Source organism: Rhizobium moroccans (assembly GCF_057559155.1).
Window position 1 is genome coordinate 1 of the sequence record NZ_JBHFJG010000045.1, and the last position, 44,882, is coordinate 44,882.

42 protein-coding genes and 1 tRNA gene are annotated in these 44,882 nt (G+C 62.2%); 19 read left to right on the plus strand and 24 right to left on the minus strand.

The window, feature by feature from the left end; genetic code table 11:
* Nucleotides 1-1,183 (minus strand): metallophosphoesterase family protein (locus ACE04I_RS20800; protein WP_487207583.1); only part of this gene is annotated, 1,183 nt, incomplete at its 3' end.
* A 383-nt stretch (nt 1,184-1,566) separates the two neighbouring features.
* Between ACE04I_RS20800 and ACE04I_RS20805 the strand changes: the two genes are divergently transcribed.
* Nucleotides 1,567-2,016, plus strand: coding sequence for a cupin domain-containing protein (locus ACE04I_RS20805; protein ID WP_197082515.1), 450 nt, complete (start codon nt 1,567-1,569; stop codon nt 2,014-2,016).
* Between the two features lie 69 nt (nt 2,017-2,085).
* Here ACE04I_RS20805 and ACE04I_RS20810 read toward each other — a convergent pair whose 3' ends face one another.
* The 5 genes from ACE04I_RS20810 to clpP form a co-directional block, all read right to left on the minus strand.
* Entirely contained in the window at nt 2,086-4,284 is a 2,199-nt protein-coding gene (locus ACE04I_RS20810; protein WP_046792783.1) for an esterase-like activity of phytase family protein, read from the minus strand.
* A gap of 198 nt (nt 4,285-4,482) precedes the next feature.
* Nucleotides 4,483-4,758 carry a DNA-binding protein HupB gene (hupB, locus tag ACE04I_RS20815; RefSeq protein ID WP_046792784.1) on the minus strand — a complete coding sequence of 92 codons (276 nt, stop codon included), beginning with the start codon at nt 4,756-4,758 and terminating at the stop codon, nt 4,483-4,485.
* A gap of 199 nt (nt 4,759-4,957) precedes the next feature.
* Complete coding sequence (gene lon / locus ACE04I_RS20820) at nt 4,958-7,378, minus strand: endopeptidase La (protein ID WP_046793030.1); 2,421 nt, start codon at nt 7,376-7,378, stop codon at nt 4,958-4,960.
* 414 nt (nt 7,379-7,792) lie between these two features.
* The gene (gene clpX / locus ACE04I_RS20825) at nt 7,793-9,070 is read right to left on the minus strand and encodes an ATP-dependent Clp protease ATP-binding subunit ClpX (RefSeq protein WP_046792785.1); all 1,278 of its coding nucleotides are present in this window, start codon (nt 9,068-9,070) and stop codon (nt 7,793-7,795) included.
* Between the two features lie 275 nt (nt 9,071-9,345).
* The gene (clpP, locus tag ACE04I_RS20830) at nt 9,346-9,978 is read right to left on the minus strand and encodes an ATP-dependent Clp endopeptidase proteolytic subunit ClpP (RefSeq protein WP_046792786.1); all 633 of its coding nucleotides are present in this window, start codon (nt 9,976-9,978) and stop codon (nt 9,346-9,348) included.
* A gap of 356 nt (nt 9,979-10,334) precedes the next feature.
* Here clpP and ACE04I_RS20835 point away from each other — a divergent pair, with 356 nt between their 5' ends.
* The 3 genes from ACE04I_RS20835 to ACE04I_RS20845 all read left to right on the plus strand — a co-directional run bounded on the left by ACE04I_RS20835 (nt 10,335) and on the right by ACE04I_RS20845 (nt 14,755).
* A complete protein-coding gene (locus ACE04I_RS20835; protein WP_052760336.1) occupies nt 10,335-11,585 on the plus strand; it encodes a GGDEF domain-containing protein in 1,251 nt (416 codons plus the stop codon).
* A 112-nt stretch (nt 11,586-11,697) separates the two neighbouring features.
* Nucleotides 11,698-13,455, plus strand: coding sequence for a gamma-glutamyltransferase (ggt, locus tag ACE04I_RS20840; RefSeq protein WP_046793031.1), 1,758 nt, complete (start codon nt 11,698-11,700; stop codon nt 13,453-13,455).
* Between the two features lie 40 nt (nt 13,456-13,495).
* Nucleotides 13,496-14,755: a cytochrome P450 gene (locus ACE04I_RS20845; RefSeq protein ID WP_046792789.1), complete on the plus strand. Its 1,260-nt coding sequence runs from the start codon at nt 13,496-13,498 to the stop codon at nt 14,753-14,755.
* Here the strand turns inward: ACE04I_RS20845 and ACE04I_RS20850 are convergent, their stop codons facing one another.
* The 3 genes from ACE04I_RS20850 to ACE04I_RS20860 all read right to left on the minus strand — a co-directional run bounded on the left by ACE04I_RS20850 (nt 14,756) and on the right by ACE04I_RS20860 (nt 16,954).
* Nucleotides 14,756-15,100 (minus strand): cupin domain-containing protein, encoded by a 345-nt coding sequence (locus ACE04I_RS20850; RefSeq protein WP_046792790.1) that lies wholly within the window; start codon nt 15,098-15,100, stop codon nt 14,756-14,758.
* Between the two features lie 8 nt (nt 15,101-15,108).
* Entirely contained in the window at nt 15,109-16,392 is a 1,284-nt protein-coding gene (locus ACE04I_RS20855) for an O-acetylhomoserine aminocarboxypropyltransferase (protein WP_046792791.1), read from the minus strand.
* Between the two features lie 133 nt (nt 16,393-16,525).
* The gene (locus tag ACE04I_RS20860; RefSeq protein WP_046792792.1) at nt 16,526-16,954 is read right to left on the minus strand and encodes a CoA-binding protein; all 429 of its coding nucleotides are present in this window, start codon (nt 16,952-16,954) and stop codon (nt 16,526-16,528) included.
* A gap of 573 nt (nt 16,955-17,527) precedes the next feature.
* Here ACE04I_RS20860 and ACE04I_RS20865 point away from each other — a divergent pair.
* The 6 genes from ACE04I_RS20865 (at nt 17,528) to ACE04I_RS20890 (ending at nt 22,032) form a co-directional block, all read left to right on the plus strand.
* A complete protein-coding gene (locus ACE04I_RS20865; protein WP_046793032.1) occupies nt 17,528-17,953 on the plus strand; it encodes a PaaI family thioesterase in 426 nt (141 codons plus the stop codon).
* 229 nt (nt 17,954-18,182) lie between these two features.
* A complete protein-coding gene (rplM, locus tag ACE04I_RS20870) occupies nt 18,183-18,647 on the plus strand; it encodes a 50S ribosomal protein L13 (RefSeq protein WP_046792793.1) in 465 nt (154 codons plus the stop codon).
* A gap of 2 nt (nt 18,648-18,649) precedes the next feature.
* Complete coding sequence (rpsI, locus tag ACE04I_RS20875) at nt 18,650-19,117, plus strand: 30S ribosomal protein S9 (protein WP_046792794.1); 468 nt, start codon at nt 18,650-18,652, stop codon at nt 19,115-19,117.
* 116 nt (nt 19,118-19,233) lie between these two features.
* Nucleotides 19,234-20,184 (plus strand): agmatinase, encoded by a 951-nt coding sequence (gene speB / locus ACE04I_RS20880; RefSeq protein ID WP_046792795.1) that lies wholly within the window; start codon nt 19,234-19,236, stop codon nt 20,182-20,184.
* Nucleotides 20,185-20,257: 73 nt separating this feature from the next.
* Nucleotides 20,258-21,190, plus strand: a complete 933-nt coding sequence (gene argC, locus ACE04I_RS20885; RefSeq protein ID WP_046792796.1) for an N-acetyl-gamma-glutamyl-phosphate reductase — start codon at nt 20,258-20,260, stop codon at nt 21,188-21,190.
* Entirely contained in the window at nt 21,187-22,032 is an 846-nt protein-coding gene (locus tag ACE04I_RS20890; RefSeq protein WP_046792797.1) for an aminoglycoside phosphotransferase family protein, read from the plus strand. The genes argC and ACE04I_RS20890 overlap by 4 nt, the downstream gene beginning before the upstream one ends.
* Here the strand turns inward: ACE04I_RS20890 and ACE04I_RS20895 are convergent.
* Nucleotides 22,029-23,126, minus strand: coding sequence for a COX15/CtaA family protein (locus tag ACE04I_RS20895; RefSeq protein ID WP_487207584.1), 1,098 nt, complete (start codon nt 23,124-23,126; stop codon nt 22,029-22,031). The two genes, ACE04I_RS20890 and ACE04I_RS20895, sit on opposite strands and share 4 nt — an antisense overlap.
* Nucleotides 23,127-23,284: 158 nt before the next feature.
* Here ACE04I_RS20895 and ACE04I_RS20900 point away from each other — a divergent pair, with 158 nt between their 5' ends.
* Both ACE04I_RS20900 and ACE04I_RS20905 read left to right on the plus strand, forming a co-directional pair.
* Nucleotides 23,285-23,494, plus strand: coding sequence for a DUF2842 domain-containing protein (locus tag ACE04I_RS20900; RefSeq protein WP_046793033.1), 210 nt, complete (start codon nt 23,285-23,287; stop codon nt 23,492-23,494).
* A gap of 120 nt (nt 23,495-23,614) precedes the next feature.
* Entirely contained in the window at nt 23,615-24,850 is a 1,236-nt protein-coding gene (locus ACE04I_RS20905) for a GNAT family N-acetyltransferase (RefSeq protein WP_046793034.1), read from the plus strand.
* 16 nt (nt 24,851-24,866) lie between these two features.
* Here the strand turns inward: ACE04I_RS20905 and ACE04I_RS20910 are convergent, their stop codons facing one another.
* Nucleotides 24,867-27,083, minus strand: a complete 2,217-nt coding sequence (locus tag ACE04I_RS20910) for an exopolysaccharide transport family protein (RefSeq protein WP_046792799.1) — start codon at nt 27,081-27,083, stop codon at nt 24,867-24,869.
* A gap of 181 nt (nt 27,084-27,264) precedes the next feature.
* On the opposite strand from ACE04I_RS20910, the gene ACE04I_RS20915 reads away from it, so the two are divergent.
* From ACE04I_RS20915 to ACE04I_RS20935, 5 genes are all read left to right on the plus strand, one after another.
* Nucleotides 27,265-27,840: a polysaccharide biosynthesis/export family protein gene (locus ACE04I_RS20915; protein ID WP_046792800.1), complete on the plus strand. Its 576-nt coding sequence runs from the start codon at nt 27,265-27,267 to the stop codon at nt 27,838-27,840.
* Between the two features lie 5 nt (nt 27,841-27,845).
* On the plus strand, nt 27,846-29,018 hold the full coding sequence (locus tag ACE04I_RS20920) for a glycosyltransferase family 4 protein (protein ID WP_046792801.1): 1,173 nt from the start codon (nt 27,846-27,848) through the stop codon (nt 29,016-29,018).
* Nucleotides 29,019-29,116: 98 nt separating this feature from the next.
* On the plus strand, nt 29,117-30,673 hold the full coding sequence (locus ACE04I_RS20925) for an undecaprenyl-phosphate glucose phosphotransferase (protein ID WP_046792802.1): 1,557 nt from the start codon (nt 29,117-29,119) through the stop codon (nt 30,671-30,673).
* Nucleotides 30,670-31,914, plus strand: coding sequence for an O-antigen ligase family protein (locus tag ACE04I_RS20930; RefSeq protein WP_046792803.1), 1,245 nt, complete (start codon nt 30,670-30,672; stop codon nt 31,912-31,914). Before ACE04I_RS20925 ends, ACE04I_RS20930 begins: the two co-directional genes overlap by 4 nt.
* 49 nt (nt 31,915-31,963) lie before the next feature.
* Complete coding sequence (locus ACE04I_RS20935) at nt 31,964-32,260, plus strand: helix-turn-helix domain-containing protein (RefSeq protein ID WP_046793035.1); 297 nt, start codon at nt 31,964-31,966, stop codon at nt 32,258-32,260.
* Nucleotides 32,261-32,342: 82 nt separating this feature from the next.
* On the opposite strand, the gene ACE04I_RS20940 is transcribed toward ACE04I_RS20935, so the two are convergent.
* On the minus strand, nt 32,343-32,519 hold the full coding sequence (locus tag ACE04I_RS20940) for a hypothetical protein (protein WP_156176926.1): 177 nt from the start codon (nt 32,517-32,519) through the stop codon (nt 32,343-32,345).
* On the opposite strand from ACE04I_RS20940, the gene ACE04I_RS20945 reads away from it, so the two are divergent.
* A complete protein-coding gene (locus ACE04I_RS20945; RefSeq protein WP_046792804.1) occupies nt 32,518-32,847 on the plus strand; it encodes a hypothetical protein in 330 nt (109 codons plus the stop codon). The two genes, ACE04I_RS20940 and ACE04I_RS20945, sit on opposite strands and share 2 nt — an antisense overlap.
* Nucleotides 32,848-33,017: 170 nt before the next feature.
* Here ACE04I_RS20945 and ACE04I_RS20950 read toward each other — a convergent pair.
* From ACE04I_RS20950 to ACE04I_RS20985, 8 genes are all read right to left on the minus strand, one after another.
* A tRNA-Pro gene (locus ACE04I_RS20950) sits at nt 33,018-33,094 on the minus strand.
* Nucleotides 33,095-33,249: 155 nt separating this feature from the next.
* Nucleotides 33,250-33,738, minus strand: coding sequence for a BA14K family protein (locus ACE04I_RS20955; RefSeq protein WP_046792805.1), 489 nt, complete (start codon nt 33,736-33,738; stop codon nt 33,250-33,252).
* A gap of 107 nt (nt 33,739-33,845) precedes the next feature.
* The gene (locus ACE04I_RS20960; protein WP_046792806.1) at nt 33,846-34,382 is read right to left on the minus strand and encodes a MerR family transcriptional regulator; all 537 of its coding nucleotides are present in this window, start codon (nt 34,380-34,382) and stop codon (nt 33,846-33,848) included.
* A 175-nt stretch (nt 34,383-34,557) separates the two neighbouring features.
* Nucleotides 34,558-34,893, minus strand: coding sequence for an integration host factor subunit alpha (locus ACE04I_RS20965; protein WP_046792807.1), 336 nt, complete (start codon nt 34,891-34,893; stop codon nt 34,558-34,560).
* A 166-nt stretch (nt 34,894-35,059) separates the two neighbouring features.
* Nucleotides 35,060-36,031: a beta-ketoacyl-ACP synthase III gene (locus tag ACE04I_RS20970; protein WP_046792808.1), complete on the minus strand. Its 972-nt coding sequence runs from the start codon at nt 36,029-36,031 to the stop codon at nt 35,060-35,062.
* 19 nt (nt 36,032-36,050) lie between these two features.
* Nucleotides 36,051-37,097, minus strand: coding sequence for a phosphate acyltransferase PlsX (plsX, locus tag ACE04I_RS20975; RefSeq protein WP_046793036.1), 1,047 nt, complete (start codon nt 37,095-37,097; stop codon nt 36,051-36,053).
* 113 nt (nt 37,098-37,210) lie between these two features.
* Nucleotides 37,211-37,777: a YceD family protein gene (locus ACE04I_RS20980; protein WP_046792809.1), complete on the minus strand. Its 567-nt coding sequence runs from the start codon at nt 37,775-37,777 to the stop codon at nt 37,211-37,213.
* A 7-nt stretch (nt 37,778-37,784) separates the two neighbouring features.
* Nucleotides 37,785-38,321: a ubiquinol-cytochrome C chaperone family protein gene (locus tag ACE04I_RS20985; RefSeq protein WP_487207585.1), complete on the minus strand. Its 537-nt coding sequence runs from the start codon at nt 38,319-38,321 to the stop codon at nt 37,785-37,787.
* 232 nt (nt 38,322-38,553) lie between these two features.
* On the opposite strand from ACE04I_RS20985, the gene ACE04I_RS20990 reads away from it, so the two are divergent.
* On the plus strand, nt 38,554-39,069 hold the full coding sequence (locus tag ACE04I_RS20990; RefSeq protein WP_046792811.1) for an outer membrane protein assembly factor BamE: 516 nt from the start codon (nt 38,554-38,556) through the stop codon (nt 39,067-39,069).
* Nucleotides 39,070-39,136: 67 nt separating this feature from the next.
* Here the strand turns inward: ACE04I_RS20990 and ACE04I_RS20995 are convergent, their stop codons facing one another.
* The 4 genes from ACE04I_RS20995 to ribH all read right to left on the minus strand — a co-directional run bounded on the left by ACE04I_RS20995 (nt 39,137) and on the right by ribH (nt 43,620).
* Nucleotides 39,137-41,275, minus strand: a complete 2,139-nt coding sequence (locus ACE04I_RS20995) for a sodium-translocating pyrophosphatase (protein WP_046792812.1) — start codon at nt 41,273-41,275, stop codon at nt 39,137-39,139.
* 172 nt (nt 41,276-41,447) lie between these two features.
* A complete protein-coding gene (locus tag ACE04I_RS21000; protein WP_046792813.1) occupies nt 41,448-42,665 on the minus strand; it encodes an MFS transporter in 1,218 nt (405 codons plus the stop codon).
* 15 nt (nt 42,666-42,680) lie between these two features.
* Entirely contained in the window at nt 42,681-43,160 is a 480-nt protein-coding gene (gene nusB / locus ACE04I_RS21005) for a transcription antitermination factor NusB (protein WP_046793037.1), read from the minus strand.
* 4 nt (nt 43,161-43,164) lie between these two features.
* Nucleotides 43,165-43,620 carry a 6,7-dimethyl-8-ribityllumazine synthase gene (gene ribH, locus ACE04I_RS21010; protein WP_046792814.1) on the minus strand — a complete coding sequence of 152 codons (456 nt, stop codon included), beginning with the start codon at nt 43,618-43,620 and terminating at the stop codon, nt 43,165-43,167.
* Nucleotides 43,621-44,882 lie beyond the last annotated feature (1,262 nt).

The following is a 44,882-nucleotide window of genomic DNA, read 5'->3' on the forward strand; positions in this document are numbered from 1 at the left end:
GGGTTTCGGCATCGCCGCCGAGAGCGAGCTCGCCCGCCCCGATCCCGCCCGGCAGGCGCGCGGCGATCTCGGCAATCCTGGACTCCGCGTCGGCAAGCAGTTCCGACGGGAAAGCGCCTGCCAGAATCAGGCCCTCGATGCCGAGAATGTCCTTGGAAACGGCCTTGCCGTTCGCTTCCGGCTCCAGCCGCACTTCCAGCTTTTCCAGCCAGATATCCTCGTGGCAGCGATGGCAAGCCGCCTGCACCTCGTCGCGGAAATCCTGAGCGCGCGACGCCAGCTCGTGGCGGAAGCGGCTCCTGCCGGTAAGCCTCACACGCAATGCCAGAGCCCGGCCCTCCATCCGCTCCACGACCGGCTCCAGCGCGCTTTCCAGCCGCTGCAGGATGGCGGGAATATCGTCCTCGGGCTCCACCGCAACGGCAAGTTCGGCGAAACGGGCGCTATCGGTAATCACCCGCTCATGGCTGACGCGGCCATCCTCGACCGTCACCAGCACCGCGCCCTTCGCGCCCTGTTCGCGGATGCTGCGTCCCTGCAAGTTGCCGGGAAAGATCACCACCGGGTCTTCGCTCACCACTTCGTAATCATGCACGTGGCCGAGCGCCCAATAGTCGTAGCCGCGCGATCTCAGGTCCTCAATGGAACAGGGAGCATAGGGCGCGTGCGGTTCGCGGCCGGTCAGCGAAGTGTGCAGCACGCCGATATTGAACCAGCCGGCCTGCCGCTCCGGATAGGAAAGCGCCAGGTTCTCCGTCGCCGAACGCTCGGCAAAGCCCTGGCCGTGCAGCGCCACCTTCAGATGATCCAGCGTGAACGTGCCCGGCTTGTTGACCGGGAATTCCCGCACGTTTCTCGGCAGCGTGATGGTCTTCGTGATGACGCTTTCGGCGTCGTGGTTCCCCTTCAGGAGGAAAACAGGAATTTCCTCCCGCTCCAGCCGCGCCACTTCGCGGTTAAAGAAGAGACCGATCTTGTTGTCCTTCCAGTCGCCGTCATAGACATCGCCGGCAACGATGAAAAAATCCACCTTTTCAGCGATCGCCTGTTCCACGAGCGCGGAAAAAGCCTTGCGGCTCGCTTCGATGAAGAGTTCGGCGATCGCGGCATCCTTCAGCGCCAGCCCCTGGAAGGGGCTGCCGAGATGCAGGTCCGCGGCATGGATGAAACGGAAGGACGTCATCGAATCGCTTGCATTGGTTGGCCGAGATGAACCCTTGTTTTAGGCAAATGCCGGGCATGAAGAAAGCATCGCCCGAATCGGCCTGTGGATAGCCTGGCCATTCGTCCGCTCGGTCCTTCTCACACCCAGCCTTCACAAAGATTTCGCAATGCACCATTAAATGCTGCATTGCAAAACAAGCAACTTAGGATACAATGAAATCATAATTGCAACCGATCCATGAAGGATCGGAGACGATCAGCATCCAATCAGCACAAAAGAATGAGACGCGCCCGGTTTCCGCCGGGGATGCGAACAGGAAGCTTTTACCCGCAAGGCCCGGCCCACGAGCGCGAAGCCGGCGGGCCCGAGGGAATACTGTTGACCCGACAAACGGAGGCCTGATGATGGTCACGAGTATGCAGATCACGCATTCCAGACCGATACAATTCTCGCCATATATGCTCGATGCCGACAGACCGACCTCTCTGCGATCGGAAACTCTGCTCCAGAGCGGCACGTCGTGGGACGGAACAGTCTGCAAGTCCTATCCTGACGGCATGCCGGAAATGTCCCTCCTGAAAATCACGGTTCCGGCCAACACCGAACTCCCCTGGCACGATCATCAGATGCCCTGCGCCGCCTATGTGCTGGAAGGTGAAATCACGATCGAGAAGCAAACCGGCGAAAAGAAGATGTTCGGCAAAGGCCAGGGATTTCTCGAGGTCGTGGAAACGGTGCATCGGGGCGTCACCGGAGCAATGCCGGTCGAGCTCATCGTGTTCTATGCGGGCGTAAAGGATATGTCTTTGTTGCGAGCGCGCACCATCGAGGCAGAAGCCGGCTTGCGGTGAAACCGCAGGATCGCCAAATGCAAAAAGGCCGAGCAATGCCCGGCCTTTCCGTTTTCAGCGTTGCAAGCCTCAGTTCGTCGCCAGGTTGACCTGGAAGAACAGCGTCTCGCCGGAGGAGTCGTCCACTCCGTCATTGTCCGTCACGGCATAGGCCTTGCCGGACTTGTCGAAGGTGAAGCCCTCCAGCTTGTCGACCACGTAACCGTTCGAGGCAGCCTTGAGGTCCGGAATGAAGTCGTGGACTTCTTCCTTGGTGACGAGCGGCAGTTCGCCACCCAGCTTGCCCGGCTTCAGGTCGGCGATCGCGACGCGGTAAAGCTTCTTGAGCTTCGCTGCATCGCCAAGTTGGTTGTCCCGCTCGACGATATAGACCTGGTCGCCATGAGCGGTGATTTCCGACAGGCCGACCCAGCCCTCTTCCGTCTTCTCGATCGGATAACGAACGGCGCCCCATTCCTTGGACTTCGGCTTGTAGGAGACGAGCTTGACGGTGCCCTTCGGGTCGTCCTTCCACTCGCGCTGGACAGCCATCCAGAGCGTCAGGTCGTCGCCAGAACCGATAGTCGTCACGCCTTCGAAACCGAAGCGGGTCTCCCCGGCGAGCAGGTCGGCCGGCAGGCCGATTTCGGCCTTGATCTCGCCCTTGGCGTTGACGTTGTAGAGGCCGTGGCCGACGAGCTTGGAAGAATCTCCTTCCGAGGCGAGCCAGAAGCCGCCCTTGCCGTCGAGCGCAATGCCTTCGATGTCCAGCTTCTGGGCCGGCTGGCCGTTGCGGGTCACACGCAGCACATTGGTGATCTCGGCCGGCTTCTTCGTCGCGTCGATGGTGAAGATCGACGGCTGCATGCCGTAGACCGAATCGCTCACCGCATAGAGGATGCCTTCCTTCTCCGCATCGCCGACCAGACCGGAAAGAGCGCCCCAGCCGACAACGTTGCCGTCGATATCCTTGGAAACGAGCTGCGGATAGTTCGGCTCACCTTCGCCAAGCTCGTAGAGCATGACATGCGAACGGGCGCCGCCATCCTCGCTGAGATCGGCCTCGTTGGCGGTTGCCAGCAGGTTGCGGCCGGGGATTGCGACCGCACCTTCCGGCGAAATACCGGAGGGCAGAAGCTGGACGAGTTCCGGCTCCGCTCCGGTATCCTTGTAGACGCCGACGATCGAGGCGCGCTCGGACAGGATGAAGATATATTTCTGACCGTTGAAGCTCGCGATTTCCATGCCTTCAGGCTCGACACCCTTGGACTTGGCGCGATTCTCCGGGAAGTGGCCGATGCGGGCGATCTCCCGCTCCAGCGAGGCGCCCGCTTCATAAAGGACCTTGCCGCTGCGGTCGAAGATGGTGAAGCTGCGCGAACCGCCCTTCCAGTCACCTTCATTGGCGACAACGAGGCGGTTGTTGTCCAGCCACTTGATGGAGTCAGGTTCGCGAAGCACGCCTTCGGCCTTGCCGGTGAAGGAAAGCTGGCCGTCGGTCTTCTTGTCGATGCCTTCAAGATCGGTCGCACCGGCGGAGAAATGCCCGGTCACCGTGCCGGACTTGCCGTCGATGATGACGATATGGTTGTTCTCCTGCAGGGTGACCGCGATTTCACCGGCATCGTTGATGGAGACGAATTCCGGCTCCGGATCTTCCGGGGCGACCTCGGCAAGACCGGTCAGCGAAACGCGCTTGATCGAGGCGCAGTCGGCCAAGCCATCCTTCAGGGAAACGATCACGAGATCGCCGGCCGGCATCTGCGGCAGGGCGCCGTCGTTCACGTCCTCGTCGCGCTCGTTTTCGATGGCGATCGCGGCAAAGCTCTTGTCGGCGGAAATCGCGATCGAATCCGGCTGGCCGCCGAGATCGCAGGTCGCATCCACCTTCTTCGTCGCAAGATCGACGACCGCGAGCTGGCCGGAAGGATTGGCTCTGCTTTCGGAAGTGTTGATGGCCGCGAGAACCTTGTTGCCGGCCACCGCGACGGATGTGGGCTCACCTTCGAAGACCAGCGCGCCGCCAGCCTTCGGAGCCTTGGGATCGGTGATGTCGATGAAGCCTATCGCGCCGAGCGGACTGTCGGAATAGACGAGCGTGTTGCCGTCCTCGCTGGCGGTGATGATCTCGGCCGAGGTCGTGGACGTCTTGTCCTTGTCGGCTGGCAGATTGGTCGCGACCGGAAAGGACGCGATGCGATTGAATACCTGTTCTGCGCCTGCCGGCACGGCAGCCGAGGCAAGCAGGGCCGCAGTCAGTGCGGCACCGGCAGTAATACGGATTGTCATGGAAAGCCCTCCTGTCCATGGAACGAACAGGTGGCTTGTGAGCCAGCCGCGTGACAGGTGCATGACAATAGGATGACGCCCGCATGACACTCCGCAAGCTTCATCGCTGCTGCACGGTGGCGGTCACGAAAAAGGCCCAGCTTCACGCCGGGCCTTCTGTTCTCGAAAGATATCCGCGTGCCCTCAACGGGCGACGCATCAGCTGTTGACGGCGTCCTTCAGACCCTTGCCAGCCGAGAACTTCGGCACGTTGCGGGCCGGGATGTCGACTTCGGCACCGGTCGAGGGATTGCGGCCCTTCGATGCTTCGCGACGGGAAACGGAGAAGCTGCCGAAACCGGCAAGGCGAATATCGCCGCCCTTCTTCAGCTCAGCCTGGACGGCATCGAATACGGCGTCGACAGCGGATGCGGCATCGGCCTTGGAGAGGCCAGCCTTTTCGGCAACTGCGGATACCAACTCGGTCTTGTTCATGTTTCCACCCCTTTCAATCGGTATTGGAACGACTCGTTTAATCGGGGCAGACAATAGTTCCGTGGCTGCCCATGGCAACTGAAAAGCTCCGCAATCGCCTGAAAAACAAGGGGGAAGACGTGAGTTTTCACAAAAAAAGCCGGCTTGAAGCCGGCTTTTTCGATGACTAGTGCCGATTTGACATAGGCAAGGCTCGAAATCAGTGGGCGACAGCCGCTCCGGCGTCGTCGACGCCTTCCACGGTTGCGATCACCGGAGTCTCGATGCTCCCGTCCCATTCGATCGGCTCGGGCAGCCGAACCAGCGCATGCCGGATGACTTCACCCATGCGGGAGACCGGAATGATCTCCATGTTGTTCTTCACGTTATCCGGAATCTCCGCCAGATCCTTGGCGTTCTCTTCCGGGATCAGAACCTTCTTGATGCCGCCGCGGAGCGCTGCAAGCAGCTTTTCCTTGAGGCCGCCGATCGGCAGCACACGGCCGCGAAGGGTGATTTCGCCGGTCATGGCGACATCCTTCGAAACCGGGATGCCGGTCATGATCGAGACGATCGCGGTTGCCATGGCGACACCGGCCGACGGACCATCCTTCGGCGTCGCCCCTTCCGGAACGTGCACGTGGATGTCGCTCTTGTCGAAGCGCGGCGGCTCGATGCCGAAATCGACCGCGCGGGAGCGGACATAGGATGCCGCCGCCGAGATCGATTCCTTCATGACCTCCTTGAGGTTGCCGGTCACCGTCATACGGCCCTTGCCCGGCATCATCACGCCTTCGATGGTCAGCAGCTCGCCGCCGACTTCCGTCCAGGCAAGCCCCGTCACCACGCCGACCTGGTCATCGCGTTCGGCTTCGCCGTGACGGAAGCGAGGAACGCCCAGATAGTCATGAATGTTCGCAGCCGTCACATCGACCGACTTCGTCTTGCCCTTGATGATCTCGGTCACCGCCTTGCGGGCGAGCTTCATCAGTTCGCGTTCGAAGTTACGCACGCCCGCCTCGCGGGTGTACTGCTGGATGATCGCCATCAGGGCATCGTCGCTCACCGAGAACTCGTTCGGCTGCAACGCATGTTCCTTGATCGCCTTCGGCAGAAGGTGACGCTTGGCGATCTCGCGCTTTTCGTCTTCCGTGTAGCCCGCAATTCGGATGATCTCCATGCGGTCCATCAGCGGAGCCGGAATGTTCAGCGTGTTCGCCGTGGTGATGAACATCACGTCCGAAAGGTCGTATTCGACCTCAAGGTAGTGGTCCATGAACGTCGAGTTCTGCGCCGGGTCCAGCACTTCGAGCAGGGCCGAGGACGGATCACCGCGGAAATCCATGCCCATCTTGTCGATTTCGTCGAGCAGGAAGAGCGGGTTGGACTTCTTCGCCTTCTTCATCGACTGGATGACCTTGCCGGGCATCGAGCCGATATAGGTGCGGCGGTGACCGCGGATCTCGGCCTCGTCCCGAACGCCGCCGAGCGCCATGCGCACATATTCGCGGCCGGTGGCCTTGGCGATCGACTGGGCGAGCGAGGTCTTGCCGACACCCGGAGGGCCGACGAGGCAAAGGATCGGACCCTTGATCTTCGTCGCGCGCGCCTGGACGGCCAGGTACTCGACGATGCGTTCCTTGACCTTGTCCAGGCCGAAGTGATCCTGCTCGAGAATCTTCTCGGCATTGTTGAGGTCGGCCTTGATCTTGGAGCGCTTGGCCCACGGAATGCCGAGCAGCCAGTCGAGATAGTTGCGCACGACGGTGGCTTCCGCCGACATCGGGCTCATCTGGCGCAGCTTTTTCAGTTCCGCGTCAGCCTTCTCGCGCGCTTCCTTCGAAAGCTTGGTCTTGGAGATGCGCTCTTCCAGTTCGGCCATCTCGTCGCGGCCTTCCTCGCCGTCGCCAAGCTCCTTCTGAATCGCCTTCATCTGCTCGTTGAGATAGTATTCGCGCTGGGTCTTCTCCATCTGGCGCTTGACGCGCGAGCGGATGCGCTTTTCCACCTGCAGCACGGAAATCTCGCCTTCCATGAAGCCGAGCGCCTTCTCGAGCCGGAGCTTGATGCTGACCGTCTCCAGCATTTCCTGCTTTTCGGTGATCTTGATCGAGAGGTGCGAGGCCACCGTATCGGCCAGCTTCGAATAGTCCTCGATCTGGCTCGCGGCGCCCACGACCTCGGGCGAAATCTTCTTGTTCAGCTTCACGTAGTTTTCGAACTCGGAAACCACGGAGCGCGACAGTGCCTCGATCTCGACCGGATCATCCTCCGGCTCGACGAGAATGTTGGCCTGAGCCTCGTAGAACTCCTCGCGGTTGGTGTAGCTGTCGATCTCGGCACGCGCGCGGCCTTCCACGAGCACCTTCACGGTGCCGTCGGGGAGCTTCAGGAGCTGCAGCACGTTCGCCACCGTGCCGACCTTGTAGATCGCGGAAGGCTCAGGATCGTCATCGCCGGCATTGATCTGGGTGACGAGCATGATCTGCTTGTCGGAGCCCATCACTTCCTCGAGCGCGCGAATGGATTTTTCCCGTCCGACGAACAGAGGCACGATCATATGCGGGAAGACCACAATGTCGCGCAGGGGCAGCACCGGATAGGTATCGCCGCCGGGTGCCGCAGACGTTGAATTCGTCATGTCATTTCCTTTCATCCCGTTTCCGGGAAACGTTCCGGACAAGTCATCCGGGCACTTCACTCCAACCGAAAGTGGAGTTTCCGAAAATTGATTTCAAGCCTTGCAGATTCGCCTTTGGGAGTATCGGGCAGCGATCTACAAGTGGAACACGAACACTTTCTACGCTGAACAGCGGAATACCGTCTCGGTAGTCCTTCATCCGGTTTCGGCATCTTGCTCTAGAACGATGCCCGGCCGGAAATACGATCCTCATCTATTTTCTAATGCAAACCGGGCGTCTCGCCAAACCCATGCCGAAGCAAAACGGTGGATGGAGCGGAAAAAAGCGAACGCGGCGCCCGCTTTCGTCGCCCATTTGCGAAAAGAGGCCCCGCAGGGCCTCTCAAGCTCGATAGGTCTGCTTTACGCAGGAGATCAGGCCGAGGCGTTGGCCTTTTCCTCCTGGCGATCGGCATAGATGTAGAGCGGACGCGCCGTTCCCTTGACGACCTCCTCGGAGATGACGACCTCGCGAACGCCTTCCAGCGCCGGCAGTTCGAACATCGTGTCGAGCAGGATCTTTTCCATGATCGAGCGCAGGCCGCGGGCGCCGGTCTTGCGGACGATCGCCCTCTTGGCGATCTCGCGCAGCGCGTCCTCGTGGAAGGTCAGATCCACGTCCTCCATCTCGAAGAGGCGCTGATACTGCTTGACCAGCGCGTTCTTCGGCTCGGAAAGGATCTGGATCAGCGCATCCTCGTCCAGGTCCTCAAGCGTCGCCAGAACCGGCAGACGGCCGATGAACTCGGGAATGAGGCCGAACTTCACGAGGTCTTCCGGCTCCAGTTCCCGCAGCACTTCGCCGACCCGACGCTCGTCCTGAGCGCGAACCGTCGCGCCGAAGCCGATCGAGGTCTTCTCGCCGCGGGCGGAGATGATCTTGTCGAGGCCCGCGAAGGCGCCGCCGCAGATGAACAGGATGTTCGTCGTGTCGACCTGCAGGAATTCCTGCTGCGGATGCTTGCGGCCGCCCTGCGGCGGGACGGAAGCAACCGTGCCTTCCATGATCTTCAGAAGCGCCTGCTGCACGCCCTCGCCCGAAACGTCGCGGGTGATCGACGGATTGTCGGACTTGCGGGAGATCTTGTCGACCTCGTCGATGTAGACAATGCCGCGCTGGGCTCGCTCGACATTGTAGTCGGCAGCCTGCAGGAGCTTCAGGATGATGTTCTCGACGTCCTCGCCGACATAGCCGGCTTCGGTGAGCGTCGTGGCGTCGGCCATGGTGAAGGGAACGTCGATGATGCGGGCGAGCGTCTGGGCGAGATAGGTCTTGCCGCAGCCGGTCGGACCGACCAGCATGATGTTCGACTTCGCCAGTTCCACCTCGCCTCCCTTGGAGGCGTGCGCGAGACGCTTGTAATGGTTGTGCACCGCGACCGAGAGGATACGCTTCGCCTGCTTCTGGCCGATGACGTATTCGTCGAGAACCTTGATGATGTCCTGCGGCGTCGGAACGCCATCGCGGGATTTCACCATGGAGGTCTTGTTCTCTTCGCGGATGATGTCCATGCAGAGTTCGACGCATTCATCGCAGATGAATACGGTCGGCCCGGCGATCAGTTTCCGGACTTCGTGCTGGCTCTTGCCGCAGAACGAACAATAGAGAGTATTCTTGGAGTCGCCGCCGTTGCTGCCGCTGACTTTGCTCATATCACTTTCCTTCCAGCACTCCGCTCTCCGCCTGGGCAGAGGCGGTCCACTCTTTGCCTGCCGGCCGGCGCCCACCGGGGCGACCAGGCCCGCCTTGCTCGGGGCACTCTACCGATCCGCATTTTGCGGACCGGCGGCAACGAAACCCCTAAAGAAACGATGCCGTGTCATAAAAACTCTACACAGCATTAATAAGCACTAATACCGCTTTCCGCGAGACTTGAAACCCTCATTTTTTCGTCACAACGGGGTGAAGTCCGCGGTCTGGTGACGGTTTAATCCGCAGTGTTGCCTTCGAGTTCCTGCCGCGAAGTCAGAATTTTGTCGACGACGCCCCATTCCTGAGCCTCGTCCGCAGCCATGAAATGGTCGCGATCGAGTGTCTTCTCGACTTCCTCGTAGGTGCGGCCGGTATGCTTCACGTAGATTTCGTTCAGCCGCCTTTTCATCTTCAATATGTCACGAGCATGGCGTTCGATGTCGCTTGCCTGCCCCTGGAAGCCGCCGGAGGGCTGATGCACCATGATGCGCGCATTCGGAGTTGCGAAGCGCATGCCCTTCTCGCCGGCGGCCAGAAGCAGCGATCCCATGGACGCGGCCTGACCGACGCAGAGCGTCGAAACGGCGGGGCGCACGAACTGCATCGTGTCGTAGATGGCCATGCCGGCGGTGACGATGCCGCCCGGGGAATTGATGTAGAGCGCGATTTCCTTCTTCGGGTTTTCGGCCTCGAGGAAGAGAAGCTGGGCGCAGACCAGCGAAGCCATATGATCTTCCACCGGGCCGGTCAGGAAGATGATCCGTTCCTTCAACAGGCGCGAATAGATGTCGTAGGAGCGTTCGCCGCGATTGGTCTGTTCCACGACCATCGGCACCAGGGCCATGGCGGTATCAACTGGATTTTTCATGTCCGTCCTTTGTCAAACGCGTGCCGGAATGCCGTCAGCTCCCCGGAATCAGATAAAATTGGTCATCCCCTACATAGAGTGTCAGCGCCCGGTACTTCAAGACGGAGCGACCGATATCATTAATCGCCGGAAGGAAGGCAAGGCAGGCCTCCCGTTCGCCGAGCGGGCCTTCCTCCCTTGCCGAAGCGATAGCGCGCCCACAGGTTTCGTCGCTCACGGTAAAGCGAAAATGAACGCCCCTCATCCAACAGTCTCCGACTGAGCTCCGCATCGGGCCCTGTTCCGGCCCGGCAACCGCTTTTAAAGATTCCCCGGTGTATTCTGCGGGGGACCGACTTCGACGGGGGAAACGTGTTTTGGACATCGTCACTGGTTTCTTGATCTGGACGGCGGAGGCTTTGACGCTCAGCCTCGTCCTGTTGTCCAGATGGCAGTATCAGCGCGATCCCTTCTATCTCAGCTGGAGCATCGGCTTTGCCCTGCACGGGATAGGCGTGGCACTGGTCGCGCTGCGCGGAGACATACCCGATTTCGTTTCGATCCAGGTCGCCAATACCATGGCGCTCGCAGGCGTCGGCATGTGGATCGCCGGGCTGCTGCAGTTCGACGGCAAGCCGGTCGAGCCCTTCGTCGCTATCCCCGCCCTGATCTGGATCGCCGGCATGTTCCTGATCCCGGTCAGGGACAACTTCGCCTACCGCGTCGCGCTCTACAACGTCGCGGTCATGGTGGGTTACTCCATCATGATCGGCATCCTGTTGAAGAAGCAGGATGCTTCCCGTTCGACGCGACGCTTGCTCGTCTTCTTTATCGGCGTCCAATTCATCTGCAGCGGCCTGACCGGCGTGCTGGCCGTCGTCAACCAGGTAACGTCGTTTGCCGGAGGCACGAGCGCCACCCTCCTCTTCTTCCCCGCCGCTTTCTGCTTCGTGGCCGGCATCATGACCTGCGGGAAACTCCTGGCCGAACGGTCCGAGCGACAGCTCAAGGCGCTGGCGGCCACTGATCCGCTCACCGGCGCTCTCAACCGGCGCGGCCTGATCGACGAACTCGAAAATCTCCGCGCGTCAGAAAATCCGCAGAAACCGCTCGTCGCGCTCCTGCATTTCGATCTCGACAACTTCAAACGGATCAACGACACCTGCGGGCATCAGGCAGGCGACACCGTGCTCGTCGCATTCTCGCGGATCGCCGCCACGTCGCTTAACGGACGCGGCTTCTTCGGCCGCATGGGCGGCGAGGAATTCGCAAGCATCCTGCGTGTCGCCGACATGGTCGAGGCGGCGAGTATCGCGGAAGGCATCCGCATGACGCTCACGCTCCAACCCATCGTCGCGGGACCTCACCGGATCGATGTCACGGCCAGCGCCGGCATCGCGCTCCTGCCGGCAGAAACAGCGGACCTGGACAAGCTGCTGAGCTCAGCCGACCGCGCCCTTTATGCAGCCAAGGAAGCCGGGCGCGACCGGACCGCCGTCGAAAGCAATGGAACGCTCCTGATCGTTCCTTCGGTCCACCGGCTCTCCGAAGAGACGATGGAGGCGGAAATCAGCGCCAGCCGGCAGGTCACCGCACTGAGGCGGATCACGGCAATCGCCCAGCGCTGATCGCCAGCCTCTTCGAAATTGATCTTGCCTGCAGCCCGCGCAAGCCCACATTCTCTCGATGGTCAAACAATGGAGCCCGATCGGCAGTGATCGGGAATGGCGGGAGCAGGCCGTGCGGAAAATTCTTCTCAGCAGCATCTTCGTTTTGCTTCTCATCTTGCCCGGCCAAGGGCTTGCGCAACAGGCATCAGATACCGTGGCGCCCGAGCGCGCGACCGGCTTCACGTCCGCCAAACGAACCGAGACGAAGCGCTCCATGGTGGCGGCAGCCAATCCGCTGGCGGCGGAAGCGGGCCGAGAAATTCTCGCCAGGGGCGGCAACGCCATAGACGCCATGGTGGCGGTCCAGACGGTGCTCGGCCTCGTGGAGCCGCAGAGCTCCGGCCTTGGCGGCGGCGCCTTCCTCGTCTATTACGATGCCGCCACGCAGAAGCTCACCACCTTCGACGGACGCGAAACCGCTCCGATGGAGGCAACGCCGAAGCTCTTCCTCGACGATCAGGGCCAACCTCTGAAATTCATGGATGCGGTGGTGGGCGGCCGCTCGGTCGGCACGCCGGGAACGGTGAAGCTGCTGCACGAGGTTCACCAACGTCTTGGAAAGGCCGAGTGGGCGAGCCTGTTCGGACCGGCGGAAAAGCTCGCGACGGAGGGCTTTGCCGTCTCTCCTCGCCTGGCGGGCCTGATCGCTTCCGAAGGAGACCGGCTCAAGAAATACGAAGGGCCGCGCGGCTATTTTTACGACGAAAGCGGCGCGCCGCTGAAGGCGGGGGCCATCCTCAAGAACCCGGCCTATGCGGAAACCCTGAAGACGATCGCGAGCGGCGGCGCCGATGCCTTCTACTCCGGCCCGATTGCCGAGGCGATCGTGAAGACCGTGCGGGACGCTGAGGGCAATCCAGGCGTGCTCTCGCTGGCTGACTTCACCAATTACCGGATCAAGGAGCGCGAACCGGTCTGCGTCACCTATCGCGCACTCGATATCTGCGGCATGGGCCCGCCCTCCTCCGGCGCGGTCGCGGTCGGACAGATCCTCGGCATCGTCGAGAACTTCGACTTGCGGGGGCTCGGCCCGCAGAATCCGGAGAGCTGGCGTCTCATCGGCGATGCGCAGCGGCTCGCCTTCGCCGACCGCGAGCGCTATCTGGCGGACCCGGATTTCGTGCCCGCGCCGATCAAGGGGCTTTTGACGAAAGACTATCTCGGCACCCGCGCCGCCCTGCTCGACGGCGACAAGGCGCTTGCCGCCGATGCGGTGAAAGCGGGCGAACCGGAATGGGATCACGCCCTGCTCTTCGGCCGTGGCGAGGCGCTCGAAATGCCATCCACCAGTCATTTTTCGATCGTGGACAGTGAAGGCAATGTCATCTCGATGACCACGACCATCGAAAGCGGCTTCGGCTCGCGGCTGATGACGAACGGTTTCCTGCTCAACAACGAGCTTACCGATTTCTCCTTCAAGACCCATGACGGCGCCCTGCCGGTGGCCAACCGCGTGGAGCCCGGTAAGCGGCCTCGCTCCTCCATGTCGCCGACCATCGTGATGAAGGACGGCAAGCCGCTGCTCGCGATCGGCTCTCCCGGCGGCAGCCAGATCATCGGCTACGTGGCGCAGGCGCTGATCGCCTATATCGACTGGCAGATGCCGGTAGAGGAGATCGTCGCCCAGCCGCATCTCATCAATCGTTTCGGCACCTATGATATCGAAGCCGGCACGACCGCCGAGGAGTTGGCCGAACCGCTGAAGGCGCTCGGATACGAGGTGAAGGCGGGCGAGATGAATTCCGGCCTGCATGCGATCGAGGTCACGGCGACCGGCCTTGCCGGCAGCGCCGATCCACGCCGCGAGGGTGCGGCGGTCGGCGAGTAGCGGCTTTCGCAGCCAAAGGGATTGAGCTAGCAATGTGGTCATGACCGCAACACCCCTCCCCTTGGCTGATTTCCTGCGCATCGATCCCGAAACCCGCCACGTCTCGCTCGATGGCCGCAACCCGGCCTTCTACGGCGATCCGAACCGGGTCTACGCGGCTCTGCACGAGCATTGTCCGACCTTCTATTGGGAGGAACAGCGGCAATGGTTCTTCACCGGCTATGACCATGTGAACACACTCTTGCGCGACCGGCGTTTCGGCCGGCAGATCCTGCATATCGCCAGCCGCGAGGAACTCGGCCTTCCGGATCCCCTGCCCCATCTCGAAAACTTCGATCTGGCGGAACGCCATTCGCTGCTGGAAATCGAGCCGCCGGAACACACGCGGCTGCGCACGCTGGTCAACCGCGCCTTCGTCTCCCGCCATATCGAACGCCTGCGGCCGGAGATCGCCGAACTGGCGGAAAAACTCATCGACGGGTTCGAGAGGGACGGCGAGACGGAGCTTCTCTCCTCCTTCGCCGATATCATTCCCGTCACCATGATCGCCCGGATGATCGGCATTCCCGACGAAATGGGCCCGCAATTGCTTGCCTGGTCGCATGCCTATGTCGGCATGTACATGTTCAAACGCAGCCTTGAGGATGAATACGCTGCCGACCGGGCGGCAAGGGAGTTCGCGGATTATGTGAAGGGCCTTGTCGCCGAGCGCCGCCGAAGCCCGCGCGAAGACCTGCTGACCCACATGATCCATACCGAGCATAAGGGGCAGTACCTTACAGATGACGAACTGGTCTCGACGACCATCGTGCTCCTCAATGCCGGCCATGAGGCGACCGTGCACCAGATCGGCAATTCGGTTCGCGTGATCCTGGAAAGCGGCCTCGCTCCTGCCGATCTTTTCCAAGACGAGGCAACGACCGAACGCACGGTCGAGGAGACACTGCGCATCTGTGCGCCGGTCCATATCTTCCAGCGCTGGGCGCTCGAGGATGTCGAGGTGGACGGCCTTTCCTTCACGCGCGGCGACAAGGTGAGCCTCATCCTCGCCGCGGCCAATCTCGACCCGAGGAAATTCGCCGAGCCGCTCACCTTCAAGCCGGACCGGCAAGAGGCGCCGAACCTCTCCTTCGGCGCGGGCATACACTTCTGCATCGGCGCGCCGCTCGCACGCCTGGAACTCAATACCGTGCTGCCGATCCTCTTCCGGCGTCTGCCGGGCTTGAGGATCGCGTCACCGCCTAAGGTGAAGGACGTCTATCATTTCCACGGGCTCGAACGGCTGAATTTGAAGTGGTGATCACACCCTGATCACGTAGTCCTTACGAGTCGTTTCAACGACTTCCCAGGTTCCCTTGAAGCCGGGTCTCAGGATCATGCTATCGCCGGGGCGCAGATGCACCGGCTCGCCGCCCTCCTCGGTCACGATCGAATGGCCGGAGAGAATGTGGAAATATTCCCATTCCTCGTAAATGATCCGCCACTTGCCGGGTGTCGCTTCCCATATGCCGGCATAGAGCCCGCCTTCCGCCTCCTCGAAATTCCAGGTTCGGAATTGCGGATCGCCGGAAATCAGCCGGTCGGGTTGAGGCGCGCCAAGCTCGGGCTCGACGGTGGAGGGATCGAAGGTCAACCAGGATGCCATGCCCCACCTCAAACCCTTGCGAGCGACTGTTCGAGATCGGCGATGATATCGGCGGCGTCCTCGATGCCGATCGACAGGCGCACCACGTCCGGACCGGCGCCGGCGGAGACCTGCTGCTCCTCGGTCAACTGCCGGTGCGTGGTGGAGGCCGGATGAATGACAAGCGAACGGGTATCGCCGATATTGGCAAGGTGGGAGAAGAGCTTGAGGCCTTCCACGAAGGCCTTGCCTGCCTCGTATCCACCCTTGATGCCGAAGGTGAAGACGGAACCCGCGCCCTTCGGAGAATATCGCTGTTGCAGCGCGTGGTTGGGATCGTCCTCAAGCCCCGCATAGCGCACCCACGCAATCCTTTCATGCTCCTTCAGCCATTTCGCCACCGCAAGCGCGTTGTCGCTGTGTCTCTGCATCCTGAGCGGCAGCGTCTCGATGCCGGTTAGGATGAGGAAGGCGTTGAAGGGCGAGATCGCCGGCCCGAGGTCGCGCAGGCCGAGCACGCGGGCCGCGATCGCGAAAGCGAAGTTCCCGAAGGTCTGGTGCAGCACCATGCCGGCATATTCCGGGCGTGGTTCGGAAAGCATCGGGTATTTGCCGGATTTCGACCAGTCGAACGTGCCGCCGTCGACGATGATGCCGCCCATGGAATTGCCATGGCCGCCGAGGAATTTCGTCAGCGAATGAATGACGATATCGGCCCCATGCTCGATGGGCCGCAGCAGATAGGGGCTTGCGAGCGTGTTGTCGACGATCAGCGGCAGTCCGTGCCTTCGGGCTACCTCGGCTACGCCCGCTATATCCACGAAAGTGCCACCGGGATTGGCCAGGCTTTCGATGAAGATGGCCTTGGTGCGATCGTCGATCTGGCTCTCGAAGCTTTCGGGATCGGCGCTATCGGCCCAGCGCACCTGCCAGTCGAAATTCCGGAAGGCATGGCCGAACTGGTTGACCGAGCCGCCATAGAGCTGACGCGCGGCGACGAAATTGTCGCCCGCACCCATGATCGTGTGGAAGGCGAGCATCTGCGCCGCGTGGCCGGAGGCGGTCGCCAAAGCGGCCGTGCCGCCCTCGAGCGCGGCGATGCGCTCCTCCAGAACCGCCTGGGTCGGGTTCATGATGCGGGTATAAATATTGCCGAACTGCTGCAGCCCGAAGAGCGCCGCCGCATGATCGGCGTCGTTGAAGACGAAGGATGTCGTCTGATAGATCGGGGTCGCCCGCGCTCCCGTCGTCGGGTCGGGCTGGGCTCCGGCATGAACGGCGAGCGTGGAAAATCCCGGACTGCGTGTCGGCATGGCGCCCTCTCCTCAAACGACAGATATTTGCCTGATCAAGAAACCCGCTGGCTGGCCCGCAATCAAGGAATAAGATTCCAAGCAGCCGGCATCTCGGGCAAGCGGGAATCTCCCTTTGCGGTTGTGAGGCCGATCAGGCGATTAAGCGGGGATATTCGATTGCCGGGCAGCGGTCCATCACCACCGCGATGCCGGCGGCCTCGGCCTTGGCGGCCGCCTTGTCGTCGCGGATATCGAGCTGCCCCCAGACGACCTTCGGTTTCTGCAGCAGGGCCAGCGCTTCGTCCACCACGCCATCCAGATATTGGGCGGCCCGGAAAACATCGATCATGTCGACCGGCTCGGGAATATCGGAAAGATGGGCATAAACCTTTTGCCCGTGGATTTCCTTGCCTGCTTGTCCGGGATTGACCGGGATCACGCGATAGCCTTTCGAAAGCAGGAAGCCCATCACCCGGTTGCTCGGGCGCTCCGGATTGGGAGATGCGCCGAGCAGCGCGATCGTTCGGGTCGTCTTCAGTATCTCGGCAATATAAGCGTCGTCGTAGCGGTCGTGGTTCATGTTTACCTCCTGCGACGGAAACGGCCGTTCACCGCTCCTCATCCCTTATTTAGGTAACATTCCGCCAAATCCGATGGGCCTTCCCATTCTCTTTTCCACAACAGGATTTCCGGCTTGCCTAAGGCGGCTCGTCCGGCGTTTCACCAATGTTCCGGGAACATTCGCGTTCCGTACCCCGGCATATTAGAGCCATCTTATGGTTGAATTAGGGGTTCCTACTGATCGAGCCGCGCGGAACCGCATCAAGCGAAATATCTCGCTTACAGCTCGATCCGGACGGGCGCCGATCGACAATTCACGCTTTGTTTCACGGATTCATCAAATATTGCTTTCAGATCGATTGGATTTCACCAGCCGATGCCGCTTCTCCCGCTCCAGGCAATTCTTGAAATATTTCAATCATAGATTGCATAAGCCGTCTTAATCTTGCCTGGAACCGGCAAGATCAGGAGGGCTGATGTTTCAGCATCTTTGCACATGGACTACGACAATAAATTGACGGCTCCGATCTTGACTGATTTCGACCGGTTCAATTCCCTGCGCCATAGCGGCGAGAGAGCGGAAGGAACCGGGATGCACCCCATCATGACTATCGAGGATGTCCACGCCTTTCTGGAAAGCCATTTTCCGCAGGTGCACGCGGATGGCCGCGTTCTTTCGGTAACCGATATTCGGCCCGGCGGGCTTACCATGCGCTTCGAACCCGGCGAACGGCATCTGCGTCCCGGCGACACGGTTTCCGGCCCTTCCATGGTGATGCTCGCGGATGTCGCAGCCTATGCGGCAATCCTCGCCCATATCGGTCCGGTGGCGCTCGCGGTCACCACCAGCCTCAACATCAATTTCCTGCGCAAGCCGAAGCTCGCGCCGATTTTCTGCGACTGCAAGATATTGAAGCTCGGCAAGCGACTGGCCGTCATCGACGCCATCCTCACGCAGGAGAAAGACGATTCCCCGGTCGCCCAGGCCGTGGCGACCTATTCGATTCCGCCGAAATAATGTGGTACAGTAACACCACATAAATAACCCATTGATTTTGCTTGATCTATTTTTCAACTCGTGAAATTGGCGAGCTTGACCATTTTTTCCGTCGCCGGTATAAGCCGCCACAGTCTGCAGACCTTCCCGGACTGCATTCTCTCTTGCCGCCTACGGCAAGCCAAGCAACAAGAAACGCCCGGCATTCGGAACATCCGGAAGCTCGGGTCCAGATGAAAGAAGCAAGAACATGTCAACCTTCGTTCAGAAGCCCGCCGAGGTGGAGAAGAAGTGGGTGATCATCGATGCCGAAGGGCTCGTCGTCGGTCGCCTCGCCACCATCGTTGCCAACCGTCTCCGCGGCAAGCACAAGGCCACCTACACCCCCCACGTGGATGACGGCGACAACGTGATCGTCATCAATGCGGAAAAGATCGCCCTCACCGGCAAGAAGTATACCGACAAGAAGTATTACTGGCACACCGGTTATCCGGGTGGCATCAAGGAGCGCACTGCGCGCCAGATCATCGAAGGCCGCTTCCCGGAGCGCGTCGTCGAGAAGGCTGTCGAGCGCATGATCCCGCGCGGCCCGCTCGGTCGTCGCCAGATGAAGAACCTGCGCGTCTATGCCGGCCCGAACCATCCCCATGAAGCACAGCAGCCAGTCGCCCTCGACGTGGCCAAGCTGAACAGCAAGAACGTAAGGAGCGCCTGATAATGGCCGATCTCTCCTCTCTGAAGGACCTCGCTCCGGCGGCCGAAAACCAGGCTCCGGTACACGTCCGCAAGGTCGATAACCTCGGCCGTTCGTACGCCACCGGCAAGCGCAAGAACGCGGTCGCCCGCGTTTGGATCAAGGCCGGCTCCGGCAAGATCATTGTCAACGGCAAGGATTTCTCCGCCTATTTCGCCCGTCCGGTCCTGCAGATGATCCTGCAGCAGCCGATCGTCGCAGCGGCCCGCACCGGCCAGTTCGACATCGTCGCGACCGTTGCAGGCGGCGGACTTTCCGGCCAGGCCGGCGCAGTTCGCCACGGCCTCTCCAAGGCCCTCACCTACTTCGAGCCGGGCCTGCGCTCGGTCCTCAAGAAGGGTGGCTTCCTGACCCGCGACAGCCGCGTCGTCGAGCGTAAGAAGTACGGCAAGGCCAAGGCCCGTCGTTCCTTCCAGTTCTCCAAGCGCTAATCGCTTCCGGATTTGGACTTTCGAAAAGGCGGGGCTTCGGCTCCGCCTTTTTTGTTTTCACTCTTGTTTTTCCGTTTTGTCGGAAGCACCTTGCGGCAGCCATCCTGGAGAGGATCATGCCCTCGAAATCCATCGACCATGCCTTCACCGGCAAAAGCCTCACCTCCGCCGCCACGGACCCGACATTCGCGGGCGCGCTTTCTTTCATGCGCCGCCGCTTCACCAAGAACCTAAAGGGCGCCGACGCGGTCGTCTGGGGCATTCCCTTCGATGCGGCGACCTCCAACCGGCCGGGCGCGCGTTTCGGGCCGCAGGCAATACGCAGGGCCTCCGCTATCTTCGATAACGACCCGCAATATCCGTTTCAGCGCGACCTATTCGCCGAAATGGCGGTGATCGATTACGGCGATTGCCTGCTCGACTACGGCGATCATCAGAAGACCCCGGCCACCATCGAGCAGGAGGCGGCAGCGATCCTCGCAAGCGGCGCCTTCCTGCTGACGCTCGGCGGCGATCATTTCATCACCTGGCCGCTCCTCAAGGCGCATGCGGCAAAATACGGCCCGCTCGCGCTGGTGCAGTTCGATGCCCATCAGGATACCTGGTTCGACGACGGCAAGCGCATCGATCACGGTTCCTTCGTGGCGCGCGCCGCGCGTGACGGCCTCATCCATGCCGGCCACTCGATCCAGATCGGCATCCGCACCCATGCGCCCGAGGATTGCGGCATCCGCATTCTCCACGGGCACGAGGTGGAAGACATGACGGCGGCCGAAATCGCCGCGCTGATCCTGGACCATATCGGTGACGTGCCCGCCTATCTCACCTTCGATATCGACTGCCTCGATCCGGCCTTTGCGCCCGGCACCGGCACGCCTGTCGCAGGCGGGCCGAGCAGCGCGAAGATCCTGTCGGTGCTGAGCAAGCTCGGCCCCCTCGATATCCGCGGCGCGGATGTCGTCGAAGTCGCGCCCGCCTATGACCACGCGGATATCACCGCCATTGCCGGGGCGACGGTTGCCATGTATATGCTCGGGCTCCGCGCGGAGAAATTCTCCGCCCGTTAATTTTCTGATTCAACAAACTGGTAGACTGAATCCGGATATCACTCCAAGGCACTGAAACAACAGGATAAAGACAATGACAGCGAAGATCTTCATCGATGGCGAACACGGCACGACGGGGCTGCAGATCCGCACCCGCATGGCCGGCCGTCGCGATGTCGAGCTGCTGTCGATCCCGGAAGCGGAGCGGCGCAACGCCGCGATGCGCGAGGACCTGCTGAATAGTGCGGATATCGCCATCCTTTGCCTGCCGGATGACGCGTCGAAAGAAGCAGTCTCCATGCTTGCCGGCAACAACAAGGTTCGGGTCATCGATACGTCGACCGCATTTCGTGTCGACCCTGCCTGGGCCTACGGTTTCGCCGAGATGGACAAGGCTCAGGCCGACAAGATCAAGTCTGCCCGTCATGTGGCCAATCCGGGCTGCTACCCGACCGGCGCCATCGCACTCATCCGGCCGCTGCGCGTCACCGGAATCCTGCCGGATGGCTATCCGGTGACGGTGAACGCGGTCTCCGGCTATACCGGCGGCGGCAAGCAGATGATCGCGCAGATGGAAGACCGGTCCAGAGAAGACGCAATCAGCGCCAACAATTTCCTGTACGGACTTCCGCTCAAGCACAAGCATGTCCCGGAGATGAAGATTCACGGCCAGCTCGACCGCGCCCCCCTCTTCTCGCCGTCCGTCGGCCGGTTTGCGCAAGGCATGATCGTGCAGGTGCCGCTCTTCCTTGATGACCTCAAGGAAGGAACGACCATCGAGGGCATCCATAAGGCGCTCGCCGAGCATTATGCCGGACAGGATATCGTCACCGTCGTGCCGCTCGAGGAAAGCAAGGCTCTGCCGCGTGTCGATGCCGAGGAACTCGTCAATACCGATGGAATGAAGCTCTTCGTGTTCGGCACGCCAGGCGGCGCCCATGTCAATCTCGTGGCCCTGCTCGACAATCTCGGCAAGGGCGCCTCGGGTGCGGCCGTCCAGAACATGGACCTGATGCTTTCGGCATGAGCGACAAGGGCATCGCAGCCTTTCCGACCGAATGGCGGATCGAAAGCGCGCACCGTATCGCCGATACGGTGGCCGGCACTGTCTATGAGGTGACGCGGGCCGGCGGCGAGATCGATATCGTCAAGGTGCTGAAGAAGAAGGCGCTTGCCGACAATCTTCGCGGCGTCGATTTCCTCGAATGGCGCGACGGGATCGGCGCCATCCGCGTATTGGCGCGTTCGGGCAATGTCATACTCCTCGAACATGCCGGCAAGGAGACGCTCCGCGACCGTCTCGTCTCGCATGGGGACGCGCAAGCGACCGAAATCGCCGCCGAGGTGCTGATGAAATATCATCACCCCTCGGATGTGCCACCTCCGGCAACCCTCCAGCCCCTCCAGCGCTATTTCGAAAGCCTGTTCAAGAAAGCGGAGGCGGACCGCAGCCAAGGGATCGAAAGCCTCTATCTCGAAGGCGCGGCGATGGCCGAAGCGCTGATCGCCAATCAACGTGACGTCAAGCCGCTGCATGGCGACCTGCATCACGAGAATATCATGCTTGGGCCCCGCGGCTGGCTCATTATCGATCCGGTCGGCCTGATCGGCGATGCGGCGCTCGATGTCGCCAACATGTTCTCCAATCCGCTCGACCGCTTCGACCTCACCCGCGACGAGGGGCGCATCGCCTCCATGGCGGAAGTCTTCGCCAAAACGCTTGGGCGCGATGTGCGCACCCTCCTGCGCTACGCCTTTGCCTATGGCTGCCTTTCGGCCGCCTGGCATGAAGAGGACGGTAGCGAGGAAGAGCGCGACAACGAACTCAAGGTCGTCGCCGCAGTCAAGAACGTGCTCGATCAGGCCTAATTCCGGACCTCGACCGCCCTCGCTGCAGGATATTCCCCGACAAAGCCGCGCCAGTGGGCGATCGCGAAGCCGAGCACCACCAGCGCGCCGGCCTGATGCAGAAGCGCGACATGCAGATGTACCTGGGTCAGCAGCGTCGCGATGCCGATCGCTGCCTGGAGACAGATAAGCCCGAAGAGCAGGATGGCGCGACGGGCATGCGTCGTTCCCGGCACTGAGCGCAGCGTCGCCGCCATGTGCCAGAGCGCTACGGCGAAGAGGAGATAGGCGCCCATGCGATGGACGAATTGTACCGTCTTCGGATTTTCGAAGAGGTTGATCCACCAGGGCTGCTGGATGAAGAGGTCGGCCGGAACCAGCGCGCCGTCCATCAGCGGCCAGGTATTGTAGCTGAGGCCGGCATCGAGCCCCGCCACCAGCGCGCCGAGATAGATCTGGAACAGAGAAAGTATCGCCACCAGAACCGCGCCCGTCTTCGCGCCGCCCTTCGCGGCATCGCCGCTATGCGGCGACAATCCGCGCATGATCCAGACGCAGCCGGCAAAGATCAGGCAGGCGATCGTCAGGTGGACCGCCAGCCGGTATTGCGAGACGCTGACGAGCTTGCTGAGACCGGAGGAAACCATCCACCAGCCGATAAAGCCCTGGAAACCGCCGAGCGCCAGCAAGCCAACCAGGGGCCACCGCAACTGCTTTTCGATGCGTCCCGTCAGCCAGAAGAACAGGAGCGGCAGGGCGAAGACGATGCCGATCGCGCGCGCCAGCAGTCGATGCGCCCATTCCCACCAGAAGATCGACTTGAACTCGTCGAGCGTCATGCCGTGGTTGATCTGCTCGTATTGGGGAATGCGTTTGTAGAGCTCGAACTCTTCCTGCCACTCTTCCACGGAGAGCGGCGGAATGGCGCCGTGGATCGGCTTCCATTCGGTAATCGACAGGCCGGAATCGGTCAGCCGCGTCGCGCCGCCGACCAGAACAAGACAGAAGAGCGTGAAGATGACCATGCCAAGCCAGATGCGTACCGCGCGCCGGTCGCGCTCGCGCCGCTTCGTCTCACTCAACATATTTGCTGCCGTCACGTCCGCCGCCGACATGGTCACTCCTGCGGTTCCGGGAAAAGGGGCGGACATCGTCCGTTCCCTCATCTTCGGCGTTGATTTGCCCCATAGACCCATGCAAAACAAGCCCCGATCCTTTGCGGCATGCGGTCGCGGATGCCTAAATGAAGCCCCATGAGGAGATGAAAGACAACATGCCCGCGCGCCTCAGAAGCTTCATCGGCACGATCCTCATCATCTGCCTCGTCATCTTCTACGCGCTGGCGGCCACGACCTTCGCCACCCTTCTGCTCGGCACCTCCCCCTGGTGGGTCCACCTTCTCTATTTCCTCCTGAGCGGACTCATCTGGATACTGCCGGCCATGCTGATCATCAAATGGATGGCCGGCCCGAAGCCGAAGTGACCCGCCGTCCCGTCACCTCGCATTAACCAAATCCCGCAGATTTGGCGCAGCACCAGGCCCGGTAAACCCATTCTTTCGATGGCCCCGCCTATCATCCCGACAGTGATCGGCAGGGGCGAGATGCACAAGCGGAAAACCGAATTCGTCAACGCGCTCGGCAGTGCCCAGAGCCCGGAAGAGCTCCGGGCAGGCGGGCGGTTTTCCCTTGCCGACCTTAGCCTTTCGGTGACCGAGGACCTGCCTTCGCTGGAGACAGCCTGGCGGCGGCTCGAGAACCTTGAGCGAAACTCGCTGCATCAGGGCTATGACTGGTGCCGCGCCTGGTTCGAAGCGCATGGCAACCGGGGCATTGTCGTGGAGGGCCGTTTCGACGGCCGCACGGTGATGCTTCTGCCGCTCGAAGTGGCCGTAACATTCGGCACCCGCATCGCCCGTCCGCCCGGCGGCCGGTTCAACAACCTCAATACCGGGCTCTTCAGCGAGGATTTCCCCCTTCCAGATCCGCAAGCCCTTGCGCCTCTCACCCGGTTGCTGAAGCTGACGCTTGCCTCCCATGCGGACCTGCTCGTCTACGACAACGTGCCGCTTGAATGGCATGGCACCCGCCATCCCCTCGCCGCGCTCGCGACTGCCGAAAACCCCAACCGCTCCTTCCAGCTTCCGCTCCGGGCCTCGTTCGAGGAAACGATCGCGCAGCTCAACGCCAAGACCCGAAGGAAGAAATTCCGCCTGCAAAGCCGCAAACTGGGGGCGCTCGGCGGGTTCGAACATATCAGCCCGGCGACAAGCGAAGAAAAGCACGCGCTGCTCGACGTTTTCTTCCGCCAGAAAGGCGCGCGCCTGAAGGCTTTCGGCCTGCCGGATATCTTCCGCGCCTCCGCGACCCGCGATTTCTTTCATCGCCTGCTCGATGCGCCGCAGCAAGGCGCCGACACACCGCTCGTCCTGCATGCCATTCGCCTCAGCGGCCGGCATGAGGGGCATGTCGCGGCGATCGCCGGGCTCTCGCGCAAGGGCGGGCACATGCTTTGCCAGTTCAGCTCGATCGATGAGAGCGTCTGCCCGGAGGCGAGCCCCGGCGAACTTCTGTTCTGGCTGATGATCGAGCAAGCCTGCGGTGAGGGCGCCACCGTCTTCGATTTCGGGCTCGGCGACCAGGTCTACAAGCGGAGCTGGTGCACGGAGGAGACCGTGCAGCACGATATCCTGATGCCTCTGACCTGGAAAGGCACGGCGGCCTATCCCCTTGCAGTCGCGCTCGGTCGGGCGAAATCGGTGGTCAAGCGCAGCCCCGGCCTCTACACGCTCCTGCAGCGCTGCCGCGCTGGCTTCGAGAGATTGCAGAAGAATCCCTGACCCGGCGCTGAGGGGATCAGGCGGCGGCATTCCGTCCCGCGCTGGGCGAGCGGCCTTCGCCGAGGCCGGACATCACGAGCAGGTTGCGGTAGCCCGCCTCCTCGAACCTGCCGACCAGGGCGGCGATATCGGCCTCCTCGAATTCCGGCACCGACAGGATGACCTCGGCCGATTGCGCCCGCGTCAGGCGTGAAAGTCCCGACATCTCGGCGGGGCCGCATTCCACCAGCACCAGGTCATAAGCATCGCAGAGCGCATCGACGATCATGGTCAGCCTGTCCGCGCCGCGCATGGCGCGGCCGGCATCCGCCGTTCCATGCGGTATGACATGCGCATCCGAAAGGCGATCGCGATGAATGGCGTCGCCGAAAGCCGTTTCCCCGCAGAGAAGATCGGTAATGCCCGGCAGGCGGGCGCTCTCCGCCATCAGCCGTGTCGGGCATGCCGAACCGGTCATGTCGAGCAGCACGACGGTACGGCCGCTTTCCGCCACGTCACGGGCAAGCATCACGGTTGCGGTCGAGCCGCTGTCACCGGCCGGAGACACGGCGATTGCGAGCGGAATATCGTAGCGCAGCAGATATTGGGAGACCGAGCGGATGGAGAAAGCCGCATCCTCCTCCTTGTCCTCCTGTCCGGCCTCCTGCCTGGCCTGCTCTTCCTCGGCACTCTCCTCCACTTCGGGGGAAACCGGGTCGCCCGCGCCTGTCTCGCCGGCACCGGCAATCTCCTGATGATCAAAATGGGCTGCCGCCTGCACCGGCTCGGGCTGCGTCACGACGGGCGCGGCATTCGCCGCCCCGATTGCCGGCGCGATTTCCACTGTCTCCTCGTCCTCCGAGGGGCGCAGGGCACGACCGGAGAAAAGCTCGCGGAGCATTGCGACGATGGCGCCGATGATGAGCGTTGCGAGCGCCACGACGATCACGATCGGCCCGACCTTGGGGAAATAGGGTTCGGAAGGCTCGACCGCGCTCGAAACGATGCGGGCATCGGCGGGGCTCGAATTACGATCGAGTTGGGAGGCCGCCTCGCGATAGCGCGCCAGATAGGTTTCCAGAAGCTGGCGCTGCGCGGCCGCTTCGCGCTCCAGGGCGCGCAAGCCTACCTCTTCTTCCCCAGCCCTTGCGGAATCCGCCTTCAGCCCGTTGAGCTGCTGGATCAATTGCTGCTCGCGCAGCCGCGCGACTTCTGCCTCGCTGTTCAGGCTTCCGAGAATCTTCTGGGTCTCGCTCTCGATCTGCCGGCGAATGCCCGCAAGTTGCGCGCGAAGACCCTTCAGGCGGGGATGATTTTCGAGTAGAGCCGTCGATTGGTCCGAAACCTGCGCCTGGAGATTGGCCTCCGCCTCCTTCAGGCGCTGGATGACCTGCGATCCCACCACATCGCCCAGCGTATCGCTATCGCGGCCCGCCTCGAGTGCCGCGCGCACGTTCTCCGCCCTCGCCTCGGCATTGGCGCGCTCCGCCCGCACGCGGGCAAGCTCGGTGGAAATGTCGTTCAACTGCTGGGCGGAGAAGCTGCTCGTCTCCGTGGTCTGGAAGAGGCCCGCGGAAGAACGGTAGTCCGCCACCTTCTTTTCCGCCTCGCGCACCTTTTCAGTGAGGCTGGCGATCTCGGGCTCCAGCCAGCGGGCGGTTTCCGAATGGGTGTCCAGCTTGGCGCCGCTCTGCAGGGAAAGATAGACGTCGGCCATCTTGTTCGGAATGGCGGCGGCAAGTTTCGGGTCATGCGAGGAAAACTCGATCGCGATCACGCGCGAGTTCTCGACGGGATAGACTTCCAGCTTCTCCCGGAAGGCCTTCAGCACCCTCTCCTCCGGCGCCAGCTCCAGGGGATTCTGCTGCAGGCCGAGCAGCACCAACGGGTTGGGCAGCATGGATTGCGCGTCCGGATCGAACTCCTTCAGCTCATGGAGCTTCAAGTCCCTGGCGACCTCCTTGATGAGATCGGTCGACTGCAAGAGCTGCGCCTGGCTGGTGACGTTCAATGCATCGAGCACCGGGTCGTTGGCGCTTGCCGGCGTCTCAGTGCCGGAAAGATTAGGCGAACGGGATTCGATCAGGATGCGCGTTTCGCCGCGATAGCTGGGGGGCGCTAGACTTGCCCCCACGAATGCCAGACCTGCGGCAAGCACCGTCGAGCCGAGAATTCTGCCCCTGCGCTCCCAGACCGCTGAAAACAGCCGCCCGAGATCGATGTCCATGTCCTGATTGCCCGCCAAGCCCGACATGCCATGCTCCAACTGGTAGATTTCCACGAAGTGTAAAACATCGTGGTAACGCGAGGGTTAATGGCGTCTATCGCCCGCTTCACCCGGAAAATTCGGAAATCCGCGCCGTGCCTTTACCGGGCATTAACCCTAACGGAACGATAACAGCCGCATATGCTTGCCCAGCCGGAGCTTTGAGCAAATGCCGTTGGCCCGTCCGAACCATGTGATCGCGCTTGCGTTTGCAGTCGCTGCCACCGCGCTTGCCGGCTGCACCACCTATCGCCCGGCGCCCAAGGCCTTCCACGAGGCGACGATCCAGCCCTATCGCCTCGATAGCGGCGACCGTCTTCGCGTCAACGTGTTCGAGCAGCCGGGGCTCAGCAATACCTATACCGTGGATCAGGCCGGCTACGTCTCCTTCCCGCTGATCGGGCGCGTCGCCGCCCGCGGCCAGACGCTCACCGCCCTTGAAGGCGCGATCGCGGCCAAGCTCAAGCAGGGCTACCTGCGCGATCCCGACGTCACCATAGAGGTCGACCGCTACCGGCCCGTCTTCGTGATGGGCGAGGTCGGCCGCCCCGGACAGTATTCCTACGTGCCGGGAATGACCGCGCAGAACGCCATCGCGATTGCCGGTGGCTTCACACCGCGCGGCAATCAGCAGGATGTCGACGTCACCCGCAAGATCAACGGGGAGATCATCACCGGACGTACCGCGATCTCCAGCCCCGTCCTTGCGGGCGATACGATCTACATCCGCGAGCGGCTGTTCTGAATGCCATGGCGGACGATGGCGCCCTGCGGATCATTCACTGCTTCAGATCGCCCGTCGGCGGAATTTTCCGGCATGTGCGCGACCTCGTCGAGGAACATCGCGCGGCCGGCCACGAGGTCGGCGTCATCTGCGACAGCTCGACCGGCGGGGCGCACGAGGACCGGCTGTTCGACGGCATCCGGCCGCTCCTCTCGCTCGGCCTCGTCCGCATCCCGATCCGGCGCGCGATCGTGCCTTCGGACCTCGCGGTCATCTTCAACAGTTACAGACACATCAAGAGCTTGCAGCCGGATATCCTGCACGGGCACGGCGCCAAGGGTGGCGCGCTTGCTCGGCTGATCGGCTCAACCCTGCGGGTCAACAGGTATCGCGTAGCCCGCCTCTATTCGCCCCATGGGGGCAGCCTGCATTTCACCCGGTCCAGCCTCTCCGGCCGGGCCGTGCTGGGATTGGAACGCCTCCAGGAGCGTCTGACCGACAGCCTCGTCTTCGTCTGCGACTACGAGCGGCGCGCTTACGAGGAAAAGGTCGGCCGGCCCCGCACGCAGTCCCGCGTCATCCTGAACGGCATCCAGGATGACGAATTCGAAACCGTGGGCGTCGGTCCCGATGCGGCGGATTTCCTCTATATCGGCATGCTGCGCGACCTGAAGGGACCGGACATCTTCATCGACGCCTTTGCCCGCACCGAGCGCGCCGTCGGTCGGCCGCTTTCGGCGCTCATGATCGGAGACGGGCCGGACCGCGACCGCTACCAGGCGATGATGACTGAGCGGGGCCTGAGCCGCCGTATCCGGATGCTGCCGGCCATGCCGGCGCGCGCGGCGTTTTCCATGGCAAGGATCGTCGTCGTGCCATCGCGGGCCGAGGCCATGCCCTATATCGTGCTGGAGGCGCTCGCCGCAGGCAAGCCGCTGATCGCCTCGCGCGTCGGCGGAATACCGGAAATCCTGGGAGCGGACAGCGCTGCACTCGCCGTACCCGGCGACGCGCAGGACCTTTCCGGCATCATGGCAAGCGCGCTGACGACGCCCGGCTGGCGGGAGCGCGTGATGCCGAAACCGGAAGATTTCAAGGCGGCGTTCTCCGCCTCGGTGATGGCTCGCGAACTCCTCGACCTGTACCGGAATCTTCTCGCGCGCCCGGCGAGCGGGCGGGCGGGAGAAATCGTTTCTTAGCATCTTTCTGCTACCGGGTATTCCTGCGGAACCTTCAGGAAGGGCTCCGACGCGCTCTGTTGCGCGTCCCATCACGCATGGGCAGGAGGACCGAGGCGATGAACCAGCTTGGAAAATCCGATCAGTTCGACGTGGAATCCCTGCGCCGGCAGGCTTCCGAGATTCGTCCGAACGAGCCGGGACACCAGGCCGTCCAGAGCGCCGTGGAGCTCAATCCGCTGGCCCGGCAGATCGCCGAACAGTTCCGCGACAATAGCTATTCCCCGGCCATGCTGATCGGGCAACTCCGCCTCTTGGACTTCGCGTCGCTTCTGGCCATCGGGCTTTTGGTCGGCACGCTGTCGGTGCCGGACCCGGCCGAGAATTTCCTCCCCCGCTTTGCCGTTATCGCCTTCGGCGCGGCTCTGGTCGTGCTTCTTCTCCAGCTTGCCGATGCCTATCAGATCCCGATGCTGAGGGCGGCCCGCCGCACGATGGTCCGCGTCCTCACCTGCTGGGCGCTCGGCCTCATCGCAACGCTCGGCATCCTCTACCTGGTCGCCGGGGAATCCCACACTGCAGGCGGCGCCATCGCCTGGCTTGCGGCCGGCGGCCTCTTCCTGCTCGCCGAACGCCAGCTCCTCGCCTTCGGCATCCGCCACTGGGGGCGAAACGGGGTGATGGAGCGCCGCGCCGTCATCATCGGCGGCGGCGAACCCGCCAAGCAGCTCGTCCGGGCACTCGAACAGCAGGCCGATAACGACATCCGCATCTGCGGCATCTTCGACGACCGCCGCAGCGAGCGTTCGCCCAAGGTCGTTGCCGGTTATCCGAAGCTCGGCACGTTTGCGGAACTGGTCGAATTCGCCCGGTTGGCCCGCATCGACATGCTCATCATCGCCCTTCCCGCCACCGCGGAGGCGCGCATCCTCGAGCTTCTGAGGAAGCTGTGGGTGCTGCCGGTGGACATCCGCCTCGCCGCCCATACGAACCGCCTGCGCTTCCGGCCCCGCTCCTACTCGCATGTCGGCGCCGTGCCGATGTTCGACATCTTCGACAAGCCCATCCGCGATTGGGATTCGGTCGCCAAGCGCGCCTTCGACATCACCTTCGCGCTGTTCGCCCTCGTTCTGCTCTGGCCGCTAATAATTGCCGCGGCGATCGCCGTGAAGGCGACCTCCAAGGGGCCGATCCTCTTCCGCCAGAAGCGCCATGGCTTCAACAACGAAGTCATCGAGATCCTGAAATTCCGCTCCATGTATACCGACATGAGCGACCAGACCGCGGTGAAGGCGGTCACCAAGGGCGACCCGCGCGTCACGCCGGTCGGCCGCTTCCTGCGCAAATCCTCTGTCGACGAACTGCCGCAGCTCCTCAACGTGCTGCGCGGCGAGCTTTCGCTCGTCGGCCCCCGTCCCCACGCCGTCCAGGCACAGACCGGCAATCGCAAATATGTCGACGTGGTGGAGAGCTATTTCGCCCGTCACCGGGTCAAGCCGGGCGTTACCGGCTGGGCGCAGATCAACGGCCTGCGCGGCGAGCTGGACAGCGACGAGAAGATCAGGGCGCGCACCGCCTATGATCTCGACTATATCGAGAACTGGTCGCTCTTCTTCGACCTCAAGATACTCTTCCTGACGCCGATCCGCCTCCTCAACACGGAAAACGCCTATTGAGCGCGGTCACCCACGATCTTTCCGGCCCGCTCAGAGGACGGCGCTCCGCCGCCCGCCTGGCCGGCTCGGCCATGATCGCTTTCGGCGTATTCCTCTCCGGCTTCGTGATGTCGGAGCCGGCGCCCTACGAGCTGATGATGGTGGCGCAGATCGCCGTCTGGTTCCTGCTGGGCTTAAGGATTTCCCGCACCGTCGCGCCGCTGCTGGCGCTTCTCCTGATCTTCAATATCGGCGGCCTGCTCTCCATGCTGGTCATGAAGGATATGAGCGGCGCGCCGATGTATTTCGCCGTCTCGACCTTCCTGGCACTCACCTCGGTATTCTATGCGGCAGTCGTCGAGGATGATCCCGAGCGGCTTGTCCTCATCTTCAAGGCTTGGGTCGCCGCTGCGATCATCACGGCCATGCTCGGCATTCTCGGCTATTTCCACGCCTTTCCGGGCGCTGCCGTCTTCACGCGCTATGACCGCGCCATGGGCGCTTTCGAAGACCCGAACGTCTTCGGCCCCTATCTGGTCGCGCCGCTCCTCTACCTGCTTTACCGGCTGCTTACGGGCAGACTGAGGCAGGCGCCGTTTCTCATCCTCGGCCTTCTGGTTCTGGCGCTCGGCATCTTCCTTTCCTTCTCGCGCGCGGCCTGGGGGCTGCTCGCCTTTTCCGGCGCGGCGCTGGTCCTGCTCATGCTGCTGAAGGAGCGCAGCGGCGCCTTCCGCCTGAAGATCCTGGCGCTTTCGATCGGCGCATTCGTGCTTCTCGCGCTGGCGCTCCTCATCGCGCTGCAGTTCGACCAGGTCTCGGATCTTTTCCTTAACCGGGCCCGGCTGGTGCAGGAATATGACGGCGCGCGGCTGGGACGCTTCGAACGGCACAAGATCGGCTTCCTGATGGCGATGGAGCGCCCGCTCGGTCTCGGGCCGATGGTGCTCGGCCAGATGTTCGGCGAGGACGAGCACAATATCTGGCTGAAATCGCTGACCACCTATGGCTGGCTCGGCTTCGTGACCTATGTCGGACTGATCGTCTGGACGCTCTCGATGGGCTTCCGCTACCTGCTGCGCGAACGGCCGTGGCAACCCTATCTGATGATCGCCTGGGTGATGATCCTCGGCCATGCCCTGATCGGTAACGTCATCGATACAGACCACTGGCGGCATTTCTACCTGCTGCTCGGCGTGCTCTGGGGATGCTGCGCGCTTGAACACCGGCGCCAGCGCGCAAAGCGCCTCGCCTCCCCCGCATGAGCCGCCGCGCGGCCTTGACTTCGGGCCACCTCGCTCCAAATTTTTCAATATGCTGACGGTTTCGCAACTGCGCGCCGCGCGCGCCATGACCGGGATGACGGTGGAAGAACTCGCTTCCGCGACCGGCCTTTCCGTTTCCACCATCACGGTAGCCGAAGCATCTCCAGGCCCCTTCGCCGATGCAGCCGTCACCGACAGACTGCGCGGCATATTCGAGGCCAGGGGCGTGCTCTTCCTTGCCGCCGGCGAGGAGAATGCCGGCGCCGGCCCCGGATTGCGCCTGCGCAGCCGCTTCGAGGACGAGGGTATCCGCCCGCAGAACCTCAACGCGGCCAACGACGGATAGCGTCGCTGCCAACCTCTACTCAAAGTAAAGCGGATTGTTTCCGATCAGGGATCGGATATTGCCGAACGCCTGTTCTTTTCCCTCAATGCGGCGACATCAACAAGTTTTCCATGCCTTCACGCAACGTGAAAGCATAACTTCCGCCTTTTTCTTCGAAATCCTGCCGTAAGCGGAACGTTTCCTTTCCAGGATGATTGATCCGCCAGGGATAATTCTGCGCAGCGCGGGCACCCGCGCCGCGCCCATGGAGGATAGACATGAAGAAGCCTCTCATTTCCACGAGCCTCATCTCGGCCCTCGCGTTCGGCGCATTGGGCATCGGCATCGCGCCGGTATCTGCCCAGGATTTCGAGCTGCGCATCGGCCCCGACGGCGTGCGCCCGATGATCCGCGATCGCGATCGTGATCGCGACTACGATCGAGGCGGCTGCAGCCCGCGCGCGGCTCGTGCGGCCGCCCGGGACGAAGGTTTCCGCAATCCCGAAGTCGTCCGTGCGACCCGCCGCAGCATAACGGTTGAAGGTTTCACCCGGAATGGTCCCGACAGGATCACCTTCGCCAACCGCCGCGGCTGCCCGGAAATCTAGGATAGTAACGATCGATACGCGAAGCCCCGCCAGTGGCGGGGCTTTTCACATGTCAGCATGAATGAATCATGGGCCGGATATCGCCCCACGAAATGGGAGCATCCCGATTACGTCGATCGCCCGAGTATCGAATGAAGAGAATGAACTGACTGAGAATTCAAGGAGATAAATGGTCGGGGCGACTGGACTCGAACCAGCGACCCCTTGACCCCCAGTCAAGTGCGCTACCGGGCTGCGCTACGCCCCGACCAGCTTCATGCGAAGCACGCCTTCAATACTGACATGCATCTGTCTGCGCAAGGGGAAAAATGGGGCGTCCTTGGGAATGAGTTCCCGCAGGAAAGCCGTATTCCGGCCGAAGCGAAAATCCCCGCCTTTCGGGCGGGGATTTCGTTTGCTGTATCACCGATACGGCGAGTAGCACTGGCGTCGCGGACCGTTATAGGGCTGGAACGTATTGTCGTAAGGCCTATAGGACCGATAGCGCGAATAGCACCAGTTGACGTGCGCGCTGCCTCCGCCCGAGTAGCGGGGTGCGGGCGCATAGCGCGGCTGCGCAAGCGCGCCGCCGATGATGGCGCCGGCTGCAAATCCACCGAGCGCCGCACCGAAGTTCGAACGGTCACGGTGACGCCGCCAGCGACGGTCGTCACGCCAATAACGGCGGTCGCTGCGCCAATGACGGCGGTCGCCGCGCCAGTGGCGGTCACGATTGCGCCAGTAACGGCGGTCGCCATATTCCAGGCCGCCGCCACGGTTAATGTATTGGGCGTTCACCACATCGGAGGTCTGCGCCCTGGATACGGCGGAAACCGTTGGAAAGGCCTGCGCCGGCACGACGCCGGTGAAGCCAGTCACCACCGATACCAGTATGATTGCAAGCTTTTTCATGTTTCCACACCTCTTTGTGCCTACCTGTTAAGTAAGACAGATATTCCTAGGTTCCACCTGAACCCGAGGTGAATGGTAAATTTAGCGTGTATTCAGGCAGAAAGGGCCTATCGCACCTGATCGAGAAGCCGCTTGCATTCGAGAAGATCGAAGAGCGCTTCCTGCAACAAGGCCTGGTCTTCCTTGCCAATACTCGACTTGCCAACGGAAATCTCCGGGGTTTCCCCATCGCCGGAGGAGCCGAAACCGAAGAAACGGCCGCTCGGCTTCACCTTCGGCCGGCCGACGATCTGGTCGTCCTCGGCGCCGCCGATCTTCGGATCCACATGCTTGTCGTTGCTTGCGGCCATCAGCGCTTCCATGGTGGCCACATCGCCGGAAGCGATCGCGGCGACGAACTTGTTGCCGTTCGTCTTCAGAAGCTTCTGCACGCCCTTGATGGTATAGCCGTGGTCGTAGAGCAGATGCCGGATGCCCTTCAGCAGGTCGACATCCTCGGGCCGGTAATAACGCCGCCCGCCCCCGCGCTTCATCGGCTTGATCTGCGGGAAGCGGGTCTCCCAGAAACGCAGCACATGCTGCGGCAGATCGAGGTCCTCGGCGACCTCGCTGATGGTTCGGAAAGCGTCCGGGCTCTTGTCCAAGTCTCAACTCTCCCAGAGGTCCATTGCCGCTGCGCGGAACATCGCTGCTACCGACGCAAGACCAAGCTTTGGCAATTATGCTACGAATCGAACATATCTCAACGGCTTACACCGTCAGATTCAAGCATATTCACAGGAAGTGTGGAGAAGTAAGGCAGCCGGGCGAAAAATCCGGTCAGGCGGCGGGGCTCGCCCTCTGCTTGATCTTGCGCGCGGTGTGAGCCTTGAGGATGCGGTTTTTAAGGACGTTCGAGGCCTTGAAGGTCATCACCCGACGCGGAGAGATCGGCACTTCCTCGCCAGTCTTGGGGTTGCGGCCGATGCGTTCGTTTTTCGAGCGGACCTGGAAGGTCGCGAAGGAGGAAAGCTTGACGGTTTCCCCGCGCACGATGGCATTGCATATCTCGTCGATGACCGTCTCGACGAGTTCGGCTGATTCCGTCCGCGAAAGCCCGACCTTGCGAAATACAGACTCCGCCAAGTCTGCCCTTGTTACTGTCTTGCCGGCCATGACTCCGCCCTGTCTTGAAAATTCATCCTATCAAAGCCGGCTGAGAGTATTTTGCTTGGCCGCCAGGGTCAAGCTCTTGTCCTGATCGATTAATTCCACTTTGGACGAGTGCCCTAAGATCCGTACTCAATCAGGATTTGGAGCGTGGTATGAGGGGAAATCACTCTTACCAGCGGACGAGCATCGCCCCCCAGGTGAAGCCGCCGCCCATGGCTTCCAGCATCACCAGATCGCCCTTCTTTATGCGCCCGTCGGCAAGCGCCACGGAAAGCGCGAGCGGGATGGAGGCGGCCGAAGTGTTGCCGTGCTGATCGACGGTGACGACCACCTTCTCGAGCGGAATTGCGAGCTTCTTGGCGGAGCCGTCGATGATGCGGCGGTTGGCCTGATGCGGCACCAGCCAATCGAGATCGTCGGCCGTCGTGCCGGTGGATGCGAAGGCAGCCTCGATCACGTCGGTGATCATGCCGACCGCGTGCTTGAAAACCTCGCGGCCTTCCATGCGCAGGTGGCCGACCGTGCCGGTGCTGGAAGGCCCGCCGTCCACATAGAGCTTTTCCTTGTGGCTGCCGTCGGAGCGCAGATGCGCGGTCAGTATGCCGCGGTCGGCATTGGTGCCCTCGCCTTCGGAAGCTTCGAGCACCAGGGCGCCGGCGCCATCGCCGAACAGCACGCAGGTGGTGCGGTCCTCCCAGTCGAGGATGCGCGAGAAGGTCTCGGCGCCGATCACCAGGGCGCGCTTCGCAAGACCTGCGCGAAGATGGGCATCGGCGGTCGCCATGGCGTAGACGAAGCCGGTGCAGACCGCCTGCATGTCGAAGGCATAGCCATGGGTCATGCCGAGCCGGTTCTGGATATCGACGGCCGTCGCCGGAAAGGTGTTGTCGGGCGTAGAGGTCGCCACCAGCACGAGATCGATATCGTCCGGCGTAAGTCCGGCATTATCGAGTGCCGCGCGCGCCGCAGCGGCGCCGAGCGAGGCCGTCGTCTCCCCCTCGCCCGCGATATAGCGCTGGCGGATACCGGTGCGCTGGACGATCCATTCGTCCGAGGTGTCCACGAGGCTTTCAAGCTCCCGGTTGGACATCACCCGCTTGGGGAGCGCCGCCCCATAACCACGAACCACTGAACGGATCATTCTGCTTCACATCCCATCGTCATGCCGCTTCCGGACCAGCCGGCGGCTGGTGTCGGGCATGATAAATCTTCAAATCCTGCACGATCTTCGCATTGAGGTCGTTGCGCGCCATATCATAGCCGGTATCGATCGCAGCCGCGAAGCCATCGGTATTGGCGCCGCCATGGCTCTTGATGACGATACCGTTCAACCCCAGGAAGACGCCGCCATTGACCTTGTTCGGGTCCATCTTCTCGCGCAGCCGGTCGAATGCGCTCTTGGCCAGCAGATAACCGAGCCTGGCCGCCCAGGTGCGGGACATAGACTCACGCAGAAGCTGGGCGATCTGACGGGCGGTACCCTCCGAGGCCTTGAGCGCAATATTGCCGGTAAAGCCTTCTGTCACCACGACGTCGACCGTTCCCCTGCCGATATCGTCGCCCTCGACAAAGCCGTGATAGGCGATAGTCGGCAGGTTGGCCTCGCGGATGAGCCGGCCGGCCTCCTTGACCTCTTCCTGACCCTTCACTTCCTCGACGCCGACATTCAGAAGGCCGACGGTGGGACGCTCGATCTCGAAGAGAGAGCGGGCCATGGCGCCGCCCATCAGCGCGAAATCGAGGAGCTGCTGGCTGTCGGCGCCGATCGTCGCGCCGACGTCGAGCACGATGCTCTCGCCCTTCAGCGTCGGCCAGATGCCGGCGATCGCCGGACGTTCGATATTGGCCATGGTGCGCAGACAGAACTTGGCCATGGCCATCAGCGCGCCGGTATTGCCGGCGGAAACGACGACGTCCGCCTCACCCAGCTTCACCGCCTCTATCGCGCGCCACATGGTCGAGACGTAGCGGCCCCGGCGAAGCGCCGCACTCGGCTTCTCGTCCATCCGGACGGCAAGCTCGCATTCGTGGAAAACCGATTTTTCCCTGAGCTTCGGGTATTTCGCCAGAAGCGGCTCGCACTCCGCCTTAAGCCCGTAGATGATGAATCTCACATCCGGGTGGCGTTCCAATGCCTTGGCAGCGCCGGGAATGACGACCTCGGGACCATAATCGCCGCCCATGGCATCGAGAGATATTCTGATCACGCGTCCCTGATCCTTGTGGTCCGCCGAAGACAGGGCGTCTTCGGCGAAATGGAGGCCAAAATACTGGTTCTGCGGCCGCTTACAACCCAATCATGTCGAATTGGCAACCGTCTTCATTCCTTTTTCCAGTCCTTAAGGACGGCGAAGGGCGATGGCCGTTTCGTGGTTTCTCCGGCATCTCCTTCAAGATGGGGCGAAAACTCGACATCGGACTTGCGCGGATAGGGATCAATCGCGAGCGCCGCAAACTCCGCCACGACGGCACCGGCATCGATCGTATCGCCGGAGAAGGTTTCCGGCAGGTCCGGGCCATCGGGATCGATCAGCATTTCGGCCGTCTCTCCGGTCACGATCCGCGCGAGCTTGGAATCCTCGGGAACGAAAATCTGCTCGAAGTGCTCATCGAGCCTGGCTTCCACCGGCTCCAGCGTCACCACGCAGGACTGCACGATATCGGCTTCCACCCTGCCCTTGATGCGGATGCCGTCCTTTTTCCAGCGAACGACCTGCAGGTCCGCCTTCAGCGACTTCACCGAAACCACCTGCCAGAGCTTGGCAAGCCCCTCCAGTTCGCGCTCGTTCGCCTCGACGTGAACGCTGACCGGATTGGCGGAGATGTGCCCCACCTTCACGGAATAGGAAAAGGGGGGCTTTTCATCCCCATCATGCCTCGTCTTCATGAGAACCTCACATTCCCGGCTGCGGCAGGGCCGCCGCGCCTCGGGAAATTTCGTCTTCGGAAACCGCGACAAGCGCCGTCTCCGCCTTCATCATCCAGTCCGCGAGCCCGCGCATGTCCGGCGCCGCTTGCATATCCGGATGGATATTGCGCCGCAGGGCCGCCGCGAGCGCCTCGCGATCTTCGGCCTCCAGCGTCGCCGCATAGGATTCCAGCCGGCCGTAGAACATGCCCGCGAGCTTCTTCATGCGTTTCGGCACGCCCTGGTCGCCGATGCCAAGTTCGCGGATCGAATGGTCGATATCCTGGAAAAAGGCGTCGACGATTTCCTGAGCCAGCTCCTGACCGCTCACGCCCGATTTCGCCGTGCGGCGGAAAAACAGGATCATGACGATCGACAACATCTCGTAACGTCCCATCACCGTGTCCGGAACATCGAGATCGCTATAGAAGAAAGGAGCCCGGGCCAGCGATGTCAAGGTCGCGTATTGCCGGTCAACGATGGCGCGATTGTGGTTTTTCTTCTTCAATAGGCCGAAGATCATGGGAATTCTCTGGGTTGCCACTCGGATTCGGCTCTGCCGCGTTGCATGGAAACGAAAGCTGGTTTACCGAAGCAGGCGCGAATTGCAATGCCGTTCCGCCGCGGTCCGCTAAGACCGGAGCTTGCCGCAGGCGCGAATTCTCCGGTTCCCGGCGCGCCCGTGTCCCCGGAATAGCCACAATGGTATGAGCAGCAGGAAAACCGGCAACCGGTCGGTCTAGTGAAATTGGGGGATGTCGTTGAAGAAGCGGGTTTTCGGGTCTGACATGAAATTCTTGAGCAAAACCGCAGCCGCCGTCGTCGTGATGTCCGTGGCAGTCGCTGGCTGCAACAGCATGAACATCGGCGAGACGATGTATAACGGCTACGTCATCGACCAGGAGTCGCTGGCACTCATCCCCGAGGGTTCGAGCCGCGAACAGGTGCTGCTCACCATGGGAACGCCCTCGACGACTGCGACCTTCGATTCCGAGGTCTTCTACTACATCTCGCAGAAGCGCCAGAAGATCGCTGCCTTCGCCAAGCCGAGGCTGGTGGAGCAGAATGTCGTGGCGATCTACTTCAACAAGGACGGCGTGGTCGAGCGCCGCGCCAATTACACCCTCCAGGACGGCAAGGTCTTCGATACGATCTCGCGCACCACGCCGACCGGCGGCAGGGATCTCACCTTCCTGCAGCAGCTTCTGTCGGGCGGTGCGGCAAGCGGCGCCAATGCGGCGCGCAGCCTCTTCCAGAATCTCGGGCGGTAACTCCGCCGATTCGAAAAGCCCGCGGAGAGAGATCTCCGCGGGCTTTTGCCTGTCCGGTTCAGCCGTATCAGTGAGCGAGAACGGCTAGCAGCAGCAAGGCCACGATATTGGTGATCTTGATCGCCGGGTTGACGGCGGGGCCGGCGGTATCCTTGTAGGGATCGCCCACCGTATCGCCCGTGACGGAAGCCTTGTGGGCCTCGGACCCCTTCATGTGCCGGGTCCCGTCCTTGTCGACGAAACCATCCTCGAAGCTCTTCTTGGCATTGTCCCAGGCGCCGCCGCCCGAGGTCATGGAGATCGCCACGAAGAGGCCGTTGACGATGACGCCGAGCAGCGAAGCGCCGAGCGCGGCGAAGGCCGACGCCTTCGAACCCGAGATCGCGAGCACGCCGAAATAGACGACGATCGGCGCCAGCACCGGCAGAAGCGAGGGCAGGACCATCTCGCGGATCGCAGCCTTGGTCAGCAGGTCGACGGCCTTGCCGTAATCCGGACGCTCGCGGCCTTCCATGATGCCCGGTTTTTCGCGGAACTGCCTGCGCACCTCTTCCACGATCGAGCCGGCCGCCCTGCCTACCGCTGTCATCGCGATGCCGCCGAAGAGATAGGGGATGAGACCGCCGAAGATGAGGCCAGCGACGACATAAGGGTTGGAGAGGCTGAAGGAGATTTCGCCGATGCCGGCGAAATACGGGTAACGATCGCCATTGGCGGCGAAATAGCTCAAGTCGTTGGAATAGGCAGCGAAGAGCACCAGAGCGCCGAGACCGGCGGAGCCGATCGCATAGCCCTTGGTCACGGCCTTGGTCGTATTGCCGACCGCATCGAGCGCATCGGTGGACTTGCGGACCTCGGACGGCATTCCCGACATTTCGGCGATGCCGCCGGCATTGTCTGTCACCGGGCCGAAGGCGTCGAGCGCGACGATCATGCCCGCCAGACCGAGCATGGCGGTGACCGCGATAGCCGTGCCGAACAGGCCGCCGAGCTGATAGGTCGAGATGATGCCGCCGACGATGACGATCGCCGGCAGCGCCGTCGATTCCAGCGAAACGGCAAGCCCCTGGATGACGTTGGTGCCGTGGCCGGTGACGGAGGCCTGGGCGATGGAATTGACCGGCCGTTTCCCGGTTCCCGTGTAGTATTCGGTGATGACGACGATCAGGGCCGTCACCACGAGGCCGAGCAGGCCGCAGAGGAAGAGGCTGGTGCCGGTGACCTCCATGCCCGCCACATTGCCGATCGTACCCCAGCCGACGGTCAGGGAGGTTGCCGCGGCAAGGCCGAGGATCGACAGGAGGCCGGTGACGATGAGGCCCTTGTAGAGAGCACCCATGATCGAGTTGTTGGAGCCGAGCTTCACGAAGAAGGTGCCGATGATGGAGGTGACGATGCAGGCGCCGCAGATCGCCAGCGGATAGAGCATGGTGCTTTCAAGCACAGGCGCGCCGGCAAAGAAGATCGCCGCGAGCACCATGGTGGCGACCACGGTCACGGCATAAGTCTCGAACAGGTCGGCCGCCATGCCGGCGCAATCGCCGACATTGTCGCCCACGTTATCGGCGATGGTTGCCGGGTTACGCGGGTCATCCTCCGGGATGCCGGCCTCCACCTTGCCGACCAGATCGCCGCCGACATCCGCACCCTTGGTGAAGATGCCGCCGCCGAGGCGGGCGAAGATCGAGATCAGCGAAGCGCCGAAGCCGAGCGCCACGAGGGAATCGATAACCTCGCGCGAGCCGCCCTCGTAGCCGAAACCCGCTGTCAGGATCAGGTAGTAGATGGAGACGCCGAGGAGCGCGAGACCCGCAACCAGGAGGCCGGTGATGGCACCGGACTTGAAGGCGATGTCGAGACCCGCGGAGAGGCTCTGCGATGCCGCCTGCGCCGTGCGAACATTCGCGCGGACCGAAACATGCATTCCGATGAACCCGGCCGCGCCGGAAAGCAGCGCGCCGATCATGAAGCCCAGGGCCGCCGTGCCCGACAGCAGAAACCAGGTCGCCACGGCAACCACAGCGCCGACGATCGCGATCGTCATGTATTGACGCGTCAGATAGGCCTGGGCCCCCTCGCGGATATAGCCCGCGATCTCCTGCATGCGCTGATTGCCCTGATCAGCGGCGAGAACCGCCTGCGTTGCCCATACTGCATAGATGATCGCCAGCAAGCCGCAAACGATCACACCCAGAATTACGGTCATTCGCTTTTCCTCTCTCCCAGATAAGACCGGCTAAGAACACCCCCGCCGGCCGCGCGTGACGGCAAACCGCCTCCCCTCCCAAGGAGTTTACGGCTTGCCGAGCGAGGCGAGATTGCGGTGGAGATGAATTGGCGTCAAGCCCCGGCGGGAACAAGACCCGAGGAACGGCCGGTCAGATCGCCTTTGCAGGCCCCCTGCGGATGAGGAGCAGGACGAGGATGAGGCAGACAATCGTCACCGGCCAGATGACCAGATTGATGAACGACCACCCATAGGCGATGAAAATCTTGCCGGACGAAAAAGACGACAGGGCGACGGTGCCGAACAGAACGATATCGTGGAACCCCTGCACCTTGTCCGCTTCATGCGGGCGATAGCTGGACGCGACGATCGCGGTAGAGCCGATGAAGCCGAAATTCCAGCCAACACCCAGAAGCACGAGAGACAACCAGAAATTCCACAATTCGACGCCCATATGGGCCACGACGGCGCAAGCCATGAGGATGACGAGGCCCGCGGCAACCACCTTTTCCGCGCTGAAACGGGTAATGAGCATGCCGGTGAAGAAACTCGGACCAAACATGGCGAGCACGTGCCACTGGATGCCGAGCGTCGCCATCTCGGTCGGGAAACCGCAGCCGATCACCATCGCAAGCGGCGCGCCGGTCATGACGAAGGTCATCAGCGCATAGGTGCATATGCCGCAGATCATGCCGATCATGAAGCGCTGGGTCAGCACGATTTCACCCAGCGGCCGGGCGGGTTGAGCGTGGGCAGATGAGGTAGAGGGCTTCGGCAACTTCAGAAATGTCAGGATACCGAAGGCGACAATGCAAAGCGGGATGATTGCCAGGAAGGCACCGGCGAAGGTCACGGGCGCCAGGAGGTCCTTGGCCCAGATGGCGATCTGCGGGCCGAGCACTGCGGAAACGACGCCGGCACCGAGGATCCAGGAGATCGCCTTCGGCTTATAGGAGGAAGGCGACGCATCCGCCGCTGCAAACCGAATCTTCTGGGTAAAGCCTGCGCAGGTACCGATCAGGATGAGTGCGGCAACGAACAGCCAGAAATCGCCGCGCAGCAGGGCGATCGCGGCGACCGCTCCGCCAAGCACGCCGATCACGCTGCCGAGCATGAAGGCCTGCTTGCGGCCGAGCCAGCGCGATGCGATCGCGATCGCCACCGCACCGCAGGCGGTGCCGACGTTGAATCCGGTGATCGGCGCGGTCGCAAGCGACTTGTCTTCGGCGAGAAGCTGGTATCCGGCAAGCGAACCAAGAGAAATGGAGAGCGGCGCGATCGAGCCCAAAATCGCCTGAGCGCCAGCAAGAAGCGCGACACTGCGCCGGGCGGTCCGCATCTGCATTTGAAGATCCAGCCCAGCGTCCATGTCTTTCACCTCAGGCTACTTCTTCGCTTCGCCGCGTACCTGCTTGGCGATGCGGTCGAGAACGGCGTTGACGATGCGCGGCGGCTCCTCTTCGAAGAAGGCGCGGGCGATCTCGACATATTCGGTGACGATGACGGCGACCGGCACGTCCTTGCGCTCCAGGATTTCGAACGTGCCGGCGCGCAGGATGGCGCGCAGCGTCGAATCGAGGCGCGACAGCGGCCAATCCTCCTGCAGCGATGAGCGGATCAGCGGGTCGATCTTCGTCTGATCACGCACGACGCCCGAGACGATCGAGCGGAACCAGGCGGCATCCGCCTTCAGATAGGTATCGCCGTCGAGTTCCTGGCCAAGCCGGTGCGCTTCGTATTCGGCCACGACTTCCAGGACGCCGGTCCCGCCGACGTCCATCTGGTAGAGCGCCTGCACGGCGGCAAGGCGTGCCGCTCCGCGCTGATTGGCCGTTCTGACCGGCTGTTCCGGGTCCTTCGCCATTTTCTCAACCACCATTCAACTTCTCGCGCAGCGCGATCATCGTCAGCGCGGCGCGGGCGGCGAAGCCGCCCTTGTCCTTATCCGAGCGGCGGGCGCGCGCCCAGGCCTGCTCGTCGTTCTCGACCGTCAGAATGCCGTTGCCGATCGGCAGAGATTCCGAAACCGCCAGATCCATCAGCGCGCGGGAGGATTCGTTGGCGACGATCTCGAAATGATAGGTCTCGCCGCGAATGACCATGCCGAGCGCGACGAAGCCATGATACTCCGTTCCGCCCTCTTCCGCCGCATCGAGCGCCATGGCGATCGCGGGCGGGATTTCCAGCGCGCCGGGAACGGTCACCACGTCATAGGTCGCACCGGCTTCTTCGAGCGCGGCGGTCGCGCCTTCGAGCAGCGCGTCGGCCATGTCGTCATAGAAGCGAGCCTCGACGATCAGGAGATGGGGCTTTGTAGCGGGCATGGGTGTTCCTGGTGATAGACGGCCAACGGGCCCTTGAAATGCCGGGTCAAACCATGACGCGCGACGGAAGGCAAGTGTTTTTAACCCTCAGGTCCTCGGATCGCGCTTCGCTTTCCTCGGGTCAGGCCCGAGGACGAGGATGTCCTCGGGTCTCACTACGTTCGCCCGAGGATGACGAGTAGACGGACTCCTGCCTTGCCCTCGGGTCAAGCCCGAGGGTGACGAGTGGACGGACTCCTCTCTTGGCGATCCTCGGTTTCTTTCTTTCGTCATCCTCGGATGATCCTCGGGTTTAACCCGAGGACGAGGATCGGCCGGGACACGTCGTGTGCCTCGTATTGAATTTTATAGGTGACACGCGACGTGTCCCGTTCGGTGTGTTTTTCCGCGCAACTCCGGTCCCTCTGCGGCGGCCCATATGTTGTTGATTATTAGCCGGGCCGGGTTGTGTGCGACACACGCACGCCCCGCCGTTTCTCAGGCGAGAGGGAGACCATTTTCTGCGCAGCCCCTGACGCCCCGCCTGCATCAACGGCGGATCGAAAGGGCACCGGCCCCATCTCGCCGGCGATGCTTGACCGGTGCAGCCGAAACAGGACCGGGAGATTATGGAGCGGATTTGGAGAGCGGGGACGGAGAAATGGGTAAGTTATTGAAATATCGGGAAAGAGGTGCCGGATCATCCCCACTTGAACGAAGAGAACGGCTTGTTTGTGCGGTAGATCCTCGGGACAAGCCCGAGGATGACGAACCTTGAGGTTCTGCAAAAGGTGCCAAACTCGAGGTCGTGCCTTGGGGTACACCCAGCAGTACCGCTCTCGGTGTGGTCTCCAGTGATCCTGGCCTCAGTGATACCGTCCTCGGCGGCTGATCGGGGCACCCTTGCTCGAACCTTCTCTTTCGTCATCCTCGGGCTTGTCCCGAGGATCCAAGCACAAACAACAATCATGAGACGGCAATGGTCCTCTCCGTGGCAAACTCCCTCCGATCTTCCTCGTCAGAGGGAGATGCCGTCGGAGATGACGGAGGGATAACAGCTCCGCAAAATCAGCCTGTGTGTGTCGAGGCACCCCCTCTGCCCTGCCGGGCATCTCCCCCTCAAGGGGGGATCGATATACCGCGCTGCCGCCGTTCACCCTCGCCCCGGGGAGAGGGTGCGCCGAGCGAAGCGGAGGCGGGGGTGAGAGACACGCAAATGAACGCCGGCCCCGATTAAAATCGACCGTATGGAAGGGCAAGTCTTGTTGCCGATGCCGGCGAGT

What these genes read in the sequence shown, in the direction of transcription:
- ACE04I_RS20805 (WP_197082515.1), top strand. Translation starts at nt 1,567, where the DNA reads ATGATGGTCACGAGTATGCAGATCACGCATTCCAGACCGATACAATTC.
- ACE04I_RS20810 (WP_046792783.1), bottom strand. Translation starts at nt 4,284, where the DNA reads ATGACAATCCGTATTACTGCCGGTGCCGCACTGACTGCGGCCCTGCTT.
- hupB (WP_046792784.1), bottom strand. Translation starts at nt 4,758, where the DNA reads ATGAACAAGACCGAGTTGGTATCCGCAGTTGCCGAAAAGGCTGGCCTC.
- lon (WP_046793030.1), bottom strand. Translation starts at nt 7,378, where the DNA reads ATGACGAATTCAACGTCTGCGGCACCCGGCGGCGATACCTATCCGGTG.
- clpX (WP_046792785.1), bottom strand. Translation starts at nt 9,070, where the DNA reads ATGAGCAAAGTCAGCGGCAGCAACGGCGGCGACTCCAAGAATACTCTC.
- clpP (WP_046792786.1), bottom strand. Translation starts at nt 9,978, where the DNA reads ATGAAAAATCCAGTTGATACCGCCATGGCCCTGGTGCCGATGGTCGTG.
- ACE04I_RS20845 (WP_046792789.1), top strand. Translation starts at nt 13,496, where the DNA reads ATGACCGCAACACCCCTCCCCTTGGCTGATTTCCTGCGCATCGATCCC.
- ACE04I_RS20850 (WP_046792790.1), bottom strand. Translation starts at nt 15,100, where the DNA reads ATGGCATCCTGGTTGACCTTCGATCCCTCCACCGTCGAGCCCGAGCTT.
- ACE04I_RS20855 (WP_046792791.1), bottom strand. Translation starts at nt 16,392, where the DNA reads ATGCCGACACGCAGTCCGGGATTTTCCACGCTCGCCGTTCATGCCGGA.
- ACE04I_RS20860 (WP_046792792.1), bottom strand. Translation starts at nt 16,954, where the DNA reads ATGAACCACGACCGCTACGACGACGCTTATATTGCCGAGATACTGAAG.
- ACE04I_RS20865 (WP_046793032.1), top strand. Translation starts at nt 17,528, where the DNA reads ATGCACCCCATCATGACTATCGAGGATGTCCACGCCTTTCTGGAAAGC.
- rplM (WP_046792793.1), top strand. Translation starts at nt 18,183, where the DNA reads ATGTCAACCTTCGTTCAGAAGCCCGCCGAGGTGGAGAAGAAGTGGGTG.
- rpsI (WP_046792794.1), top strand. Translation starts at nt 18,650, where the DNA reads ATGGCCGATCTCTCCTCTCTGAAGGACCTCGCTCCGGCGGCCGAAAAC.
- speB (WP_046792795.1), top strand. Translation starts at nt 19,234, where the DNA reads ATGCCCTCGAAATCCATCGACCATGCCTTCACCGGCAAAAGCCTCACC.
- argC (WP_046792796.1), top strand. Translation starts at nt 20,258, where the DNA reads ATGACAGCGAAGATCTTCATCGATGGCGAACACGGCACGACGGGGCTG.
- ACE04I_RS20890 (WP_046792797.1), top strand. Translation starts at nt 21,187, where the DNA reads ATGAGCGACAAGGGCATCGCAGCCTTTCCGACCGAATGGCGGATCGAA.
- ACE04I_RS20895 (WP_487207584.1), bottom strand. Translation starts at nt 23,126, where the DNA reads ATGTCGGCGGCGGACGTGACGGCAGCAAATATGTTGAGTGAGACGAAG.
- ACE04I_RS20900 (WP_046793033.1), top strand. Translation starts at nt 23,285, where the DNA reads ATGCCCGCGCGCCTCAGAAGCTTCATCGGCACGATCCTCATCATCTGC.
- ACE04I_RS20905 (WP_046793034.1), top strand. Translation starts at nt 23,615, where the DNA reads ATGCACAAGCGGAAAACCGAATTCGTCAACGCGCTCGGCAGTGCCCAG.
- ACE04I_RS20910 (WP_046792799.1), bottom strand. Translation starts at nt 27,083, where the DNA reads ATGTCGGGCTTGGCGGGCAATCAGGACATGGACATCGATCTCGGGCGG.
- ACE04I_RS20915 (WP_046792800.1), top strand. Translation starts at nt 27,265, where the DNA reads ATGCCGTTGGCCCGTCCGAACCATGTGATCGCGCTTGCGTTTGCAGTC.
- ACE04I_RS20920 (WP_046792801.1), top strand. Translation starts at nt 27,846, where the DNA reads ATGGCGGACGATGGCGCCCTGCGGATCATTCACTGCTTCAGATCGCCC.
- ACE04I_RS20925 (WP_046792802.1), top strand. Translation starts at nt 29,117, where the DNA reads ATGAACCAGCTTGGAAAATCCGATCAGTTCGACGTGGAATCCCTGCGC.
- ACE04I_RS20935 (WP_046793035.1), top strand. Translation starts at nt 31,964, where the DNA reads ATGCTGACGGTTTCGCAACTGCGCGCCGCGCGCGCCATGACCGGGATG.
- ACE04I_RS20945 (WP_046792804.1), top strand. Translation starts at nt 32,518, where the DNA reads ATGAAGAAGCCTCTCATTTCCACGAGCCTCATCTCGGCCCTCGCGTTC.
- ACE04I_RS20940 (WP_156176926.1), bottom strand. Translation starts at nt 32,519, where the DNA reads ATGTCTATCCTCCATGGGCGCGGCGCGGGTGCCCGCGCTGCGCAGAAT.
- ACE04I_RS20955 (WP_046792805.1), bottom strand. Translation starts at nt 33,738, where the DNA reads ATGAAAAAGCTTGCAATCATACTGGTATCGGTGGTGACTGGCTTCACC.
- ACE04I_RS20965 (WP_046792807.1), bottom strand. Translation starts at nt 34,893, where the DNA reads ATGGCCGGCAAGACAGTAACAAGGGCAGACTTGGCGGAGTCTGTATTT.
- ACE04I_RS20970 (WP_046792808.1), bottom strand. Translation starts at nt 36,031, where the DNA reads ATGATCCGTTCAGTGGTTCGTGGTTATGGGGCGGCGCTCCCCAAGCGG.
- ACE04I_RS20980 (WP_046792809.1), bottom strand. Translation starts at nt 37,777, where the DNA reads ATGAAGACGAGGCATGATGGGGATGAAAAGCCCCCCTTTTCCTATTCC.
- ACE04I_RS20985 (WP_487207585.1), bottom strand. Translation starts at nt 38,321, where the DNA reads ATGATCTTCGGCCTATTGAAGAAGAAAAACCACAATCGCGCCATCGTT.
- ACE04I_RS20990 (WP_046792811.1), top strand. Translation starts at nt 38,554, where the DNA reads ATGTCGTTGAAGAAGCGGGTTTTCGGGTCTGACATGAAATTCTTGAGC.
- ACE04I_RS20995 (WP_046792812.1), bottom strand. Translation starts at nt 41,275, where the DNA reads ATGACCGTAATTCTGGGTGTGATCGTTTGCGGCTTGCTGGCGATCATC.
- ACE04I_RS21000 (WP_046792813.1), bottom strand. Translation starts at nt 42,665, where the DNA reads ATGGACGCTGGGCTGGATCTTCAAATGCAGATGCGGACCGCCCGGCGC.
- nusB (WP_046793037.1), bottom strand. Translation starts at nt 43,160, where the DNA reads ATGGCGAAGGACCCGGAACAGCCGGTCAGAACGGCCAATCAGCGCGGA.
- ribH (WP_046792814.1), bottom strand. Translation starts at nt 43,620, where the DNA reads ATGCCCGCTACAAAGCCCCATCTCCTGATCGTCGAGGCTCGCTTCTAT.